The organism is Microbacterium sp. As-52 (genome assembly GCF_049949185.1).
In the GTDB taxonomy this organism is placed as follows: domain Bacteria; phylum Actinomycetota; class Actinomycetes; order Actinomycetales; family Microbacteriaceae; genus Microbacterium; species Microbacterium maritypicum_A.
Window position 1 is genome coordinate 964,037 of sequence record NZ_CP188171.1, and the last position, 55,544, is coordinate 1,019,580.

The following is a 55,544-nucleotide window of genomic DNA, read 5'->3' on the forward strand; positions in this document are numbered from 1 at the left end:
CAGACGAGGAGACCGAGACGATGCGCCCCTCGGCGAGAAGCTCCGCCCCGAGCGCATCGGCGAGGATCGGGAGTGGAGCGGTCGCGGCGCCGAGATAAGCCCGACCGAGGTCGAGCGCATGGGCGAGGTGGCCGCCGATCGCGTGCTCCCGCAGATCGCCGACCGTGAACCCGCCCAGCACGGCGCAGCCGACCCCGCCGGCCTGGATGATCGCCGATCGGACGACACGCTCGGCATCGATCGCCCGGTGCGCCTCGACGAGCGCGACGCCATCGAAGCCCGTATCGCAGGCGAACACGAGGCCGGGGACGCGATCCACGAACAGCGACATCTGGTCGAGTCCCGGAACGGCCCGGCCGGTGCAGTCCGCATCGACCACGACATGCGACCCGGCCAGCAGCAACGGCGCCAGCCCGTTCATGCCTCCGCCTTCGAGGGAACAGACCGCCGGGACCGGATGACCGATCCACCGCTCGACGGCGTCGAGCAGCCGGGTGAACGGCGCCGCACCCGGAAGACGCTCCTCCAGCAGCATGGTCGAGCCGACGAAGGCAACCCCGAGACAGGGCGTGGAGGGGTCGAGCGCCGAGATCGGCGAGACCTCGATCGGCCAGCCCTCGGCACCGGCGAGCATCAGCTCGAGCATGGTCGTCGAGCCGCCGCCGCCGGAGCCGAGCAGCGCATAGCCGCGGGCGAGCGCCGTGAGGTCGTCGCGCTGCAGCATCATGCGCTCCAGCCTAGGGAGAAACGTCCTCACCCGCGGCCAGCGTCTCGAGCGGAACGAACTCCGCCGTGAGGCCGAACGCGGACGGGCCGAAGGCGGCGAGCGCGTCGGGTGTGCGCATCATCTCCGGTGTGGAGATGCCGAGCACCCGCACGCGCTGCCCGTAGCGGAGGCCCTCCGTCGTGATGGGCTCCGCCGTCTCGTGATCGACCACGCAGATGAGGTCGGGCACGATCGCCACCAGCGTCCCGCTCCGGTGGGCGATGAGGTTCTCGTTCTGGAAGGAGATCTCGAAGGTGTCGCCTTCGTCGGCACCGAGGGGCGCGATGACGGCTCTCCCCTTGGCGAACCCCTCGGTCGTGCGCCGCTCGACGTCGACGACCTTGCCGACGCAGAGTTCGCGCAGGTGCGGGTAGAGCGTGCTCGCCAGGGTCTCGGCGATCGCGTCGAACGGCGAGCGATGCTCCTCACGGGCGATCCGGATGGCGCGGCCCAGCGCGAGGGCCATCGAGATCGTCCGGGGAACGGCCGTCCGGCGCACGTCGGCTCCGGTCATCGCGTACTCGGCGATGTGTCCCACACCGCCGAGTCGGATGGTGATGCCGCGGGCGAGCCACTCCATCTGGCGGTCGTCGTCTCCCGTGTCGATCACGACCTTCTCACCCCGCTCTCCCGCGAGCGCGAGGGGCGACCCGTGCACGCCGTACACGGCGAAGGTCTCCATCGACAGCTCAGGGAAGGCACGGCCCATGCCGTCGGCGTCGACCACGGGCAGCCCGGTCTCCGCCGCGACGATGAGGGGGATCATCGAGTTGATGCCGCCGCACTCGATCGGCATCGTCGCGTCCGCCTTCCGCCCGAGGTGCTCTTCGAGCGTGCGCAGGGCGAGGGTGGGCTCGGTCCCGGCGGGGATCTTCTCGATCATCACGGTCGGCGCGCCCATCTGGGCCGTCGGGATCACGAACAGGTCGTCGGCGAGCTCGTCCGGGTCGAGGATCGTGATGCTCCCCTCCCCGAGCACGCGCTCGACCAGCATCTTGCCGATGTACGGGTCGCCCCCGCCGCCGGTGCCGAGCAGCGTCGCACCGCGGGCGAGATCGGGAAGGTCTGCGGCGGTGAGCTGCCAGCTCATGCCGCGGCTCCCGTCGAGACGAATCCTGCCGAGATGCTGCCGTCGAAGCGGTGCGCCGGCATGTCGTACCCGAAGTAGCCGGGGCCGACCATCGCGAGCGCCGCCTCCGAATGCCAGCGCTCATCGGCGGGGGCCGCGATCACCCGCACGCGCTGTCCGTAACGCAGAGCCTCGGTCGTGATCGGCTCGCCGGATTCCCCGTCGAGCACCATGATCAGATCGGGAGTGGTCGCGAGCACGGTCCCGTCGGCCTCGGCCACGAGATGCTCGTTCTGGAACTGCAGCGTCAGCGTCACGTCGCCGTCGCCGTCGATGCGTGCACGTCCGCGCGCGAAGCCGGTCGTGGTGGCGCGGTGCACATCGATGACTTTGCCGTCGAACAGCTCGCGCCCGCCGAGAAGCTCGACGACCGCCGCGACCGGATCGGTCTTCTCGTCGCGTGCGGCGGCGATACGCCGCCCGATCTCGATGCAGCGGGACAGCGACCCCGAGACGAGCGACTCCCGCGCGGCAGATCCCGACATCGAGAACCCGGAGATCATGACCGAGCACCCCATCTCGACACAGGCCACGCGGGCGATGCGCTCGGTCCACGAGTTGTCGACCGTCTGCAGCACGCCGGTGTTGCCCTTCTCATCGCTGAACGCGAGCGGCGATGCCGTCACGCCGTACAGCGTCGGGAGCACCATCTGCAGTTCCGGAAATGCCCGCCCCATGCCGTCGGCGTCGAGCAGCGGAAGGCCGAGCGCGGCAGCGGCGGCGATCGGGATGGTCGAGTTGACCCCTCCGACCTCGGCGCACGCGATATGGGTGATCGGACGGCCGAGGTGCACGCTGAGCGCCCTGACCGGTTCGATGACCTCGGCGAGGCTCGGGAGCTTCTCGACCATCACGGTCGGTGCTCCCATCATCGCGACGAACAGCACGAGAGCGTCGTCGGGGACCTCGTCGAGGCCGACGACCGTGACGTCGCCGGAGGTCAGCGCCTGACGAGCGAGCAGCGCTCCGATGTAGGGGTCTCCTCCCCCGCCGGTGCCGAGGACGGCAGCACCGCGGGCGAGACCGTCGATGTGCGCGGGAGTGATCGTCCAGCTCATGTCACGCTCCCATGTCGAGGTCGCCGACGGCCTTCACGCGGATGCGCGTCGCGTTGCCGGGGAGGTACGGGATCGGCACCTCGTCGAAGTCGATGATCGACACGGTCGACGGCTTCGCGCCCGCCGCGATCGCCTTGTCGACGGCTTCGGCGCGCACCTCGGCGATGGTCTCGTCGCGACGTCCCGGTTCGATCGCATAGACCTTGTCGATCTCGCCGCCGACCTGCGCGATCGACGCGCCGATGGCGTTGGCGACCGCATAGTTCTCCGGGCGGTGCACGGTGCCGAACAGTGGCAGCTCGTCGGGAAGCAGGATGGATCCCCCGCCGACGGCGACCACCGCGATGGGCTCGGGCGAGGTGCGCATGCGGTCGACGGCTTCGGACACGCGTTCAGCGATGCGGGCGAGCACCCGCTCGACGAATGCCGGGTCGAGGTGAGCGACCTTGCTCGCATCGCCCACCTGTGCGCGACCCGCGGCGACCGCGATGTCGGTGGCGGTCAAAGTGGAACCGCCGAAGACCAGAGCCTCGGTGGTCAGCTTGTATCCGACCGAAGCCGGACCGACCTCGGCGGTCTCCTCGTCGACGATGCTCCCGCCCCCGATGCCGAGGGAGAGCACGTCGGGCATCCGGAAGTTGGTGCGGATGCCCGCGACCTTCACCTCGTTCGCGGTCTCACGCGGGAAGCCGTTGATCAGCAGACCAATGTCGGCCGTGGTGCCGCCCACGTCGATCACGGCGCAGTCGTCGAGTCCGCTCGTGGCAGCAGCCCCGCGCATCGAGTTGGTCGGGCCGGAGGCGAAGGTCGCGACCGGGTAGCGGCGCACGTACTCCTCGTCCATGAGCGTGCCGTCGTTCTGGCTGAGGAAGATCGGCGCCTCGATGCCCTGGGCGCGCACGGCGGAGGTGAGCCCGTCGACGATCTCCGATGCGAGCTCACGCAGCGCCGCATTGATGATGGTCGCGTTCTCGCGCTCCAGCAGCCCGATGCGACCGATCTCGTGGGACAGCGAGATGGCGGCGTCCGCACCCAGCACCTCCGCGACGATCTCAGCCGCCCGCACCTCGAGGTCGTGGTTGACCGGACTGAACACCGACGAGATCGCGACCGAGCGGATGCCATGCGCCTTCATGTCCTCCGCGTGCGCCCGGATCTCGTCCGGGTCGAGCGGCGAGATCGGCCGGCCGTCGAACTCATAGCCGCCGTGGGCGAGATAGCTGCGGGCCTGCGTGGCTTCGACCAGAACCTCGGGCCAGTCGATCAGCGGCGGCAGCGCCCGCGTGGCGGGCAGTCCGAGCCGGAGGGCGGCGACCGGTGCCAGGCGGCTGGCCTGCACGAGCGCGTTGATGAAGTGCGTCGTGCCGATCATGACGGCATCGACGTCGGCGCCCTCGAAGGCGTGCCCGGCCCGCAGGTCCTCGATCGCCTGGATGATGCCACCGGTGACATCGGGGGTGGTCGAGTGCTTCACGCCCGCGAGCGTGCGGGTGCCGTCCATGAGGACTGCGTCGGTGTTGGTACCGCCGACGTCGATGCCGATATGCATGATTCTCGCTTTCCTGTGAGGGGTGTCTGTCTCAGGCGGCTCAGGCCGCTGCTGCTGCTTCGACCGAGGTGGCCTGTCGTGTCGTCGCCACACCGACGCCACGGACCCAGCCGAGCTTGCCGGCCACGATGTAGAGCACCATCGAGAGGAACAGGCTCAGCAGCGACGGGATGCCCCAGGTCACGAAGTAGCCGACCAGCGCGGAGACCAACCACACGACGATCGTCGCGGGGACGATGCGCGGAGCGGTCGTCGGAAGGGTGCCGGCGTCTCGGGTGGCGTCGAGGTCGGGGCGCCAGCGGCGCACGATGTAGTACTCGGCCACCATGATCCCGGCGATGGGCGGGAACGCGACGCTCAGCACGATCAGGAATTCGGTGAACTGTCCGAGGATGCCGACCGCGGCGAGGATCGATCCCACGACACCCAGCACGATGGTCGTCGTGACACGGTGCAGGTTCTTGCCGAACGCGGTGGAGATGAAGTTCACCAGGCCCAACGTGGAGGAGTACAGGTTCCAGTCGTTGATCTTCAGGGTGCCGGTGAGCACGATGAACAGACCGATGAAACCGACCGACGAGGTGACGATCGCGACGATGTCGCCCGTGGCGGCCGCGTGGGCGAGCAGCACGCCGGCGAGACCGATCACGAACTCGCCGAGCGAGACGCCGAGGACGGTCTGCTTGATCACGTCGGCGCGCGAGCGGTTGAAGCGGGTCATGTCACCCGTGATGATCGCACCGACGATGAGACCACCGGCGACGATGCCGGTTCCGGCCCAGACGCTCATCGTGGGTCCGGGCGCCGGTCCCGTGAGCAGCTCGCCGATGTCGTGACGGCTCAGCTCGGTGATGACCGACCAACCGACCAGGATGAGGAACAGCGGAACGGTGATGTTCGCGAGCCACTGCATCCCGACGAAGCCGAAGGCCACGATCGCGGTGACGGCGAGGCCGAAGATGAGGCTCCAGGCCCAGACCGGCAGGGCACCGGGCATGAGAGCGTCGAGTGACTGCGCGGAGATGGCCGACTGGATGCCGAACCAGCCGATGAGGCTGATACCGATCGCGAGGCCGACCAGCGAGGCGCCGATCTCGCCGAAGCCGGTCCAGCGTGCGAGCAGAGCGGTGTTGAGGCCCTCGCGCTGGCCGATGAAGCCGACCACGCACATGATCACCTCGAGGATGAGCGAGCCGAAGAGGAAGGCGAGGACGGCCTCGCCGAAAGTCATGCTGTAACCGAGGGTCGCGCCGAGGAGGAACTGCGAGAGGGCCGAGACCTGGCCGAATCGCTGCACGGCGATTCCGAACCAGGGTCTGCGGGCCTCGGGAGTCACTCGGGAGAGCGCGAAGTCGTCTGCGTGCGCCGTGCGTGCCATGAGGATCCTTCGGGAGGAGGGAACGGGTTGTGCGCCACAGTAGCGACGCTTCCCACAGGGCCGACATGTGCATATCGCACGAGAATCACCCATGGATGTGCAGATCGCACACCACTCGCTCCGTCCACGGCCGCCGGTACATCACGACCGACGACGAGACCCACCCCTGCGGACATCGCCAGGGGTGGGTCTCGGCTCGAGGCGTGGTCTCGACCACCTCGCGGGTCGAGGTCGAAGGTCAGTGCAGCGCGTTGGTCTCGATGAAGGCGCGGAGCGCGTGCTCGTCGTCACCCATCTCGGTCACGTGCTGAGGCGCGTCGAGCATCTCCTGCAGCTCCGGCGCGTAGCCGAGCTCCACACCGATGGCCTCATGGATCGTCTCGGCGAACTTCTCCGGCTTGGCCGTCTCGAGCACGAGCATCGGCACACCGGGCTCGACGTACTCGCGTGCGACCTTGACGCCGTCCGCCGTGTGCGGGTCGATGACCTCACCCGTCGTCTCGTACACCGCGCGGATGGTCGCCAGTCGATCCTCGTGCGTCGAGGTGCCGCTGACGATGCCGAACTCCTCCAGGAAGCGCTCCTGCTCGGCGGAGAAGTCGAAGTGGCCCTGCGCCTCGAGGTCGTCCCAGGCGCCGACGACGCGGGCCGGGTCGCGACCGACCAGCTCGAAGATGAACCGCTCGAGGTTCGACGCCTTGGAGATGTCCATCGAAGGGCTCGAGGTCGCGAGGGTCTGGGCCGCACTGCGCGGCCGGTAGACGCCGGTGCGGAAGAACTCGTCCAGCACGTTGTTCTCGTTCGCCGCCAGCACGAGGCGCCGGATCGGCAGTCCCATCTGCTTCGCGAAGAACCCAGAGAGGATGTTGCCGAAGTTCCCGGAGGGCACCGTGAACGACAGCTCGGTCCAGCCACCGGCGTCCGTCGCCCGCAGCCACGCCCAGAAGTAGTAGACGGTCTGCGCCGTGATGCGCGCCAGATTGATGGAGTTCACGGCCCCCAAGTGCTGCGAGCGCTTGAAGTCGAGGTCTCCTGCGAGCTTCTTCACGAGGTTCTGGCAGTCGTCGAAGACACCATCGACCGCGATGTTGTGCACATTCGCATCGTCGAGTGAGAACATCTGCGCCCGCTGGAACGCGCTCATGCGTCCCTGCGGCGACAGCATGAACACCGCGACGCGCTCCTTGCCGCGCAGCGCGTGCTCTGCCGCGGATCCGGTGTCTCCCGAAGTGGCGCCGAGGATGTTGAGCACGGAGTCGTTGCGCTCGAGCGTGTACTCGAGCACCTGGCCGAGGAACTGCATGGCCATGTCCTTGAACGCGAGCGTCGGGCCTTCGGAGAGCCCGACCAGGGTGAGCTCGTCATCGATCACCCGCAGCGGCACCACGCCGTCGGGGAAGTCGGCGTAGGCCGCATCCGTCATGCGCGCCAGGTCTGCGCGGGGGATGTCGGTCGCGAACAGACCGAGCACCTCGGTCGCCAGCTGCGGGTACGTCAGCGCGCGCCAGCGCTCGAGCGTCTCGCCGTCGACGGTCGGCATGACCTCGGGCACCGCCAGTCCGCCGTCGGGCGCGAGGCCCTCCAACAGCGTCTCGCTGAACGACTGCGGCTGCATGCCGCCGCGGGTGGAGATGAACTGCACGTTGGCTCCTCGGCTCGGGACTCGGCCCGTCCATTCTCGCAGGGTGTTCCCGTCCGCGATGACGCGATGACACGAGAGGCGGCTTCCGCTCAGAAGAGAGCCGCTCAGAACAGAGCCGCTCAGAACAGAGAGGTCGGCAACGCACCCTCGTGTTCCAGCAGCCAGCGCTTGGTCTCGAGCCCGTGTCCCTCATCGCCGCCCGAGTACCCGCCGAGCCCATCGCCCGCGACGACCCGGTGGCAGGGCACGATCAGCGGGACGGGGTTCGCCCCCATGATCGACCCGATCCCCCGGGCCGGCACATCTGTGCCGCTGCGCGCGGCGAGTCCACCGTAGGTGATCGTCTCACCGTAGCCGACCGTCTCGTGCAGCACCGTGAGGACCGCCCGCGTCGCGACCGTCTGATCTCCGAGATCGACGGGGACGTCGAAGCGATGCAGGGTGCCCGCGAAGTACGCGGCGAGCTGGGCGAGCGCCTCGGCGAGCAGCGGATCGGAGGTGGGGTCCGACGGCGCCAGGCTCCCTTCGGGCGGAGTCGATCGCCACGCGACGCGGGTGATCGCCGCACCGTCGCTGACGACGCCGATGACGCCGACCGAGGTCGCGAGCGTTGCGAAGGCGGGCATGCGTCGAGGGTACCTCTCGACAGCGACAGCGACAGCGATCGTCCGCGGCACTCTGCGGACGGGTATGGCGCCAGGACGCATCGGGGGGCGAACCTGGACCTACCGAAACCGCAGAACACGGAACGCCACCTCGATGACAAGGAGCACCACATGAGCACCACCACGGCTGCGCTCGACCTGCCCGACGTCCGTCTCCACTACGAACTCCGCGGTGAAGGACCGCTCCTCGTCCTGATCGGCGCCCCCATGGACGCCGATGCCTTCGCCCCGTTCGCCGTCGAACTCGCGACCGACCACACGGTGCTCACATCCGACCCGCGCGGCGCCAAGCGGAGCATCCTCCACGACCGTTCCCGGGGTTCGAGCCCCCAGCAGCGCGCCGACGATCTCGCGGCACTCATCGCCCACGTCGATCGCGGGCCGGCGGTCGTCTTCGGATCGAGCGGCGGCGCGGTGACCAGCCTGGCGCTCGTGCAATCGCATGGAGACCTCGCGTCCACGGTCATCGCCCACGAACCCCCGCTGCTCGAGCTGCTCCCCGACCGCGTCGAGCAGCGTCGTCTCACCGACGAGCTCACCGCGGCAGCCCTCTCGGGCGACCGCGTCGGCGCCTGGCGGCTGTTCTTCGCGCAGGCGAACATCCCGATGCCGGAGGAGATGCTCGTCCAGTGGTTCGGCGGCGAGGTCGATCCGCAGCATCAGGAGGACGAGCAGTTCTGGTTCCAGCACGAGCTGCCGGCCAGCGTGCGCTGGGAGCCCGACGTCGAGACTCTGCGGGCACGGGCGGACGACCTCGTCCTGGGTATCGGCGAGGAGTCGGTCGACCAGCTCTGCGAGCGCACGACGACGGCACTCGGTGCACAGCTCGGCATCGAGCCGACCCGTTTCCCCGGCGACCACACGGGATTCGTCGATCATCCTGCGGAATTCGCGGCCCGCCTGCGCGAGGTCCTCGCGCACTGAGGACGACGTGACGGACGAGGCCGTCGAGCCCCTTCAGCGCTCGACGGCCTCAGCGCGTCATTCCCGCGAGACCTGGCGCCAGAGCGCGGCCCAGTGCTCCGGATGCAGATCACGAGGAAGACTCCGGCCGGTCACCCCGGCAGCCGCCACCACGCGTCGTGCTCGAGACATCGGGATCCGCGCCGCACCCGCGACGACGGCGGGCAGACTGCCTCCCCGCCCCGTGAACATCAACCGAACGAACTCCTCGTACGCTCGCCGATCGGAGACAGGGACGAGCGGAGAACCACGTCGGGTGATCGCGAGGAGGCCGCCGTCCACACTCGGCTGCGGTGCGAAGCCCCACGCCGGCACCCGCCCCTCGAGGGAGAACTCGAACCACGGCGCCGATTGCGCGGTCATCATGGTGCCACCGCCGACGCCTGCCCGCTTGCGCGCCACCTCCCACTGCGTGAGCAGCACCGCCTCGTTCCAGCGGCCTCGGGAGAGCAGCCGTCGCAGGATCGGCGTCGTCACGTGGAAGGGGATGTTGCCGACGACCACCTCGGCATCGAGCGGATGACGTGTGGCGTCGGCGATCTCGATACGGATGCCGGGCAGCGTCGCGCGCAGTCGGTGCACGCGGTGCTCGTCGATGTCGATCGCGGTGAGCGGCCTGCCCAGCTGTGCGAGAGCGCGGGTCAGGGCGCCGTCACCGCAGCCGAGCTCCAGGATCGAACCGGACGTCTGGCGGACGAGGCCGGAGATGCGGGTGAGGGTCGGACGATGGGTGAGGAAGTTCTGGCCGAGTTCGTGACGGCCACCATGGATCGAACGAGGCATGAGTGCGCTCCAGAAGAAGAATCGGAGCACCTCGGAGGGGGGAGGACGCGAAGAGGCGTCGCTGAGGACTGCCCGTCCCGAGGTGCGATGACATCTCGGTGGACGGCGCGCAGATGCGTGCGATGAGCGAGCGCGCCGTCAGGCGCGGCGGTCGCGGAACACGAGGTTGCGCCCCATCACGGGCGCTGCGCATATCGTTCCCATGCGCATCAGCATATCGGCCGTCAGATCCAGCCGCGCTCCTCGGCGACGAGAACAGCCTGCTGACGGGTGCCGACCGCGAGCTTTCCGAGGATGACGGAGATGTGGTTGCGCACCGTCCCCGGGGCGAGAGCGAGCGCTCGTGCGATCTGCCCCGTCGTCTCCCCACGCCGACCGGCACGCAGCACGTCGAGTTCACGGTCCGTCAGCGGTGAGCGCTCGTCGCTCAGGGCATCGGCGGCGATCTCGGGATCGACGTAGCGAGCCCCCGCCGCGACCCGGCGGATGACGGCGGCGACCTCGTCGGCCCCACGGGACTTCGGCAGGAAGCCGGAGACACCGGAGGCCAGGGCACGGCGCAGCACGCCTGGACGCGCGTGACGGGTGACGACCACGCACCGCGTCGCGATCGCCCTGTGCAGCTTCTCGGCCACCTGCACGCCGTCGAGCGCGGGCATCTCGAGGTCGAGCAGGCATACATCGGGCTGAAGTCGCAGAGCCTCGACGACCGCCTGCTCGCCGTCCTCGCACTCGGCGATGACCTCGATATCGTCTTCCAGCCGGAGGAGGGCTGCGAGCGCGGAGCGGATCATCGCCTCATCGTCGGCGATCAGCACACGGATCATCGTGTCTCCTCCGACCGCGCCGGGACCGTCACGACCACCACGAACTCGTCCGCGTCCCGACGCACGTCGAGCGTGCCGTCGACCTCTTCGACGCGCCGACGGACGCCGTCCAATCCGGACCCGTCATGCTCGTCGACCGCGCCGGGCACGACGTCGTTGGCGATCTCGTATCGCCACGTGCCCGCGACGCGCGTGAGCACGAGGCGTGCGCGTTCCCCGCCGCCATGGCGCAGCACGTTGGTCGTCGTCTCACGGATGACCGGGCCGAGGGCCGATGCCGGTGCGGAGTCGGCATCCGCACCGATGGCGGCGTCCACCTCGAGCCCGGCCGCGGTCAGCAGGTCGCGGGCGTTGGCGAGTTCATCGCCGAGAGGCACCGAGCGGAAGCGCGTCGCGAGGTCCCTGGTCCCCTGACGCGCCTCGTCGACGCTGACCCGCGCGGCGCGCAGCTGCTCCATGCCGGCATCCGGATCGCTCGGCAGGAGACGCTCGGCGAGTTCGAGCTGCAGCGCGATGACCTGGAGATGGTGACCCTGCAGGTCGTGCACGTCGGTCGCGACCCGCAGCCGCTCCTGGGTCGCGGCGAGCTTCGCCTCCGAGGTGCGGGCGCGGTCGAGGGTGACGAGCACATCCCACCACCACAACGAGCTCACGGTCATCACGGGGAAGAGTGCGGTGTAGATCACGGCCACCCACCACGCGAGCACCGCACCGAAGGCGTGAGCGGAGGAGTCGACGGCGGCCAGCACCAGCAGGAGCAGCGTTCCCGCCACGACGACGCGGATGCGGATGCCTCGCGGCCAGTTCAGGAGCACCACCGACTGGACGATCGGCATCGCCGCGAGCTGCCAGCTCCCGGCAAGCGTCCCGGCGACGGTGCCGTACGCGACGGCGATGAGCAGGGGGACGGCGATGCGCCTCCAGCGGAATCCCGGCACCGCGTCGACACGGTGGCGGTAGTCGAACAGGAGCAACGCCGTCGATGCGCACCACACCAGGCCGCCGACGGCGACCACGAGGATCAGCGGACCGTTCTGACCTTGCGCGGCGAGGATGCCCGTCCACGCGAAGACCAGCATCACCTGGAGGAACATCACGGCGGTCACGGTGTACCACCACGTCGCCGTGATACCGCGAGACAGTTGTCTCGCCCCCGGACTCGGTTCGACGGGGGCGAGGGGCTCGACGCGGCTGCTCACGCTCCCACGATAGGGCCGTGACAGTTGTCACGGATGCGTCGTGCGATCCGCCCGGGAAGCGATGACGGGCCGACACTGCCGCCGAACGGAGCACTCGGCTGGACTGGAGTCATCGCGGCGGAGACTCCGTTCGCACCGACAACCGGGAGCATCCCTTGAACCTCATCGAGACCTTCCAGAACCTGGTCGCCCAGGTCCCCGAGCTCGTGCAGCCGCTCATCGTCGCCCTCGCCGGCGCGATCCCCTTCATCGAGGGCGAAGGGGCGGTGAGCATCGGCATCATCGGCGGCATCTCTCCGGTGATCGCCGCGATCGCCGCGATCGTGGGCAACTTCCTCTGCGTCCTGGTGGTGGTGCTCGTCAGCTCCGGAGCCCGACAGGCCGTCGTGAACCGTTCGCGCGCCAAGACCGCGGCGCTCGCCGGTGCCGGCGGCGGCACGATCGACGAGCCGGCCGCGGATGCGGCCGAGACGGGCCGCGGCACCGCGCGTCGCGAGAAGTTCCAGCGTGCGTTCGAGCGCTACGGCGTTCCCGGGGTCAGCCTGCTCGGACCGCTCCTGCTGCCGACGCAGTTCACCGCGACCATGCTCGCGGCTTCCGGCATCGGCAGGGCGCGCATCCTCTTCTGGCAGGCTCTGGCCATCATCGGCTGGACCACCGTCGTGGCCGTCATCGTCGGAAGCGCGGTGTACGCGATCCGCTGAGACCCTCACAGAAGATCCTGAATTCAGGTGTTCTTGAATTCAGGATTTTCTGTACAGTAGTGGCGTGACCACTGCTCTGGCCTCCCTCACCCACACGGCCGCCGTCGCCCGCCTCGGGCATGCGCTGTCGGACTCCACCCGCGCCGGCGTCCTGCTGGCGCTGCGCGAAGCACCGCGCTACCCCGCCGACCTCGCGGACGTCCTCGGCGTCTCGCGGCAGGCGATGTCGAACCACCTCGCCTGTCTCCGCGGATGCGGGCTCGTCGAGAGCGTTCCGGAGGGACGCCGCAGCAGCTACCGACTCGCGGATCGCCACCTCGCTCCGGCCCTCGACATGCTCATGCGGGTCACCCTCATCGTCGAGCCGGACTGCTGCTCGGGCGAAGGCTGCACCTGCTGATGACCGCCACGGCAACCGCGGCGCGCCGCGACACCCTCCACCGCCGCATCCGCCTGATCGTCGGCATCACGATCGGCTACAACCTGATCGAGGCGGTCATCGCGATCGCCGCCGGCTCCGTCGCCTCATCCGCCGCGCTCATCGGCTTCGGGCTGGACTCGACGATCGAGGTGCTGTCCGCGGCCGCCGTCGCCTGGCAGTTCACCCGCCGCGATCCGGAGCGCTGGGAGAAGCCGACCCTGCGGGTGATCGCCGTCGCCTTCTTCGCGCTCGCGCTCTACGTGACAGCCACCTCCGTGGCCGCGCTCGTCACGACCGAGCGGCCCGAGCACAGCACGATCGGTATCGTCCTGACCGCGGTCAGCGTCGCCGTCATGCCCTTCCTGTCCCTCGCGGAACGACGTGCGGGCAAGGAACTCGGATCGGCCACCGCCGTCGCGGACTCGAAGCAGACGCTCATCTGCACCTATCTCTCCGCCGCCGTGCTGATCGGGCTGATCGCCAACTCGCTGCTCGGATGGTGGTGGGCGGATGCCGTCGCCGGTCTCGTGATCGCCGCCTTCGCGGTGCGCGAGGGCATCGAGGCGTGGAAGGGCGATGCCTGCGCGACCTCGGTGGGGATGCTCCTCGACGACGAGGACGCGCACGACCACGACCACCACCACCACCACCACCACGACGACTGACCACTGACGCGCACAACGCCTAGGTTGGGGAGATGGATGCCGCTCCCCTCCCGCCCGCAGACCTGCGCGGACGCACAGTGCTGGTCACCGGCGCGAACGCCGGCATCGGATACTGGTGCGCCGAACAGCTCGCCGCCCGGGGCGCACGCGTGCTGTTGGGCTGCCGCTCCCCCGAACGTGCGCAGACCGCGGTCGCCGCGATCCGAAGCCGGGTTCCGGCTGCCGACCTGCGCGTGCGGGGGCTCGACCTCGGCTCCCTCGACAGCATCGCCCTGGCCGCAACGGGGGTGGGCGAGCGACTCGATGCGGTCATCTGCAACGCGGGGGTGAAGGCGGCCGACCGCTCGGCGCGCACGAGCGACGGCCTCGACCTCATGGTGGGCACGAACTTCCTCGGTCATTTCGCACTCGTGGCCCAGCTCGAGCCCCTCCTCGCCCCGGATGCCCGCGTGGTCGCCGTCGGATCGATCGCGCACCGATTCGCACACCTCGATGCCGCCGCCCTCGATGCCGCCAGCCTCGACGCACCGTGGAGCGGCTCCTCGCTTCGACAGTACGGAAGGTCGAAGGCATCGTTGATGGCCTTCGCCTTCGAGCTCGCGCGACGCTGGTCGGGTTCCTCTCGCGCGGCGGTCTGCGCACACCCGGGCTATGCGGTCGATCCCCTCACTCCCCCACGACTGGGCCTCGCCGAGGTCTCCGGCTTCGTCCGTGCCGTGGCCTCCCCGACCCGAGCACTCGTGCAGGGCAAGGACGGCGGGGCCCTCCCGATCGTGCATGCCGCGACCGCCTCGGAGGTCGTCGACGGCGACTACTGGGGTCCGGGCGGACTGCTCGAGTTCCGCGGAACGCCGACACGGGTGACCGCATCGGACGACGTGCGCTCCGCCGCGGTCGGGGCGCAGCTGTGGACCGCGGCAGAGCGCCTCACCGGGGTGCGTTTCCCGACATGATCCGGGCCGCTATGTCCGACCCCCGCGGCAGGATGAGCCCATGATCACACTGCTCTCTGCCCCGTCGAACCTCGGCCTGCGCCCGCCGGAGCGCGGGAGCGTGCCGGGCGCGGCGAAGGCGCCGGAAGCGCTACGCGATGCCGGCCTCTTCGCGCGCTTCGTCGAACGCGGTGCCTCCGACTCCGGCGTCGTCCTCGCCGGCCGCTACGTCGATGACGACGACACCCGGCCGGCCGGCCGCGTGCGCAACGAGAGCGCGATGATCGACCACTCCCAGCGCCTCGCCACGCGCATCGGCGCGGCCATCGACCGCGGCGAGGCTCCCCTTGTGATCGGCGGCGACTGCGCGATCCTCCTCGGAGCGGGTCTCGCGACCGCACGCCGCGGCGGTGTCGGCCTCGTGCACATCGACGGCCATACCGACTTCCGCCACCCGGGCAACAGCGACGAATGCGCGAGCGTGGCCGGGGAGGCCCTCGCCGCCGCGGTCGGCGCACACTGGCCGTCGATCGCCGACATCGACGGGCTCGCGCCCTACTTCCCGTCCGCGCACACCGCGCACATCGGTCACCGCGCCGACGATGAGGATCAGGACGAGGTACGTGGCATCCTCGGCAGCGTCACGCCCGCCGCCGATGTCACCTCTCTCGGAGCCGCTCGCGTGGGTGCAGAGAGCGCCGCCGTCGCCGGTCCCGCGTACTGGCTCCAACTCGACGTCGACGTGCTCGACCCGACCATCATGCCCGCGGTCGACAGCCCCGATGCCGGCGGAATCAGCGCGGCGGAACTCACCGCACTGCTGCGGGAACTCGCGCCTCGCGCGATCGGCGCCTCCATTACGGTCTTCGATCCCGACCTCGACCCGGATGGGCGCTACGCACGCTTGCTCGTCGAGGTGCTCACAGCGGGCCTCGGCGAACTGGGCACTCGGGTGCGGCGCCCCTGACGTCGGCGCCTCTGACATCGGCGCCTCTGACGGCCGGGCTCCTGACGGCCGGACTCCTGACGGCCGGGCTCGTGACGCCCGGACTCGTCAGAGCCACCGCCTGGACTCACGCCTCCGGCTCGACGACGGGTTCGGTCATGACCCGCACGCGGGCGATGCGTCGGCGGTCCACCTCTGCGACCTGGATCGTGGCTCCGGGCACCTCCACGACGTCACCGACGACCGCGAGACGCCCGAGCTGCTCGGTCACGAAACCCGCGATGGTGTCGGATGAACCGCGCGGCATCGCCAGCCCCGTCGCCTCCTCGAAGTCCTGCAGGTTGAGGCGTCCGTCGATGCCGTCGTCCGCAGAGATGAACACCTCGGCGTCGTACTCATCGAAGATCTCGCCGACGACTTCCTCCACGAGGTCTTCCAGGGTGACCAGACCGTCCGTGCCGCCGTACTCGTCGACGACCACCGCGATGTGGTGGCCCTCCGCCCGCATGCGGGTCAGAGTCGGCAGCACGCGCGCAGTCGAGGGGATGTAGGGAATGTCGCGCATCAGCGCGCTCAGCGGACGCTCCGGGTCGTCGGATGCGGCCTCGAACAGATCACGCACGTGCACGAATCCGGTGATGTCGTCGATCGAGGTCTCCGAGACCGGGTAACGCGAGAAGGGAAGGTCGCGCACCTGCGCCATCACCTCGCCGACGCTCGCGGCCTCATCGAGGGCGACGACCTCGGGGCGCGGTCGCATGACCTCGCTGACCTGGCGCCCACGGAGGGAGAGCACATCATCGAGGATGCGCCGTTCGTCATCGGGCAGCCCCTGATGGCTCGCCACGATGTCGCGCACCTCCTCGTCGGTCATCTCGTCGCTCGTCTTGTGCGGATCTCCCCCGAGCACTCGGACGAGGGCGTTCGTCGAGACCGAGAGCAGCCAGATCACCGGCCGCATGACCGTCGCGAACCCGTTGAGGGCAGGCGCGACCGCGTAGGCGAACTGGGCATTTCTCTGGATCGCCAGACGCTTGGGCACGAGCTCGCCGAGCACCAGCGACAGGTAGGCGATCACCAGCGTGAGCACGAGGGTCGCGACGGTGAGGGCGAGAGCGGGGGCGAGACCCCATGACTCGAGCACCGGCGCCAGCGACGGCGCGATCGATGTCGCTCCGTATGCCGCCGAGGCGAACCCGGCCACGGTCACACCGATCTGCACCGCCGAGAGGAACGTGTTGGGGTTGCGGGCGAGGGCGGCGACCTTCGCACCGCGCCGCCCTCGTTGGCCGATCGCATTGATCTGGCTTTCGCGCAGCGTGACCAGCGCCATCTCCGTCGCAGCGAAGACACCGCCGATCAGCACGAACGCGAAGACGAGGGCGATGTTCCAGAGCAGGTCGCCCATCAACGGGCCGCCTCGTCTGTGGTGGGGTGAGCGCCCGGGACGAACCGGGCGCTCGTACTGTCAGAATCCGAAGAGTCAGAACAGCGCTGCGCGCTCAAGAGTGCTCCTTCTTGGTGGTGGTGTCGGCGGATGAGATGTCGTGGGAGGTGTCGCCCGGTGCACGGCGCGTCTTGATGAGGCTCGCCACCGTGGCGACCGCGATGGTCGCGCCGATGAACAGCAGCGAGAACCAGATCGGGATCTCCGGCGCCCACTCGACGCCCTGGCCGCCGTTGATGAACGGCAGCTCGTTGACGTGCAGAGCGTGCAGGACCAGCTTGACGCCGATGAATCCGAGGATGACGGCGAGTCCCTGCGCCAGGTAGACGAGGCGCTCGAGCAGACCGCCGATGAGGAAGTACAGCTGTCGCAGTCCCATGAGCGCGAAGGCGTTCGCCGTGAAGACGATGTAGGCCTGGTCGGTGAGACCGTAGATGGCGGGGATCGAGTCGACCGCGAACACCAGGTCGATGAAGCCGATCGCGATGATGGTGAGGAGCATCGGCGTGACGAAGCGCTTGCCGTTCTTCACGACCGTGAGCCGGTCGCCGTTGTACTCGTCGCTGACGGGCAGGTGCCGACGGACGAACGTCATGAAGCGCCCGTTGGCGGGGTTGCTCTCGTGGTTGCTGAACGCCTGACGGTAGGCGAGCACCAACAGCAGAGCGCCGAACAGGTAGAAGATCCACGAGAAGTTCTCGATGAGCGTCGCGCCGACGGCGATGAAGATGCCGCGCAGGATCAACGCGATCACGATGCCGATCATCAGCACCTTCTGCTGGTACTTCTTCGGCACGGCGAAACCCGTCATCACGATGAGGAAGACGAACAGGTTGTCGATCGACAGGGCCTTCTCGGTGAGGTATCCGGCGAAGTACTCGCCGCCGAACGTCCACCCGGAGAAGACGCCGATACCCACACCGAACAGCAGCGCGAGGCTGATGTAGAAGATCGACCAGCGCGCCGATTCCGCGATCGTCGGCTCGTGCGGTGTGCGCACGTGAGCGAAGAACTCGTAGACGAAGAAGGCGATCGTGACCGCGATCGTGATGATCCAGATCAGAGGGGTGATATCCAAATGCGGACTCCAGACTCGGGGTACGACAGTACCGCCAAAGTCTTCTCCATTCCATGGAACATGGAACCGGTGGCCCGGGATGCGACGTGCATCCGTAATGACGACCCCACCGTGTCGGAGTACTCCCCTTGGGTGTCTTCAGATTAGGAGAAGACCCTTTGCTCTTCCTGTGGATCTGCCGATAACGTCACGCCCCGAGAGAGAACGGCATATCGGGTTTCGACGCGTGAATCAGTAACATTTCACGTATTACCCGTCTATCCCTTTTCGGTCGCGTCCGATGCTGCGGAGCGTCACCCGACCAGACAGGAGCCGCGATGCCGCACGCCAGCGATGATGCCGCCGAGAAGCCGGGCGCCCGAGACCGGGCCCCTGATCTCGAGAACGACCGCGAGAGGCTCGGCGACGTGTCGACGTCGGTCCAGGACTTCGCACACGAGCAGACCGGGTATCACACCTCTCTCAAGGCGCGGCATCTGCAGATGATCGCCATCGGCGGAGCGATCGGCACCGGCCTCTTCATGGGAGCGGGGGGACGACTGCACACGGCCGGCCCCCTGCTCGCTGTCTCCTACCTGATCTGCGGTGTCTTCGCGTTCTTCATCCTCCGAGCGCTCGGCGAGCTGGTGCTCCACCGGCCGTCATCCGGATCGTTCATCTCCTACGCTCGCGAGTTCTACGGCGAGAAGCTGGCCTTCGCCGCAGGGTGGCTCTACCTGCTGAATTGGGGCATGGTCGCGATCGTCGACTCGACGGCCGTCGCACTGTACGTGCATTACTGGTCGGCGTTCGACGTCGTGCCCCAGTGGCTGCTCGCCCTGGTCGCGCTGGTGGTGGTGGTCGGACTCAACCTCGTCTCGGTCCGCCTGTTCGGCGAGATGGAGTTCTGGTTCTCGATCATCAAGGTCGCCGCTCTCGTCGCCTTCCTCCTCATCGGCATCGTGGTCCTCGCCGCGGGCTGGGAGACAGATCAGGGACCGACGGGATTGCAGATGCTCAGCGAGAACGGAGGCTTCAGTCCCGAAGGCGTGCTTCCCGCGGTCATCGTCATGCAGGGCGTCGTGTTCGCCTACGCCTCGATCGAACTGATCGGTACAGCTGCCGGCGAGACCGAGAATCCGGCCAAGCTCGTACCTCGAGCCGTCAACTCCGTGATCCTGCGGATCGGCGTCTTCTACGTGGGGTCGGTGCTCCTGCTCGCACTCCTGCTCCCGTATACGGTCTACCGAGCCGGGGAGAGTCCTTTCGTGACCTTCTTCACCCACATCAGCGGCCCGGAGATCGGGGCGATCGCCGGGAGCGCCATGAACTTCGTCGTGATCACCGCCGCGATCTCCGGGCTCAACGCAGGCCTGTACTCGACCGGCCGCGTCTTCCATTCCCTCGCCGCCTCCGGTGCGGCCCCGAAGGTCGCCGGAATGATGAGCAGGCGTGGCGTCCCGGTCGCCGGAATCCTCTTCACCGCAGGGTTCGCCCTGATCGGGGTCCTGCTCAATCTCGCGGTTCCCGACGAGGCCTTCGAGATCGTGCTGAACATGTCGGCGCTGGGCATCATCGCCGCGTGGGCGACGATCATCCTGTGCCAACTGCGCCTCCGCTCCTGGGCGTTGCAGGGACGCATCGTGCGGCCGTCGTTCCGACTGTTCGGGGCGCCGTTCACGTCCTACCTCACCCTCGCCTTCCTGGCGTCGGTGATCGTCCTCATGGCGTTCGACTACCCCACCGGAACCTGGACCGTTGGCACGCTGATCGCCATCGTCCCCGCACTGATCGGCGGCTGGTTCCTCGCCCGGCGAAGGATCAGCGAGGTTCAGGCGCTGCGACGGGGTGCGAACTTCACGCCTGAACCGACGGAGACGTCCGACTCGGCCTGAGCGAGCTGCAGTCCGTTAGAAACTGGATGAGTCCGCTGGTCCTGGATGAGCCCGCTAGTCCTGGATGTCGGAGCGGATGAGCTCCTGTTCCTGGGCGCGATCGATGATGGCGGGGAGCACCTCGTCGAAGAAGGTGACGAGGACGGCGCGGGTCTTCACCGCATCACGCTCGAGGATCGCCTCCCGAAGGGAGACGACGAAAGCACCGACGACCTCCCAGTCGAATGCATCCCGCGAGTGCTGGCTGAACCTCCGGATCTGCGGCCCGAGACGTTCGATGATCACGGCTCGCGACGCGTTCCCCTCGATGCGCGCGAATCCGGTGGCGGCCGCACGGAGCGCGATACCGAACCCCGCCACATCGCGTGCCTTCACCGCCGCGGACATCTCGTCGGCAAGCTCGGTGAGATAGACGATGTCGTCGTCCTGGATCAGGGGCATCACGTGGCGCACCGAGCCGATCCAGATGTCTCCGAAGAGATCGACCGCGTTGCGGACCTGATCGAGATCGATCGGGGCGACGCGGGTGTAGCGGTTGCGCTGCATCTCGACGAGACCGTGGTCGGCGAGGCGGTCCAGGGCATGCCGGATCGGGGTCTTCGACGTGCCGAGGCGCTCTGCGAGCTCGTAGTCTCGCAGACGTTCACCCGGGCGCAGCTCGCCGCTGATGATCGCATCCTGCAACCGGTTGTACGCCTCGTCGCTCATCGACCTGCGCTCGAGGGGTCCGCCTGAGAGTGCCACCGCTTTTGTCCTCCACTCGAGCACGGAATCGCTGTAGAGCCTGAAGTTCTACCTACACTGCAATGTATCGCATCCGACGTAACGGACAAGCGAATACCGGGTCGTGGAGGTGACCGTGCGCGCGTTCACGGCATGGGGAGAACGGCATCAGGTGACGCTGTACCTGGCGTCGATCGCGGTCGGCGCCGTCGTCGGCCTCCTCTCCCCCTCGACGGCACCGGTGTGGGAGTCGGCGGTCACCCCGCTCCTCGGCGTTCTGCTGTTCGCGACGTTCCTGGGCGTGCCGTTCGCGCACATCGGACGGGCATTCGTCGACGGGCGCTTCCTCGGCACGCTTCTGCTCCTGAACTTCGTGGTGGTGCCGGCGCTGGCTTTCGGCGTGAGCAGAGTGGTGGCGGCCGATGAGGCGATCCTGCTGGGGGTGCTTCTCGTGCTGCTCACCCCGTGCGTCGACTACGTGATCGTGTTCACGGGCCTGGCGGGCGGCGACCGCTCCCGACTTCTGGCCGCGACACCGCTGCTCATGCTGCTGCAGATGCTGCTGCTCCCCGTCTACCTCTCCCTCTTCTTCGGCACCGATGCGACGAGCGTCGTCGACCCGCGCCCGTTCATCGACGCGTTCCTGCTGCTGATCGCACTGCCGCTCGCACTCGCCGCTCTGACCCAAGTGCTGACCAGGAGGTTCGCCTCGGCCCGCGTGATCGAACGCGGTTCCGCCACGGCGATGGTGCCGCTGATGATGCTCACCCTCGCGGCCGTCGTCGCTTCGCAGGTGTTCGCCGTTGGCGGCGCGTGGGGGCGCCTGTTCCTCACGGTGCCGGTCTTCGCGATCTTCGCCGTGATCGCCGCGCCCCTCGGCGCAGTCCTCGCGCGGGTCGCCGGCCTGGACACGCCGGGCCGCCGCGCGGTCGTCTTCAGCGGTGTCACGCGCAACTCTCTCGTCGTGCTCCCGCTCGCTCTGGCCCTGCCCGACGCGTTCACGCTCACGCCGCTCGTCGTCGTCACCCAGACGATGGTGGAGCTGATCGTCATGGTGGCGATGGTCGCGGTGATCCCACGCCTGATCAGGCAGCGTTGAGCGCCGCGACGATCATCGCCCCGGCGGACCGTCGAGCGCTGTCGGGACGTACTCCAACAGCTGCGTACGCTGATCGGGCTTCCGATCATGAGTCGCCGGGCGCCGTCCCGACCCTGAACGCGCACCCAGCTTGGGCGCGTACCGTCAGCACCAGCGAGCACAACTGAAGATCCGAACGCGACGCTCTGAAGGGCCGTTCGCGAAAGAACAACACCTCCGCCGCCCGCTCTGGGCGACGCCGGAGACGAGGTCATCATGGACGTCATCCGTCCGACCGTCCACACCCGTCCGCGCGACAACGCGTCCCGAAGATCGAGCGCCTTCACCGAGTTGGCGCAGCAGGTACGCGAGCGCGGGCTCCTGCACCGGCGCTACGGCTACTACTGGACGAAGCTCATTGCCGCCCCGATCGCTGTGGGCGTGTGCCTGCTCGCGTTCCTCTGGATCGGCGACACCTGGTGGCAGCTGTTCACCGCCGCCGTCCTGGCGATCGTGTTCACCCAGATCGCGTTCCTCGGTCACGATGCGGCGCACCGGCAGATCTTCGTGTCCGGCCGGTGGAACGACTGGATCAGCATCATCCTCGGCGACCTGCTCGTCGGCATGAGCTACGGATGGTGGCAGCACAAGCACACCCGCCACCACGCCAACCCGAACAAGCTGGGCTCCGACCCCGACATCGAGCTCCCCGTGATCGCTGTCTCCACCGAGGCTGCGACGAGGCACCAGGGACCGGTCATCACGTGGTTGCGCGGACATCAGGGCGTGCTGTTCTTCCCGATCCTGCTCCTCGAAGGACTCTCGCTGCACGCTTCGAGCGTGCGGCGGATGTTCGCGCGGGGCCGGCTCGAACGCCGGTGGGCCGAGATCACGTTCCTCAGCGTCCGCATGATCGGATACCTGGTACTGGTGTTCATCGTGCTGTCCCCCGGAATCGCCTTCGTCTTCCTGGCGGTGCAACTGGGACTGTTCGGGTTCTACATGGGGATCGCCTTCGCCCCCAACCACAAGGGGATGCCGGTCGTACCTCGGGACATGACCCTGGACTTCCTGCGGCGGCAGGTGCTGATGAGTCGGAACGTGCGCGGCGGCCGCTTCCTCGACGTCGCCATGGGTGGGCTGAACTACCAGGTCGAGCATCATCTGTTCCCCTCGATGCCCCGCCCGCATCTGCGTCGCGCCGCCCCGATCATCGCCGCGTACTGCCGGGAGCACGACGTGCAATACACCCAGGTCGGCCTGTTCGCCTCATACGCGATCGTGGTTCGCTACATCAACCGGGTCGGTCTCGGCGAGCGCGACGTGTTCCGTTGCCCGCTCGCGGATCAGCGGCTCGCGATCGGGGTGCCGCTGCGGTCGTGAACCGCCGCCTCTAGCCGCGGACGGTCGCGATCATCCGGTCCAGATCGGCGTCGAGATCGGCGTCGACGACCTGTCGGGCCGGCGTGGCATCGTGATACTCGATGATCTCCTGCGCCCCGATCCAGAACGGCACACGGGAGCAGAACTCGGGGACGATACGTCGGATCTTGGCGGTGTCGAACACCATCGGGTGAGCCCTGTCGCCGTGCAGGTCTGCGGCGAACGACGGCCGGATTGCGGCGATCGTGTCGGAGGACACGTGCACCAGCTCGGGACGGACCCCTGCCGCCTCGCCCAGCCAGGTGTAGATCTGATCCCACGTCGGCGCGTGGTCCCCCATGATGTGGAAGACGTCGCCGAGCACGTCACGGCGCCCGAAGAGGCCGACGAAACCCACCGCGAAATCGTTCGTGTGCGTGATCGTCCACGGTGAGGTACCGTCGCCGTGGACGACGACCGGCCGACACTCGCGCATCCGCGCCACGTCGTTCCACCCGGCCAGCGTGGGCATGCTGGTGCGGTCGTAGGTGTGCGACGGGCGGACGATCGTCACGGGGAAGCCCTGGTCGCGATACGCGGCGGTGAGGGCGTCCTCGCAGGCGATCTTGTCGCGCGCATATCCGGAGAACGGATTGCGGAGCGGCGTCGATTCCGTGATCGGGAAGCGCAACGGTGGCTTCTGATACGCCGACGCGGAGCTGACGAACACGTACTGCCCGGTCCGGCCGGCGAAACGCGCGATGTCGGCCTGCACGTGGGCGGGGGTGAAGGCGGTGAACTGGGCCACGACGTCGAACTCGCGGTCCCCGAGCGCTGCCCGCACCGCGTCCGCGTCGCGGATGTCGCCCTGCAGGAGCTCGGACTCTTCCGGCAGCGCCCTCTCCTCGGAGCGACCGCGATTGAGAACGGTGACTCGATGTCCGAGCTCGACCGCCCGTCGCACCGAAGCCGCGCTGATCACACCGCTGCCGCCGATGAAGAGGATGTCCTGTGTGCCCATGTCCCGATCCTGTCACGCCGGCGTCGCCGGGTCGGCGTCGTTTCGACGAGGTCGGGACGTCGTGAGTGATCGGGATGGACGCGCATGGGTTCCGTGAGACTCCTTCATCGCCAGGATCACCCAGGCGTAGGACGGAGTCATGACCCTCACGGAGATCCTTCCCACCCTTCGACAGAGCATTCCCACTCCCCTCGACGGATGGAGGTGGCCGGTGCACACGCACCCGACGACCACCGATGTCGTGGTGGGAGGCATCTCGCTCCTGCGGCTGTTCGAGATCAGCGGATCACCCGCGGTCCTCACGGGCGACCTGCCGCTGCCGACCGCGGGAACCGACGTGACCGTGCTGCTGTTCCGGATCACGCTGCGCGTCGACACCCAGGAGGACAAGCGCATCGCGCTCACGGACTGCTCGTTCGACGGTGTGGATGCCGCGTGGGAGGAGTGCCGCCTCATCGGCCGGGCTTCTTCGGCGCGGACGACGAAGATCGAGCTGATCCCCGGCGAGGAGGGCGGCGTGGCCTGGCCGCACCCCATCGCGCCTCTTCCTGCCGACCTCCGGGAAGGCGATCTCGTCGTCGTCCCCTGCGTCGGTGCTGTCACGCTCCGAGACGTGCGTCCACGCGCCGCCGCCGCGCTCTCCGCGGAGGCGTCACGATGACCGTCCTGCACACCGTGCTGCACTCGACCGCATTCGTATGGAACGACCCGCGACGCGATGCACGGCAGCTGTGGCCGAAAGACACCGTGATCGGTGCGCACGACATCGTCGTCGCCGGGCGAGCGCTGTCCGATCTCGCGCGCGAACGACGCACCCCCTGCATACTGATCGCGCCCGTCGCGCCCTCTGCGGCGCACCCCGAAGCGGACCCGCACGTGACGTTGGTGGTGGCACGGATCACCGCCCGCGAAGAGCCTCCGGGGTGGCATCGCGAGGCGTCGGCGACCGTCGACTGCGATCTCCGCGCGATCGTCCCGCTGGTCACCCACGTCGAGCGGCTGCGCACGCCCCGGGCTCGAGACCTGGTGCAGACCGTCCTCCGCACCGACGAAGACGACACGCGGCTGCACGCCCGGCTGCCGAAGGCGCTCTCCCCCGGCGACCTGATCGTGTTCGCGTGCACCGGTGCCCTCGCACTGAGCCAGGTCGCACCGCGCACGCGCACCGCCGCCGTCGCGGTCGTCGACGCCGTCGCGGAAGTTGTCGAAGAGACAGGAGGCGTGTGCCGCAAGTATCGGGGTGAGCCGTTCGCCGACTAGCGCGTCGGCGCACTGCTGCGCCCCTGCGCACGACCGCTCAACTCGGCGTCGAGCGTCTCCTGCGCGACGCGCATCTGGTCGGCATACTCGGTCTGCTGCAGCCGCTGCCACATCACTTCTTCATCGACGTCTTCCACGTGGCTCACGACCCACCAGATGTTGCCGAACGGATCCTTGATACGCCCACCGCGCTGGCCGAAGGCGTTGTCGCTGAGGGCGGTCACCACGGTCGCCCCTGCAGCCTCGGCTCTGGTGAAGGCCTCTGCGGCGTCGGGCACCCACACCCGAAGCAGGCTCGGCATCACGGGCCACTCCGGCCGACGATCGAAGGCGAGGACGACGGTGTCGCCGATGCGTATCTCACCGTGTCCGATCAGACCGTCTTCCGTGGCGACCCGCGCCAGTTCCTCTCCGTCGAAGACCTGGGAGATGAAGTCGAGCAGCGCACCCGTGTCGTCGGTGACGACCCAGGGGGCGACGCTCGTGTAGCCGTTCGGGGCTGCGCTCGTGGCTGCGGTCATGGCTCTTCCCTCTTCCCGGTCTGCGGAGTGAGACACACAGTAGAAGGGGCCTCGGACAGTCGCCGAGAAGCCGGGGATTCACCGGGCGGAACCGGTCGCGATGACAGCGGCCTGCGCGTAGGCAGCCGTCCACACCCGGTCGAACCGATCACGACCGATCACTCCCTGACGGCAGGCGAGAGCGGCGTCGCCGAGCGCTTGGGCCAGGGTCTCCAGACGGAGCTGCTGGGCGCGCTCGGCCGCGGTGTCTTCGCTGAGCCCGGACCGACATGCCGATACCGTGACCACGCGCCGACGGATGCTGCGCGAGCGCCGCGACAGGATGATGCCGATCGGAAGCAGAGCAGCGACGAGCAGCATCGCAGCGAGCAACGGAGAAAAACCCGCGGCGCACAGCACCACCCACGCGACGACGCCACCGCCGAGCGACAGCGGAGTGAACCAGCGGTGCGCCTCGGCAATGCGCCGCTCCACGTCCGTGGAGTCGGGCGGATAGACCGCGAGCACGCACGCGACGGTGCCGTAGTGGCTCACGGTCCTCGACAGATGGCCCCAGCATGGAGGGCACGAAGCGCTCGGCAGTGTCTGCGCGGGGACGTGATGGGGAGGACGGGACACGGACATGCCTCCCACGTTGCTCCGGACGCGTGCCTCTGAGCGCCTGACAGACGGAACCCATACGGCGGCCGGCGTTTTCCATGCGGAATGGCGACGCCTCCGTGGTCGGCATATCGTCCTCATATCGAGAACGGCATACGGCCACGCAACGGCGCGCGCCCTGGACTGGAGGTATGACAGAGACTTCTGCCCGAGCTGCCCTTCCCCGCTATCGCGTACGGCGAAGCCGCCCCACGGCGACGGCCTCCTCCCGGAGCAGGCAGGGGCCGGGAGGGCCGAGCACGAGGCACCCGAGACGACCGCGATGGCATCGCCTGGCCGCATAGCCTCGCTCGACGTGATCCGCGGCGTCGCCATCATCGGCACTCTCGCCAGCAACGTCTGGCTGTTCCAGGCGTTCTTCGGCGAACGGGTGGTCGACATCTGGTGGCAGGACCTCGTCTCCGCACTTTCGGAAGGGAAGTTCCTGGGCCTGTTGACCATCATGTTCGGCATCGGACTCGAGATCCAGCGCCAGGCAGCGCTCCGGCGCGGCAGCCGGTGGCCCGGCACCTATCTCGTTCGTGCCGGTCTGCTCTTCATCGACGGAATGCTCAACTACATCTTCGTGGTGCAGTTCGACGTACTCCGCGCCTACGCCGTCCTCGGCTTCGTCGTGGCATTCGTCCTGCTGCTCCCGGAGAAACGCCAGTGGGTGTTCATCGGCGTGGCGCTCGTGACGCACGTCACGCTCATCCTTCTCCCCCTCTTCACCGGCAGCGTCATGATGTTCCCAGGCCTCGTGATCCCCGGGGAGTCCCCGACGGTCGGCGGCAGGCCGACATATTGGGAAGAGGTGCAGATGAACACCCTGACCGTGTTCTCCGACCTGACGGTCGGCACCGACACCGGCTCGATCCTCACCCTCGGTCTCGTCGTCTTCACCCTCGGCGCCATGCTCTACCGCCACGGACTGTTCGAGGCCCGCGGCGCGCGACTGCGCAGATGGGTCATGATCGTCGGCCTCGGTGCGGGCGTTCCGGGGGAGGTCGTGTTCTTCCTCATGCAAGAGACGTTCGGACTCAACAGGTTCCTCTCCGCGCCGCTGGTCGCATTCGGCATCCTCGCTCTCATGGCCTCCTTCTATCGAGGACACCGCATCGGATTCGTCGGACGCGGACTCTCCCTTGTCGGCCAGATGGCCCTGAGCTGCTACGTGCTCCAGAACATCCTCGGTCGGGTGGCGCAGTCGATCATCGGTCACTCGCCGCTTGCGGAGACGCTCGACCCGCTGGTCGGAACCCTGGCGATGTTCTTCGTGATCGCCGCTCTGGTGATCCTGTTCGCGAACCTCTGGATGCGCCGCTTCCGCAAGGGACCGCTCGAGTACGTCTGGGACGTCAGCTTCCGATTCCTCACCCGGAGCCGCGTGAAGGCGCCGACCGTCGCCTGAGATCGAGAACTTTCCGTGATCAAACCGTTGCATTCGTTATCTCGCCGTTATACAGTGATCGCACGGTGAATGTTTGCTGTGGCATCCACCGCATGTGATTGCAGGACACTCTTGGTGCAAGGGACAAGGGCCGGTCGGGAGCCTCTCCGACCGGCCCTTTACTGTTCGCACTATTCTGTGAGGATGACCGATCGCAAGCTCGCCCTGGAGGCCTGGGAGAGCCTGTTCCGCGCGCAGCACGAGCTGTTCACCGAGATGATGAGCGACTTCGAGCACAGCGATATCGCGCAGGCAGAGTACGACGTGCTGCTCACCGTCACCCGCTCCCCCGACATGACCGCGCGGCTGCGCGACATCACCTCGAACATGCTGATCAGCCAGCCCAGCGTCTCGCGCCTGGTCGACCGCATGGTCACACGAGGACTCGTGGCGAAGTGCGCCGACCCCGACGACGGTCGCGGTGCGCTGATCCGGGCGACGGACGAGGGGGCCCGGGCCTTCCGCTCGCTCGCCACCGTGCACGGACGCTCGATCGCCGACCGCATGTCCCGTCTCGATGATGACGAGCTGCGCGCGCTGCGCGACCTCGCGGAGAAGCTCCGCTCCCGCTGACGCCCTCGGCCTCGGCCTCGGCATCTCCCCTGCCCGCACACCCTGACCAGCCCCTGCCCGCACCCCCGCAGGAGGAGATCTCCTCGTCGGGCGGACGTATGGCCGAAGACCTTCCTCCCGACGTGGAGTTTCCCGCCCACCACGATGCCCCCCGGAACGGCCTCTCTGCATTTCTGGCAGGGTGGGGGGCGAAGGCGCGCACCACGGCGCGCTCGGGACCGCCCCCTCGGGGGGACCAGGGAGGTCATTCATGGAGATCGCCGGAATCGTCGGCATCCTCGTCATCGTCGGAATCGCGGTCGTCGTCGCCGTCGTTCTGCTGCTCATCCTGCTGCTGTTCGCACGCAGCTGGATCAAGGTCGCGCGAGCCGACGAAGCACTCGTCATCTCGGGCCGCAAGCAGAAGATCCAGCGCGCGGTCATCGCCGCCGACGGCACGACCAGCTCCGAGCTGGCAGAGTCGCCCGTCACGGTCATCGTGAACGGCAAGTCGCTCGTCAACCCGATCACGCAGCGCCACGAGATCATCTCGCTGCGCTCGCGGCAGGTGTCCCTCAACGCCGAGGCCCAGTCACTCGACAGCGTCACACTGAACGTCGACGGCGTCGCGATCGTGAAGATCGGCTCCGACCCCCTGTACGTGCGCCGCGCGGCCGAGCGATTCGCCTCGCAGGACAAGGCCATCGAGCAGTTCACGACCGAGCAGCTCGAAGGTGCCCTCCGCGGCATCGTCGCCACGCTCTCCGTCGTCGAGCTGATGCGCGAGCGGAAGAAGTTCTCCGACCAGATCGCCGCCGACGTCTCGCAGGAGCTCGCCGAGCAGGGCCTGATCCTCGACTCGTTCCAGATCAAGGGCATCACCGACAAGGTCGGCTACATCCAGTCCCTCGGCGCTCCCGAGATCCAGGCGAAGCGTCAGGCCGCCGAAATCTCGCAGACCAACGCCGACCGTGCGATCAACCAGAAGAACATCGCCAACAAGGAAGCCAACCTGATCGAGCAGACCGCGCTCGACACCAACACGGCCAACTCCGACTCCGGGATCGGCCGCGCCCGTGCCGAAGCCGAGCAGGCCGAGGCGCTGGCTCGTGCTCAGGCTGAGCAGGCCGTTCTGCAGCAGCAGGCCGAGAACAAGCAGGCCCAGCTCGACGCCGACGTCAAGCGCGTCGCCGATGCACAGCGGTATGAGGCCGAGACCCGCGCACAGGCCGAGCTCTACACGCGCGAGCGCGCCGCCGAGGCTGCCGCGATCGAGCAGGTCAAGCAGGCCGAGGCCCGTACCCGCATCGCCGAGCAGCAGGCGCAGGCCGACAAGGCTCGTGCCGACGGTGAGGCCGCGGCCGCGATCGCCAAGGCCAGCGGTGAGGCGAACGCCCTGCGTGCACAGGCAGAAGCCGAGGCCGAAGCCCGCCGTCTGCGCGCCAGCGCCGAGGCCGACGCCATCCGCGCCGAGGGTGATGCCCGCGCCGCCGCTCTCGAGGCGGAGGCGAAGGCCATCGCCTCGAACCAGGACGCGTTCCTCTCGCAGCGCGTGCTCGAGGTGCTGCCGTCGATCATGGCCGAGTTCTCCAAGGGTTACGCGGCGATCGGCAACGTGTCGATCATCGGCAGCTCCGGCGAAGACGGCGCTTCGAATGTCGTCGGCGCCGACAGCGCGAAGGCCCTGCGCTCGGTGTTCGACAGCGTCCACTCGGCAACAGGGCTCGACCTCGCCGGGATCATCCAGGGTCAGGCCGTCGGCCGCGGCTTCGGTGCAGGAGTCGCCGAGGCTACGCCGCCCGCACCCGCACCCGCGCCCCGGGTGTCCACGCCGACCACTCCACCACCGCCCGCTTCCGCAACCCCCGCATCTCCCACAGCAGAGTAGGCGGAGCAGGCAGAGCACTTCGGCGGATGCCGCGACCGACCCGGTCGCGGCATCCGCTGTTTCCGGAGCGGGCACCGCCGTCCCCGGTTCACGACTCAGGACACCTGCCCCGTGGACGCGCCGTACTGCCCGCTCCGCCGAATCCCCCGCAGATCTCCTGAGTTCCGAACGGCTCCGGACGTCGCCCGACCGGGCAGACTGGACGGATGACCCCCGCCGTCTTCGACCTCGCCACCATCGGCGCGGGCCTCTCGTTCGCGGCCGCCGTCGACGAGGTCTCGGCAGCGCTCGACACGAGCGGGTCGGTCGTCGTGACCGCCCCCCCGGGCACCGGCAAGACCACACTCGTACCGCCGCTCGTCGCCTCACGGCGCAGCGGTCGGGTGATCGTCACCCAGCCTCGCCGCGTCGCCGCCCGCGCCGCCGCCCGCCGACTCGCTCACCTCGACGGCTCACCCCTCGGCGCACGCGTCGGCTTCAGCGTCCGCGGCGAGCGCACAGCCGGTCCGGAGACGCAGGTCGAGTTCGTCACCGCCGGCGTACTGCTTCGACGTATGCTCGATGATCCCGGTCTCGACGGCGTGGGTGCCGTGATCATCGACGAGGTGCACGAGCGCGCGCTCGAGACCGATCTGCTGATCGGCCTGCTCTCCGAGGTGAGGCAGCTGCGCGACGATCTTGTGGTCGTCGCCATGTCCGCCACCCTCGACGCCGAACGCCTGGCAGCGGTCCTCGGTACGGAAGAGACTCCGGCACCGATCGTCGACCACGACGTCCCTGCCTTCCCTCTCGCCGAACGCTGGGCTCCGAGCCCCGTGCCCCGGCTCGACGAGCGCGGTGTCACGTGGGGATTCCTCGACCACGTCGCGGCGGTCACGGTATCGGCGGCACGGGATCTGGTCCGCGAGACGCCCGATGCCGACGTACTGGTCTTCGCCCCTGGTGCCCGCGAGGTGGCGGAGATCGCCCGCCGCGTCCGCGATGCCGGCGACAGGTTCGACGTGCGGGAACTGCACGGCCGCATTCCCCCGGCCGAACAGGACGCCGTGATCCGGGGCCGTACACCGCAAGACCGTCCGCGCATCATCATCACGACGTCGCTCGCCGAATCCTCGCTCACCGTGCCGGGCGTCCGTCTGGTCGTGGACACGTGCCTGTCGCGGTATCCGCAGCGCGACGCCGCCCGCGGCATGACGGGCCTGGTCACCAGCGCTGCGCCTCGCTCGTCGTGCGTGCAGCGGGCCGGACGCGCCACGCGCCAGGGCCCCGGCGCGGTGATCCGCTGCGTCGACGAGCGTTCGTACGCGGCGGCACCCGCCCGTCCGGTGCCGGAGTTGGCCGTGGTCGACCTCGCCGATGCCGCGCTCCTGCTCGCGTGCTGGGGTGCCCCGGGTGGAAACGGCCTGCGGATGATCGACCCGTTGCCCGCCGCCCACCTGGCCGACGCCATCGCTGTTCTGCACGGCCTCGGCGCGATCGACGACGAGGGCCGCGCCACCGCCGAGGGACGTGCACTGGCGCGCATCCCGACCGATCCCCGGCTGGCCCGTGCTCTGCGCGACGGCAGCCCGACGGTCGGCAGCCGTCTCGCGGCTGAGGTCGTCGCGCTCGTGGGTGGCGATCTGCGAAGCCCCGAGGCCGACATCGCGCGGGCCCTCATCGCCCTCAGAAACGGGCGGACGCCGGACGCCCGCCGATGGCGAGACGACGCGAACCGCCTCGAACGCATGATCGGCCCGGCGCCGGGCGTGCGCGCGGACCTCGACGGGGTCGGCCTCGTGATCGCGCTGGCTTTTCCCGAGCGCATCGCCCACCGCGTCGAGCGCACCGCCACCGGAGCGACGTATCTGCTCGCCTCCGGGACACGCGCAGGGGTGACGGGCCCGCTCGCGGCCGTCGAATGGCTCGCCGTCGCCGACGTGACCCGTGCCTCCGGCCGTGCGGCGGCCGGGTCCGGTGCGATCATCCGCTCCGCTGCGGCGCTCACCGAGCTGCAGATGGAGCAGGCCGCCAGCCACCTGATGACCGACCGCGTCGAGGCAGACTTCGTCGGAGGTCGTGTCCAGGCCCGACGCGAACGCCGGATCGGTGCGATCCTGCGCACATCGGTGCCGGTGCGGGCATCGGCCCAGGAGGGGCGGGATGCCGTGCGTCGTGTGCTCCGGCGCGACGGACTCACGCTGTTCAGCTGGCCCGACGCCGCCGACGGACTGCGCCGCCGTCTGGCGATGCTACGACGCGAGCTCGGCGATCCGTGGCCCGATGTCTCGGACGCCGGACTGATAGAGACCCTCGACACCTGGCTGGCGTCCGAGCTCGACGCCCTGGCATCCGGCACCCCCGTGGATCGCCTGGACCTGCTGTCGGCTCTTCGTCGGCTGCTGCCGTGGCCCGAAGCGGTGCGACTCGACGACCTCGTGCCTGAGCGCCTCGAGGTGCCCAGCGGATCCCGCGTCCGCATCACCTACCCCGAACCCGACGGCGACCCGACGTCACGTCCTGTCGTCGCCGTGAAGCTCCAGGAGTGCTTCGGCTGGGCGGAGACCCCCCGCCTCGTCGACGGACGGGTACCGGTGCTGTTCCACCTGCTGTCCCCCGCAGGGCGTCCGCTCGCGGTCACCGACGACCTCGCCTCGTTCTGGTCCGGCCCCTACACACAGGTCCGCGCCGAGATGCGGGGGCGCTACCCGAGGCATCCCTGGCCCGAGGATCCGTGGGCCGCCACACCGACCAAGCACACCAAGAACCGCGCCGCGCGCTGAACACCGACCGGGACGGGAGTCAGCGGGTGCGCCGCCGCAGTGTCAGCGAGGCGAGCACGAGAGCGCCGACCGCGAAGGCCACGACGATCAGCAGCGGACCGAAGATATCCCACCCCTCGTCGCCCGCGGCGACCGCGTTGATCGTGTCGATCGCGTAGCTCAGCGGAAGCCAGTCGGAGATGGCGTGCAGCACATCGGGCATCTGATCTCGCGGCATGAAGAGCCCGCCGAGGATGATCTGCGGGAAGACCAGCAGCGGCATGAACTGCACCGCCTGGAACTCGGTCTGCGCGAACGCGCTCGCGAGCAGACCGAGCGCGGTACCGAGCAGCGCGTCGACCACCGCGACCAGGCCGAGCTGCCAGAGCGGACCTTCGACGTCGAGCCCGCACACCCCGACGGCGAACGACACCGTGATCACCGCCTGCAGCAGAGCCATCAGACCGAACGCGAGCGCGTACCCGAGGATGAAGTCGGCCTTCTCGAGCGGGGTCGTCATCAGGCGTTCGAGGGTGCCCGAACGGCGCTCGCGCAGGGTCGTTATCGAGGTGATGAGGAACATCACGATGAACGGGAACAGCGCCAGGATCGCGCCGCCGAACTGGTCGAAGACGCCGTCCTGATCGCTGAACAGCCAGGCGAAGAGACCCACGAGCAGACTCGGCGCGATGAGCATCAGCGCGATCGACCGCGGGTCGTGCCGCAATTGGGCGAGCACGCGTCCGGCGGTGGCGAACGTCCGGCGGCCGTTCATTCTCCGGCCTCCTCCTGCTGGTCGCGCGCTCCTCGGCGCGATCGCCTCGTGTCGCCGACACCAGCCGCGCGGTCGCGCTCGATCAGCACGAGGAACGCGGCCTCGGCGTCGGTCGTGCCGGTGTCGGCGAGAAGCGAGGTCGGAGTCGTGTCGGCGATGATCCGCCCCTCGCGCATCAGCAGCAGCCGGTCACAGCGCACGGCCTCGTCCATCACATGGCTCGACACGATGAGCGTCACCCCTCGATCCGCGAGGGCGCGGAAGAGGGCCCACAGCTCGGCGCGCAACACGGGGTCGAGTCCCACCGTCGGCTCGTCCAACACGACGAGCTCGGGCGCTCCGACCAGGGCCACCGCGAGCGACACCCGCGTGGCCTGGCCGCCGCTCAGGGAGTCCACGAGCTGCCCCGCCTGCGGGCCGAGACCCACCTCGTCGATGACCCGATCGACGTCGCCCTTGGGCGCCTTGAGCAGCGAGGCGAAGTACAAGAGGTTCTGACGCACACTCAGATCGCCGTAGACCGAGGCCCCCTGCGTGCCGTACGCGACCCGGTGCCGCAGCCGTCGCGACCCTCCCGGCTCGCCCAGTACCGTCACCTCGCCCGAGGCGATCCTCTGCACGCCGACGATCGAGCGCATGAGCGTGGTCTTGCCGCATCCGGAAGGGCCCAGCAGGCCCGTGATCTGGCCGCGGGGGATCGCGAGGTCAATCCCGTCGAACACGTGCACCGCCCCGCGACGCACACGCAGCTGCGCGATCTCGACGGCGGAGTTATTCATCATGTGATGAATTATGCGCCCGCCCGTCGTCCGCGTCAACAGGGTCCGCAGACACCCGATGCCGACGTTCGGCGTCAGTCGAAGAGGTAGCGCTGCAAGGTCGGGCCGAGACGGGAGACGAGTTCATCGATCGGTGCCGCCGCAAGCGCCGGCAGCCGCAGCACATAGCGTGCGATCAGCAGCCCGGCGATCTGCGAGGCGACGAGCGAGGCGCGCAGATCGGCGTCGTCGACGTCGAGGCGCCGAGCCACCCGGGAGAGAAGTTCGCGCGACAGGAAGCCCGCCAGCAGCGGGGTCGTGAGCCGACTGCCGATCGCAGTGCGCAGCAGCATGACTCCCCGACGGCGCACCTCGGGCTGCTCGAACGCCTCGAGGACGTACCGGATCAGCCGGTCGCCGATCTCGTCACGCGGACCCGCGAGGATCCCCGGCACATCGACATCCGGTCGCAGCGGAATACCCACGGCTTCTGCGAAGAGATCGGCCTTGGTGCCGAAGTAGTGATGCACGAGGGCAGAATCCACACCGGCCCTGGCGGCGATGGAGCGGATCGTCGCGCCGTCGTATCCTTTTTCACCGAAGTCGTCGACCGCAGCCGCGATGATGCGCGCTCGCGAGTCGGAGACGCCCCGGGGGCGGCCACGCCGCCGCGCGGGCTTCTGCTCGGTCATGTCCGTCAGCCTATGACGCGCGGCGAGGGCACGGCGCGCAAGTCAGTCGAGCAGATGGCGGAGGTAGCGGGTCGGATGCTCGAGGAACGAGCGCCAGTGGTTCACGATCTCGAGGTCGTCCCACTCCGCCGGACGCACACCCCACTCCCCCACTTCGAGGATCTTCGCGCCGGGAAGAGCAGCGAGCACCGGCGAATGCGTCGCGCACAGCACCTGGCCGCCCTCATCGGCGATGCGACGGAGCACGGCGATGAGCGCGAGCGTCGAGTTGAAGGACAGCGCCGCCTCCGGCTCGTCGAGGCAGTAGAAGCCCGGCTCGTCGAATCGGCTCTCCAGCAGGGCGAGGAACGATTCGCCGTGACTCATCTCGTGGAACGGGACGTCGCCGCGGGCCGAGGGGTTCTCCTCCAGGTAGGTGTAGAACGAGTGCATCGTCTCGGCGCGGAGGAAGAAACCCCACCGATTCGCCCCCACGCCACGCTGCAGCCGCAGCCAGTCCGACAACGGCGACTCGGTCGCGCGCGTGGTGTGTCTGGCCTGGCGGGAACCGCCCTCGGGAGAGAGCCCATAGGCGATCGCGATCCCCTCGACCAGTGTCGACTTGCCGCTGCCGTTCTCGCCGACCAGGAACGTGACGCCGGGGTCGAGGTCGATCCCCTCGCGCAGCACCTGGGCGACGGCGGGGATGCTCGTCGGCCATCCTGCGCCGGGTGCGGGGGCGTCGTCGTTCGGGCGCACCGCCACGACGGGCTGCTGACGTCGACGGCGGGAGGCCGGCTCCCAGAACTCATCCATCGTGATCCTCCGCGTGTCGTCTCGTGGAGGCTACCGGCATCCGGGGACACCCGCGCGACCGAGGACCGTCAGCACTCGATGACGTTGACCGCGAGGCCGCCTTCGCTGGTCTCCTTGTACTTCGTCGACATGTCGGCCCCGGTCTGGCGCATGGTCTCGACGACCGCATCCAGGGAGACGTAATGGCTGCCGTCGCCGCGCAGGGCGAGGCGGGCGGCGGTCACGGCCGTCGACGCGGCGATCGCGTTGCGCTCGATGCACGGAATCTGCACGAGTCCGCCGATGGGGTCGCACGTGAGACCGAGGTGGTGCTCCATCGCGATCTCGGCGGCGTTCTCGATCTGGCGGTTCGTTCCGCCCATCACTGCCGTCAGGCCGCCGGCTGCCATGGCGCAGGCGGAGCCGACCTCGGCCTGGCATCCGCCCTCCGCCCCGGAGATCGACGCGTTGGCCTTGAACAACGACCCGAGGGCCGTCGCGGTCAGCAGGAAGCGGCGGATGCCACGGCGACGGTTCGCCTCGGCGGTCTGCTCCTCGTCGAGGTCGCTCCCGTCGCTCACCGCGCGCACGTCCGACTCGAACCCGAGGAGTGCGCTGCCGACCAGCTCGCCGTAGGGCGTGACCGCGTTGCCCGCCCCGAGTCCGGAGTCGGCGAGGAACCGCCACCAGTACATCGCGACGGCCGGGAGGATTCCGGCGGCACCGTTCGTCGGCGCCGTGACCACGCGGCCACCCGCGGCGTTCTCCTCGTTGACCGCGAGCGCGAAGGCGCCGAGCCACTCACCCGGAAGCTCACGATGGCCGTCGGCCTCGACCTCTTCGAGCTGGCCGCGGATCACTCCGGCCCGCCGCTTGACCTTGAGGATGCCGGGAAGCGTGCCGTCGGCGTGGAGACCCGCATCCACGCACCCCGACATCGCGTCCCAGATCGCGTCGAGGCCGGCCGCGACCTCTTCCTCGCTGCGCAGCGAGGTCTCATTGAGTCGGGCCACCTCGGCGATCGAGAGCCCGTTCTCGTCACAGAGCGCGAGCAGCGACGCGGCATCCGCGTACGAGTACGGGAATCCCGAGGTCGTGAGCTTCGCCTCCTCGCCATCGCGCCGGATGAACCCGCCGCCCACCGAGTAGTAGGTCTCCTCGGCGACTACCTGCTCCGCGGAGTCCCAGGCGGTGATGGTCATGGCGTTCGGGTGACCGGGAAGCCGGGTGCGCGGCGCGAAGACGATGTCGTCCTTCGCGAAGGGCACGTCGTGCGCGCCGTCGATGCGAATCACGGCTTGTGCCGGCAGGTCGGTCCAGGCCGAGCGCACCTCGGCGGGGTCGCAGGTCTCCGGCGCGAGTCCGCGGAGGCCGGCGACGACGGCATCCGGCGTCCCGTGCCCGATTCCCGTCGCGCCGAGCGAGCCGTACAGTGTGCTTCCGATGCGGGTGACCTGCGGCAGGACGCCCGTCGCAGTGAGTCGTCGTGCGAAGTCGAGAGCCGCTCGCATCGGTCCGACCGTATGGGAGCTCGAAGGCCCCACTCCGATGGAGAAGAGGTCGAAGGCCGAGACGTACGCAGTCACCCCTCCAGGCTACGCCGGATCGGCGACTTCGGTTCACCGAGGTTAACTCGCCGTCCCGTCAACCCCCTACAGCCCCATCCGCCGCCGAGGCATCCTGAGCGGACGACATCATCGAAAGGGGTCCCCCATGACCGACAGCACTCCCGAGCCCGAGCCCACCGACGAGCTCTCCGCCGAGCTCTCCGCCGAGGCGCAGACTCCGACTCCCACCTCGACCTCCGACACGAGCGACGGCGAGGTCACGACACCGGCACAAGCCGAGTCCCCCGAAGACGCCGACCCGAACGAGGTGCCCCGCACCGAAGACCTCGAAGAGCCGAGCACCGAGAAGGCCCCGGGCGAGGAGCCCAAGGCCCCGAAGCGCGACGAGCCCGAGCCCGATCACGAGGCGGTCGGCATCGGCGTGGTCGACACGGAAGAGCCGCAGGCCGGCTGAGACCCGCGACCGCGCTACCAGGTCAGCGGGTCGAGCCGCAGGTAGAAGTCCTGACGGGCAGAGTCGAGATCGATCCCGTACCGCGCAGCGAAGTCCTCGTCCGCCCGACGGGCGGTGCTCTCGTCGGGCCACGTCTCGCGGGCGTTCGCCAGGAGCAGGGCGATGTCGGCGTAGGGGTCGGCACGCCCGAGCCGGCCGACATCGAGGAGTCCGGCGACGTGCGAGCCGTCGGGCGCGATCAGGATGTTCGGCAGGCAGAAGTCGCCGTGGCAGACCACCGCTTCCGCCTGCTCCTGGACGATCCGTCGCGGGAGCTCGCTCTCGAGGTCGGCGAGGATCCGCGACGGCGGCACATCCTGCAGCGCGACGGGCAGGAACTCGGTCTGCACCCGGTCCTCGGCGACCGTCGCTCTGGCTGCCGTCATCATCCCGTCCACTCCCCGGCCGTAGGGGCAGTCGGACACCGGGACGGCGTGGAGACGCCGCAGGATGTCGGCGATCGCCGGCCACGCCGCACGCAGACCGGCCGCATCGAGCCGGTCGGCGGGGACTCCCTCCACCGCAGAGGTCACGAGGGCACCGCCGTGCGCGGTGAGACGCCACTCGATCACCGACGGACCGGGGATGCCGACGCTCGCGAGCCATGCGATCCGGTCGCGCTCGGCCGCCAATTCGTCCGCCTGCGACGAGGGGACCACCTTGACGTATCGCCCACCGGCCTCATCGCGAAGCACAGCCGCGCCCGACTCGCCGCTCTCCACGGGCAGCCAGTCCGCACCATCGGGGAGCAGTTCTGCGGGAATGTGCATCTGCTCATCCTCCCGCACCGGACCCGCTCCGGTCGCACCTGATGCTGCCTGATCGTCGACGGGACGACAGCAGGTGCGACCGGAAGCAGCCGCAGTGTGCTCTTACTCGACGAGCTTGCCCGCGGTGTCGACCTCGCGCATGAGCTCCGCGATCTCCGGCGAGATCTCTGGGATCGCCTCACGGGTCACGCCGTCCTTCGGCGACCACACCAGGTTCACCTGCAACGTGGGATCGGTGTCGGGGAAGTCGCTGCGGTTGTGGCATCCGCGGGTCTCCCGCCGCTCCAGCGCGGCCTCGAGGGTGGCCCGGGCGGCGAGTGCCGATGCCTTGAGGTCGAACGCATGCGCGAGATCCTGGAACCCGGCGATGTCGGGGTGGATGCCGATGTCCTCCATGCGCCCCTCGATCATGTCGAGGTCGGCGAGACCGGCGCGCAGCCCCTCCTCCGAGCGCACCACACCGGCGTACTCGGTCATGAGGTTGCGGATCGCGCGCTGCAGGGCACGGACGTTCTCGCGCCCCTCCGCCGCCAGCAGATGGTCGATCTCGGCCCGCGCTTCCGCCACCGCGGTCGCCGACCGGCGCTGCGCGTCGAGCCCCGCCGCATGCTCCATTGCCGCCTGACCGACGATGCGTCCGTAGACGAGGAGTTCGATGAGCGAGTTGCCGCCGAGACGATTCGCGCCGTGCAGACCGCTCGACGCCTCGCCGATCGCATAGAGGCCGTCGACGTCGGTCTGGTGGTCTTCCGGACGCACCCAGACGCCGCCCATCGAGTAGTGCGCGGTCGGCGCGATCTCGATCGGATCGGTCGTGATGTCGAGCATCTGCAGCTCCATCATCGTCTGATAGACGCGCGGCAGACGGGTCATGATCGTCTCGCGCGGCAGGTGCGAGACGTCGAGCCAGACGCCGCCGTTCTCGGTGCCGCGCCCTTCCTGGATCTCGGTGTATGCGGCGAGCGCGACGCGGTCACGGGTCGAGAGCTCCATCCGCTCGGGGTCGTACTTCGCCATGAATCGCTCGCCGAGGGCGTTGCGGAGGATTCCGCCTTCACCGCGTGCAGCCTCGGAGATCAGGGTTCCCGCTGCGCTCTCCGGCTCGATGATGCCCGACGGATGGAACTGCACGAGTTCGGGGTCGCGGAGCCGCGCGCCGGCGTCCACCGCGAGACGGAAGGAGTCGCCGGTGTTCTCGTCGCGGCGGGACGAGGTGCGCCGCCAGATGCGGTTGTGTCCGCCCGCGGCGAGGATCACGGCGTCCGCGTGGATGAGGTAGCGGGTGCCGTCGGCCTGGTCGAAGCCGTAGGCGCCGAACACGACGTTGTCGCGCACGAGCAGGCGCGTGATGTAGACGTGGTCGAGGATCGGGACCTCGAGCTGCTCAGCCTTGCGCACGAGGGTGCGCTGGATCTCGAGGCCCGTGTAGTCGCCGGCGAACGCGGTGCGGCGGAAGGTGTGGGCGCCGAAGAAGCGCTGCGAGATGCGGCCGTCGTCTTCGCGGGCGAAGTCCATGCCCCAGCGCTCGAGGTCGCGGATGCCACGCTCGGCACCCTGCGTCACGATCTCGACGGTGTGCGGGTTGGCGAGCAGGTAGCTCTCCTTGATGGTGTCGGCTGCGTGCTGCTGCCAGCTGTCGTCGGCATCCATCGTGCCGAGCGCCGCGTTGATGCCGCCGGCGGCGAGCGACGTGTGCGCATCCTGCCGCGGTCGTTTCCCCACGGCGAGCACGTCCACGCCGTGTTCGGCGATCTCGATCGCCGCCCGCAGACCCGACCCTCCAGTGCCGATGACGAGGACCGTGGTGGATATCTGTCGTTCGCGCGTAGCCATGCGATCCACGCTAGTTAGGGGATCCTAATAACTCCAATGCATAGTTCGAGTTGAAACGATGCGGGTAGGCTATGGTCATGAACCTCGAGCAACTCCGCGGGTTCGTCGAGGTCGCGCGTCTCGGACACTTCACCCGCGCCTCCGAGCACCTGCATCTGGCGCAGCCGTCGTTGAGCCGGCAGATCTCCACGCTCGAGCGCGAACTGGGCGCGGAACTGTTCCACCGCGCACGCGGCCACATCGCGCTGACAGCCGCCGGCGAGACCCTCCTCCCCCGCGCGCAGCGCATGCTCGCCGAGGCCGACGCCATCCGCGACGAGATGGGCGAGCTGGCCGGACTCCGCCGTGGACGCGTGCGCCTGGGCGCCCCTCCGACGCTCTGCATCAGCCTGGTCGCCGAGGCCATCCGCGCTTTCCATTCCGCGCATCCCGGCATCGATCTGCACCTGACGGAGAGCGGCTCTCGCCGACTCGTCGAGGAGCTCGCGGTCGGCGCCGTCGACATCGCCCTCATCACCGAGTCCGAAGGACCTCCTCCCTCGGGATTCAGCCTGACGCGGACCCCGCTCCTCACCGAGGAGCTGGTCGTCGTCTCGGCCGCGAGCGAGCCACCGGTGTCGAGTTCGGCGTCGATGACGCTTCACCACCTCGCCACCCTCCCCCTGATCGCCCTCGACGAGACCTACGAGCTTCGAGCCACCACCGATGCGGCTTTCCGCGCCGAGGGACTCCGACCCACCCATGTGCTCGAGGGCGCCGAGATGGATGCGGTGCTGCGTTTCGTCGAGCGCGGCGTCGGCGTCGCGGTGGTGCCGGCCATGGTTCTGCTCGATCGCCCCGCTCTTCGTTCGGTGCGGCTGACGCACCCCATGATGACCCGCACGGTGAGCCTCGCCCACCGTGCAGACGTCACTCCGGCCGTTGCCGTCGCCGCGATCCGCCAGGTGATCGTCGCCACCGCCGCGGACGTCGCCGACCGCGACCCGGCGATCACCAGCCTGCTCTGATCGCGCTCCACGAGACCGCACATCCACGGTCCCGCACATCCATCGCCCGGATGCGCGGGATGCCGAGGACGTCGCGAACCACCGCTGGTCATCCGCTCACCCTCCCTGGGTCGACAGCGGAATGGGCGACGAGCTGCGCGCCCGACCGATGGGATTGTCGAGCGTTCCGGCGTACATGAGGGAAGCGGACTGGTCCGCGAGGTCCACCATGCGCAGCGTGTTGCGCAGTTGCAGACGATTCAGGCACGAATGGGCGAATGCATCGGCCCGCAGATCGACGAGTGACTCGAGGTCGGGATGCCCATCGGCATGCTCATCGACCGTCTCTCCGACCAGGCGCCAGAAGTCCCCCTCAGTCAGGGTGCCGTCGATGTGGAGGATGCCCGCCAGGTGCCGGAGCACCCCATCGAAGACGTCGGTGAAGACGGCGAGCGCCTTCTCCTCGTCGCCGACGGGGGCGACGATGCGTCGCACCTCCTCCGGCAGCGTGCGCTCGGACAGGAGCGCCACTTCCTCACCGATGTCCTTCATGAACACACCGGTCGGCACGTTCCCCTCGAGGATGAGGATGAGGTTCTCGCCGTGCGGCATGAACGCGAGATCGTGGGCCAGCAGGCTGTGCACGATCGGCCGGAGATACGCGCGAAGGAACCGGTGGACCCACGCGGTCGCGGGGATACCGGAAGCACGGATGAGCGTGGTGACCACCGAGACGCCCTCGCTGTCGCGATGCAGGAGCGACGCCAGAGTCGCCAGTCGCTCAGCCCCGGCTGCCAACGGCACAGGGCTCTCGCGCCAGAGGGCGGCCAGCATCTTGCGGTGGGCGGACGGCTGTGCGGTGCGGTGGTACACGTCGCCCGTGTAGCCGATCGACGCGCGCTCCCGGAGCACTCGGAAGCCGGCATCCGCGAATGTCGGGTCGGCGGCCACGAGCTCGGCCACCCAGTCGTTGATCGCGGGTGTGACGCGCATGTACGCCGGAGAGAGCCCCCGAAGGAACCCCATGTTCTGCACAGCGAGCGCCGTCTTCACGTAGTGCCGATGCGGATGGGAGACGTTGAACATGGTGCGCACCGATTGCTGGGCGCGATAGTCGTCTTCGCTCTCGCCGATGTAGACGAGGTCGCGTCGGGCGAGGTCGGGGGCGAAGGTGATGGTCACGCGGTTCTCCCACTGCCACGGGTGCACCGGCAGCAGGTGGAAGTCGGCCGGCTCCTCGCCGAGGTCGCGAAGACGGGTGGCGAAGCGATCGCGTTCGGTCGGACTCAACTCGCCCGAAAGCAGGGTCTCCTCGGTGAGATCGGCGCCGAGGGCCAGATGCGATGCTGACCGTCGCGCGGCGACCCACACCAGGCGGAACGACCGGGCGGCCTCGGGAGCGAAGGTGGCATGATCCGAGACACCGAAGCCGATGCGCCCGTTGTTCGCGACGAAACCAGGGTGCCCCTCGGTCATCGCCGCCTCGATCGTCTGGAAGTCGGCGCCGGCCAGCTCCCGCGCCGACGGCCCACCCCGCGCGATCTTGAACATCGAGCCGGCGAGCGTGGACGCGATCTCTTCCAGGTACAACGGGAGAAGCTCATCCGACAGGCCGAGGGTCGGCTGCAGCTCGAGGATCAGCTGCTGCGCGTCCAGCACGGCATCTGTACCGTCGATGAGGCGACGGATGCTGCTCTCCTCGATGATCCAGTGCTCCAGCTCGGTACGCATGGCGCGGAACCGGTACTCGACGGCGGTGGAGGGCACACCGACGCGCCAACCATCGCCGGAGGGCTCCGGGGCGATCAGCCGTTCGTGGCTGAACTCCGCGAGAGCCTTGGCCACCAGGTGACGCTGTGCGCGCTCCAGCGAATCGATCGTCAGGTGGGCGGCGGGGGCGATCATGCGCGTCCCTCTCGGTCGAGGCGGATCAGGTCGGACGCCGCGAAGCCGGCGCGGGTGCACACCGAGAGCATCGCGGTCTTGAGGTGCCCGCCCTCGTCGATGACGACGTGGCGCACCTCGTCGAAGCCGGCGCGCACGTTCTTCGCGCGGATGCGCGCGTTGCGCACATCCGGTTCGACGACCACGCGCTCCGCGCCGAGCTCATCGAAGCACCACGACATCACGGCGGCGAACACCGCATCGGTCAGCCCGTGTCGGGGGTCCTCGCCCGGAGGCGACACCAGGACGTGCATGCCGATGTCGCCCGGCACCGCGTCGTGGACCTCTGTCAGCAGCACCTGCGCCGGGTCATAGGTCTCGGCGTAGAACAGCGGGACCTCGTCGACCAGCCCGAGCCACGCCTGCTGGGCGGGATCAGCATCGACAGCGGCGAGATAGGCCGCGACGGCGGGGACATCCAGGTCGGTCATGCCCCAGTACGCCGAATGGGGATCGGCCAGCCAGCGGTGCAGGATAGCCGCGTCCCGAAGGGGGCTGGCGACGGTGAGCGATACTCCGATCCCGGTCGTCGTCGTCATCGCACGACCGCCCCGGGCACGGTGGACTCCCGGAGGGCATCGGCGGGGACACCGAAGTCCTGGAACGCGATGCGGCGCTCGATCGGGTAGACCTCTCGACCGAGGATCGACGAGAGGATCGACGAGTTGCGCCAGGCGCCGAAGCCGAGGTCCGGGGCGGTCAACCCATGGGTGTGCTCTTCACCGTTCTGCACGAAGACCCGCCCGCGTCCGCCGTCGACGCTGTAGTCGCGCGCGACGTCCATCCTGCCCAGAGCATCCCAGTCCAGACGGTCGGCGATGCCCTGCAGGAAAGGCGGCGTCTGGGCAGAGTACCCCGTGGCGAGGATGAGCGAGGCCGTCTCCCTGTCGTACTGCTCTCCGAGCTGGCCGTGCCGCAACGAGAGCCGGAAGCGCACGCCGTCCCACTCGGCGGCGGTGACCTCGGTATCGGCGAGGAGCGTCGTGGGCACTGGACCTTCGGCGCTGAGCCGATAGAGGGTGTCGTAGATGTCGTCGATGAGGTCGCAGGAGACACCCTTGTAGAGGCTCCGCTGCTCCCGACTCAGGTGCTGCCGCAGTGCGAGGGGAAGGCCATGGAAGTGATCGGTGTACTCCGGTGAGGTCATCTCCAGGGTGAGCTTCGTGTACTCCATGGGGAAGAACCGCGGCGACCGGGTGATCCAGTCGAGACGATAGCCGCCCTCGCGCGCACCCTCGAGGAGATCGCGGTAGATCTCGGCCGCCGACTGGCCGCTGCCGACCACCGTGATCGAATCCGTCGCGCGAAGCGCATCACGATTCTCCAGGTATGCCGAGCTGTGCACGGCACGGCCGGAGATGTCGCGGAGAGCCGTCGGGATCGTGGGGCTCGTGCCGACCCCGACGACGACGTGACGGGTGCGCAGTGTGCGCTCCTCGCCGGTGTCGGTGCGCATCGCCTGCACGATGTAGACGTCGTCGACAGGGTCATGCTCGACCCGCACGACCTCGTGATTCCAGTGCAGCTGGTGCAGCTGCTCGGCCGCCCAGCGGCAGTACGCGTCATATTCGGTACGCAGCGCATAGAAGCTCTCACGGATGTAGAACGGGTAGAGCCGCCCCGATTGCTTCAACCAGTTGAGGAAGGAGAAGCGCGAGGTGGGATCGGCCATAGTGACCAGGTCGGCCAGGAACGGCACCTGGATGGTCGAGCCCTCGATCATCATCCCGGGGTGCCATCGGAAGCTTTCCGCACGGTCGAGGAACACCGCGTCCACCCCGAGCGGATCCGCGAGACAGGCGAGCCCCAGGTTGAACGGGCCGATGCCGATGCCGACGACGTCGTGCACGTGCGCGGTCATGCCGTCGCCTCCGCGGCGACGAGATCCGGCGATATGCCCGCGAGAGCAGTCGCCGCGTCCTTCACGATGTCCAGGATCGTTCGGACGTCGTCGAGGGTGGCTTCCGGGTTGAGGAGAGTCAGTTTCAGGCAGGGCCGTCCGTCGATCACCGTCTTCGCGACGAGTGCACGGCCGGATTCGAAGAGCACGCGCCGGACCCCCGCGACGAGCTCATCCTGCACTGCGGGCGGCACATCCCCGGGACGCGCGCGGAAGAGCACGGTGCTGAGCTGGGTGCGACCCACCAGCTCGAGTTCGGGATCGGCGTCGACCAGATCGCCGGCGGCCGTGGCGAGATCGATGACCGCGTCGAACAGCTCGCCGACCTGCGCCGTCCCCATCGATCGGAGCGTCGCCCACAGCTTCAGCGCGTCGAAACGGCGCGTGGTCTGCAGCGACTTGTCCACCTGATTGGGTTCGTCGTTCTCCCGCGGGTTGAGGTAATCGGCGTGCCAGGCGCCCGCAACCAGATCCCGGGGGTCGCGCACGAGCAGGGCGCTGGAGGAGACGGGCTGGAAGAAGCTCTTGTGGAAATCGACGGTGACGGACCGTGCCCGTTCGATGCCTGCAAGAAGGTGCCGGCGCCGGGACGAGACCAGGAGTCCTCCTCCGTAGGCAGCGTCGACGTGCAGCCACAGACCGCGGGCGTCGCACACCGCGGCGATGCTCGCGAGCGGGTCGATCACGCCGCGGTCCGTAGTGCCTGCGGTGGCGACGACGGCGATGGGCACCCGTCCCTCCGCCACAGCCGCAGAGACCGCCGCATCGAGGTCAGCCGGAAGCATCCGCCCTGCGCTGTCGTCGGCCACCTCGATGACCGCATCGTCGGCGAGGCCGAGCAGCAGCGACGACTTGCCGACGCTGAAATGACTGGATGCCGTGGCGAAGACGACCAAGCGAGACATCGACGTCGTACGCGAGCCGCCGACCGCCGCCAGTGCCGCCTCTCTGGCGAGGAACAGCGCATGGAGGTTCGACTGCGTGCCCCCGGAGGTGAAGATGCCGTCGCCCGAGGCGAACCCCACCCATCCCGTCACGGCCTCGATCAGCCGACGCTCCATCAGCGTGCCCACCGTCGACTGGTCGTAGGTGTCGACCGAGGTGTTGACCGCGGCGAGGATCGTCTCGGCCGCGACGGCGGGGAGCGCCACCGGGCAGTTCAGGTGCGCCGCATACAGGGGGTGGTGAAACCACACGGCGTGGGCGAGGAAGAGATCATCGATCTCACGGATGGCCGACGCGGTGCCGATGCCGGAGCCGGCGAGGTCGACCCGATCGACGAGTTTCTGCAGTTCTGCGAGCGAGGCGCCGGACGTGGGTTGTGGGGTTTCGGTGAACCTTGCGGCCACCCGAGACGCCGTGCGTGCGATCTGGGAGCGGTAGACGTCGACGGTCGAGGAAGTGAGCAGCTCAGTCACGATGGACAACTCCTAAGTTAGGTTTGCCTATCCTACATATGATTTTTGGACTGTATAGAAAAACTCGCGACGTGGGCGGATGCGGACGTGGGCGGATGCGGCAGCATCGAGGACCGATGACAGCGGGCAGAAACGCAGAAACGGCCCCCACCGAAGTGGAAGCCGTTCCTTCACTGTCTCAACACAGTGTGCGCCCGAAGGGACTCGAACCCCTAACCTTCTGATCCGTAGTCAGATGCTCTATCCATTGAGCTACGGGCGCCCAGCCCGCTCAGCGGGCCGTAGAACAGCCTACAACAGTCCCGACGCGAAAGCGAAACGAGGCCTCAGTCCTCCACCGACGCAGCCTTCTGCTGCTTCTTCCGGCGCTTGGCCTTGGCCCTCTGCTCCGACGAGAGCGCCTGCAGATCGACGAGTCGAAGGGCCTGCATCCGCGCTTCGCGCATGCGGTTGTAATCGGGATCCTGATCCGGACGCATGCCCTCGACCCGCAGTCGGCGGTCGAGGTTGTGGCGCACATCCGCCCAGGCGGCGTCACGCGCCTCCTCGACGATCTCGGCGAGCCGATCGCGGTCCTGCATGATCTCTCGCAGGCGCACGGCAACGCCGGTGGACTGCTTGGCACGTCGGCGGAGGTTGCGCACATCGCGGTCGCGGTAGTCGTGCGTCCCCACCGGATCGGAGTGCCGGCCCCTCGCCCTCTTGCGCAACGCGGTGACGGTGGCAGCGGCCTCTTCCGACTCCTCGGCCATGGCACGAAGCGCCTCACGCGCGTCGTCGATGTACTTGTCCATGTCGAAGACGCCGTCTTCGGCGATGGTGCCGATGAGGATGTGGTTCTTCACGGCGAGGCGCGCCGCAGCGGTCGCGATCGCAACGCCCTCGGCGATGGCATCCGCTGTCCGTCCCACCGGTACCTCCTCTCCTTGAGCGTACCGGTATCACTGCAGCCCGGTGTCGGCCAGAATGGTTCGGAATCAGCTTGCCCCACCCATCCGACATCCGCGGGTTCGCACCAGGATCGCGCCGTGCAGGAGAGCAATGAAGCACCTCGAACTCACCGGCAGCACCACCGTGATCACCGGAGCGGCGAACGGGATGGGCGCGGATATCGCGCGCCTGCTGGCGGCTCGGGGAGTGCACCTCGCGCTCATCGACCACGACGCCGCGTCACTCGCGACGATCGCGGCCGAACTGCAGGGTGTGCGCGTGACGACGCACGTCGTCGACCTCCGCCACGACGAGGCCGTGTTCGCGACCGCCGCCGACATCACCGAGGCCCACCCGCGCATCAACGCCCTGATCACGTGCGCCGGCTCGTCGATGCTCGGCGACATCGACCAGCTCACCATGGAGGAGATGCGCTGGCTCACCGACGTGAACCTCTGGGGAACGGTCTCGGTCACCAAAGCCCTTCTCCCCGCGCTCCGCGCCGCGCCGGCCGCGCACATCACGCACCTGGCGAGCGTCTACGCACTCGCCGCCCCCGCCGGCCGCATCCCGTACGCGGTCAGCAAGTTCGCGGTGCGCGCGTTCTCCGAGGCTCTGCGGCACGAGCTCGAGGGCACCTCGGTGAGCGTCGGAGCCGTCTACCCTGCGGGGGTGCGCACCGGGATCATCCTGCACGGTCGCTACGCCGCGGCGATCGACCCGGAGGTGGCGGCCCGGGCCGCCGCCGCGCAGGCCGCGATGTACCACACCGAGCCCACCGATGCCGCGGCCCGGATCGTGCGGGCGACCGAACGACGGGCTGCGCGCACGATGGTCGGGCGAGAAGCCCGCCTGATCGACGTGATCACCCGCATCGCTCCCGCCTCCTACTGGCGAGTGATGCGTCGCCCGCTGCGCGCGGCGATCGACACCACGACGCCGGCGACCTGAGGCGACGCCGGCGACAGGCTCCCGCTCAGCGGACGGTGCCCACCCAGATGGCCGAGGCCCACGCCTGCTGGTCGCCGTTGCAGCCGACCGATCCGGGATAGCCCCGCACCACGGCCATGCAGTTCGCGAGGAACTCCGGGTCACCGCCGAACAGCGCCCCGTACGCCCCGGATGAGGTGAGCGCGCCCCATACGCGGAACTGGTAGATGTGCGCGAGCTCATGCGCCATCGCCCAGTTCAACCGGCCGGCACTCCAGGTCGCGATGTCGGCGCGGTACTTGATGTATCCGTTGCTGTTCGCGCATGCCGGGGCGTTCCCGCCCGCACACGACGAGGACTCGTAGAGTCCCACGCCCCCACCACCGACGAGGTCGAGGGCTGCCCGCACCCGCGCGTATCCCTCCGGACCGCTCGACGACCACATCGGCCCTCCGGGACCCGAACTCTGTGCCGCCTGCCAGGACGCGACCTCTGTGCCCACCTTCTCCGTGAGCGCGTGCAGGGTCGCCGTGGCCGCCGCGACGGTATCGGGGTTCTCCTTCTCGGCGGCGACGGCCTGCTGTGCCGACAGGGCGGCGGCGCGGTGCGCGGCCGTGTCCACCCGACCTTCGGCCCCCTGGAGTGCGGCGGTCAGGGCTTCTACCTCGGCGAGGAAGGCGGGCCGCAGCGCGAGGACGGCGGCGCGATCGGCGGTCTCCTGCTCTGCGCGTTCGACGGCCCCGTCGAGGTAGTCGGTGCGCTGGCCGGCGTCGCGATACTGGCCGTTCAGTGCGACGAGCTGTGCGACAGCGGTCGTTCTCTCGTGCTCGAGGGCGTCAGCTCTGCCGATCATCCCCGAGATGAGCAGCACCGAGGCGGCGAGGGTGACGGCCAGCACCCGGCGGATCACGGCAGGAACCCCGTCGTGTCGGCGATCTGCGCGTCCTGCTCAGCGAGCTTGGACCGCAGGGCGGTGAGCTTCTCGGCGAGTTCCCGGTTCTCGCCGCGCGACGTGTCCAGCGCACCTTCGACGCGTGCGATCTCCGCTTTGACCGCGGCGATCGACGCCATGCGCTCCTGATCCGCGATCGCGACGAGCGTGATCCCGCCGACGAGCAACAGGCATCCGACCGCGACAGCAAGACTCCGCATCTCGCTCCCCAGGACAGCGCAACAGTTCCGGACCGACTCCGATCGCCCCAATATACAACCGGAGCCGACTCTGCGGTCCCCCGACCTGCGTCAGGGCGAACCGACAGCTCAGGCCGTCAGGTCACTGTTCTCGGCGAGGCGTCGCTCGGCTGCGGACTGACCACTGGCGAGGTGCGCGGGGACGATCCGGCGCAATGCCTCGGTGTCACGCGCAGTCATCGCCTCGAGGATGATGCGATGCTCGTCCGCCATCGCGAGCAGATCGTCGTGCTGACCGAACAACCAGCGCAGACGCGTGAGGAACACGGCGATGAGCTCTCCGAGCATCTCGTTCGCCGCGAGTTCGACGGCGACCTCGTGGAACTCCGCTGCGGCCACCCTCGCAGCCTCGGAATCCTGCGCCTTCGCGGCCGCGAGCTCACGCTCATAGACCTCGCGGATCCGGGCGATACCGGCCTCGTCGTGCCGCTCGGCGGCGAACACGAAGATCAGCGTCTCGATGGCCTCGCGCACCTCGGCGAAGTCCTGGATGTCCCGATGGGTGAACTCCCGCACGACTGCCCAGGTGCGGGGACGGGCGACGACGATCCCCTCCGCGACGAGCGTGCGGATGGCCTCCCGGACCGGGAGTCGCGACACATTGAGCTCTGCCGCGATGTCGCGCTCCACCAGGCGCGACCCCGGTATCCGCCGCCCGAGGATGATGTCATCGCGAAGGATGCGCGTGACCCTCACCGACTCGAGTTCGCCGCCTCCTGCTATAGCCCCCGCCATCTGGGCATTCTCGCACTCCCGGCGGTGTTCCTCAACTTTTGGTATCCCAAGCCCTCGCAGCGGCGGCGGCCCGGGCGGGGGCGAGGGCTCCTCCCTCGCCCCCGACGACGCTCAGGGCAGGCGGTTCGCGATCGCGAGGTTCGCCGTGAGCTCTTCGGCAGTCTGCCGCACCACATACGCCGGGCGGTCGCGCTCGACCCTCCAGGACTCACTGAGCGGACCCACGTTGACGGTGTCGAAGCCGGCCTCGTCGTAGAAGCGCGTCACGAAGGCCACGGCTTCCACGTCATCGCCGGCCGTGGCCAGCGCGCGACGGTCGGGGGTGCCGGCCGGCGTTCCGTCGGACGTGATCTCCGAGGCGAAGATGTGGTTGAACGCCTTCGCGATCTTCGCGCCGGGGAGCGCACGCTGCACCAGCTCCGACGTCGTGGTCTCCCCCTTGTCGAGGGCTTCGATGTGTCCGTCCCGCTCGAAGTAGTAGTTGTTGGTGTCGAGGACGACCTTGCCCGCGAGCTGCTCGGCCGGGAGCTGGTCGATCGCGCCGAGGGGCACAGTGACGACGGCCACGTCTGCGGCAGCGGCCGCGTCCTGCGCCGTCGCGGCCCGAGCCCTGGGCCCGAGCTCGGCGACCAGGTCGGCGAGTGTCTCCGGTCCACGCGAGTTGGCGATCACCACGTCGTAGCCGTTCGCGATCGCGACGCGTGCGACCTGGCTGCCGATGTGTCCTGCACCGATGATTCCGAGAGTTGTCATGTTGGCCCCAACGCCTCGCGCTCAGGGCTATTCCCGTCGAGTGCTCGCGTGACCGTGGCTCAGACCTCGCGCAGCAGGCTCTCCTCGGTGCGGCGGTAGCCGAGCTGCTCATACAGGTCGACGGCCCCCGTGTTGAAGCCGAAGACATGCAGCCCGATCGAGTCCGCGCCGAGCCTGCGGGCTTCTCTCTCGGCGGCGTGCATCAACGCGCGTCCGTATCCCTTCCGGCGCTGATCCGCGGCCACCTCGATGTCGAGGATGAACGCCTGCGGACGACCGTCACGCCGCCGCATCCCGAACCACAGGATGCCGACCTCGGTTCCGTCGACAGCAGCGGTGAAGAATTCCTGTCCTTCGGTATCGAGCCCGTCGGGAAGCTCCTCGACCATCTGGCGATGCGACTCGGCGATCGCCTCCTCGGACGTGTAGCGCCCCGACGCGACGAGGTCGTGCGCGAACCCTTCCTCTGACGCTGCCGCGAAGCGGGGGAAGCGTTCCGCGGTCATCGGCGACACCTCGACGTGGGGAGCGACGTCGCGCACCGGAAGCGGTTCGAGCACCATCTGGATCGAGGCCACCTCGAATCCGCTCTGTTCGGCGAACACCCGTCCGGCCGTGTCCTGCGGAAAGAGCTGCGCCCCGATCTGGGTGGCGCCCATGTCGCGGGCGATCGGGAGCAGGAGCGCGAGCAGCCCTTCGTTCTGGGCATCGCTCAGCGTCTCGGCACCGCCGAGGCCGATGTCGAGGTCGAGGTCGAGCAGGAGCATCTTCTGTCCGCTCAGGGCCAGCACGAGTGTTCCGAGTTCGCCATCCGCATCGTCGACGATGCGCATGACCCGCGTCGTCGAGGTCGCACCGCCCTCCGGGAACAGGTCGCCGAACACCTGCTCGACGTGCCCGACAGCGTCCGCGCCGAGGCGTCGCCCCGACTCCCTGTTCCGGTCGATCAGGCGCTGCCGTGCGGTTGTCGCCCACGCCTCGAAGCGGGTGGAGGGGAGGGGCGTCAGGTGCAGGGACACGCGTCCATCCTGCACCTCAGCTGCGCGTGAGCGCGTCTTCCGCGGCGACCCAGGCGAGCATGGCGCACTTGACGCGCGCGACGTACTTCGACACCCCACCGAGGGCAGCGGCATCACCGAGGAGCTCTTCATCCGGTTCGATCGTGCCGCGGGATCGCATCGCCTCGCGGAAGGCCGCGATGCGCACCTCGAGGTCTTCGACGCTGAGTCCTTCCGCGAGCTCCGCCAGCAGAGAGGCCGATGCCTGCGAGATCGCGCAGCCGTGCCCCTCCCAGGCGATCGCCTCGACGCTGCCGTCGGCATCGCGGTGCACCTGCAGGGTGATCTCGTCACCGCAGGTCGGGTTCAACTGGTGGGACTGCGCGGGGATCTCGTCGCGGAGTCCATAGCCGTGCGGCGTGCGCGAGTGGTCCAGGATCAGCTCCTGGTACAGGTTCTGCAGGTCGCTCATGCGCCCCTCCGGAAGAAGTCGATCGCTCCGGCGACGCCCTCGATCACGGCGTCCACCTCGGCCTCGGTCGTGTACAGGTAGGTGCTCGCCCTGGTGGAGGAGGTCACACCCAGGCGGCGGTGCAGCGGTTGCGCACAGTGGTGGCCGACGCGAACGGCGATGCCGCGGTCGTCGAGGAACTGGCCCACGTCGTGCGAGTGGATGCCATCGACGTCGAAGCTCGCGAGGCCGACGCGGGGCAGGTCGATACCCGCGCCGAGCACACGCACGCCGTCGATCGCGCTCAGCCCGTCGACGAGACGGCGACCGAACGCGGCCTCGTGCGCGGCGATGCGCGGCATCCCCACCTCGGTCAGGTATCCCACGGCCGCGGCGAGCGCGATCGCCTGCGAGACGCGCTGCGTTCCCGCTTCGAAGCGCTGGGGCGGCGGCAGATATTCGGCCTCGGTCGTGGTCACCGTGGTGATCATCGAACCGCCCGTCAGGAACGGGGGCATCGCTGCCAGCACCTCGCGCCGACCGTAGAGGGCGCCGATGCCGGTCGGTCCGAGCATCTTGTGACCGGACAGCACGGCGAAGTCGACCCCGAGGGCACGCACGTCGAGCGGGAGGTGGGGTGCCGACTGGCAGGCGTCGAGCAGCGTCAGCGCGCCGACCTCGCGCGCGAGCGAGACGAGCTGATCGACGGGGTTGACGACACCGAGCACATTGGAGACATGGGTGAACGCGACGAGCTTCGTACGGGCGGTGATCAGCTCTGCCGCGACGTCCAGCCGCAGGCCCCCGTGGTCGTCGAGGGGTATGACCTTCAGCGTCGCGCCGGTGCGCGCCGCCAGCTCCTGCCACGGGATGAGGTTCGCGTGGTGCTCCATCTCTGTGGTCACGATCTCGTCGCCTTCGCGGAGACGGAGCCCCTCGGCGGCCGCTCCCCCGCGCCCGAGCGACGCGTTCGACAGCGAGTACGCGACGAGGTTGATCGCCTCGGTCGCGTTCGAGGTCCAGATGATCTCGTCGTCGGCGGCGCCCACGAATCGGGCGACGGCGGCGCGCGCGTCTTCGAAGAGCTCGGTCGCCTCGGCGGCGAGCGTGTGCGCGCCACGGTGCACCGCGGAGTTCATGGAGGTCGCGAAGTCACGCTCGGCGTCGAGCACCGCGGTCGGGCGCTGCGACGTCGCCCCCGAGTCGAGATACACGAGCGGATGCCCGTGCACCTGCGCTCCCAGGATCGGGAAGTCCCCGCGGATGCGCCGCACCTCGGCCTCGTTCAAGGGGGCGATCAGGTCGACACCGGGAGAAACGCTCATCGTTCCAGTTTCCCACCTGTGAGCAGGGGGTGGGCGCAGGCGTCAGCGCCCGTCGAGCATCTTCGCGTCGGCGGCCTCGTCGTAGCGGTCCTGCGCATCGCGGACATCCTCCACGTGCGACTCCGCCCAGACCTGCAGCGCCTGGAGCGGCTCGTGCAGGGTCCGCCCGAGCGGGGTGAGTCGGTACCGGGGATGACCGTCGTCACCGACCGCCCGCTCGAGCATCCCGTCGCGTTCGAGGGCGCGGAGTGTGTCGACGAGCACCTTCTTCGTGATCCCGTCCATCCGGCTGTGCAGCTCGCCGAAGCGCAGCGGCTGCTCGTGCAGGAGGACGACGATCATCGCGGTCCACTTGTTCGCGATGCGGGCGAGGGACGCGCGCGACGGGCAACTGGCGGAGAACACCGTCCATGTGCGCGACATCCGCCGCTCCTTCCCCGGTGACGTTGAAGTAACCGCGTCCCGGTCGAGACGCTGGATGCTCCACAGTACCGACCCATCCAGAAGGAGCATCATGTCGGCAATCGACGTCGTAGGACAGTATGGTGCGGCCATGGCCGCCGGAGACATGGAGGCGCTGGCCGCGACCTTCCACGCGGACGCCGTCTGGCACCAGCCCGGAGAGAGCCAGGTCTCGGGGGACCATGTCGGTCCCGACGCGATCCTCGCGCACCTCGGCCGGTTCATGCAACTGAGCGGCGGAACCTTCGCCCTCGAGACCGAATCGGCGACCGAGAGCGGCGCACTCGTCTCAGCGACCGTGCGCTTCCGTGCCCAGCGCGAAGGGCGCGACGACCTCGACCAGCACGGCGTCGACGTCTTCCGCGTCGCCGATGACCGCATCGTCGAGGTCTGGTTGATCAGCGAGGACCAGGACGCGGAGGACCGCTTCTGGGGCACGGCCTGATCGAGGGCACGGTCTGATCGAGGGCACGGTCTGATCGAGGGCACCGTCTGATCGAGGGCACCGGATCCGGCAGCACCGTCTCCGGCAGCACCTGATCCGGCAGCGCCGGGTGGCCGGGCCTCGACCGCCCGGCGCCCGCGCCTCTAGGCTCA

Annotated in this window: 55 protein-coding genes and 1 tRNA gene (1 of these 56 cut by a window edge); 19 read left to right on the plus strand and 37 right to left on the minus strand. The window is 68.9% G+C overall.

Going from position 1 to position 55,544, the window contains the following annotated elements; all coding sequences use genetic code 11:
• From ACLFA2_RS04710 to ACLFA2_RS04740, 7 genes are all read right to left on the minus strand, one after another.
• Positions 1-727, minus strand: partial view of a DUF917 family protein gene (locus ACLFA2_RS04710; RefSeq protein ID WP_029259729.1) — the 5' portion only. It extends 302 nt beyond the left edge of the window; the window shows 727 of its 1,029 coding nt (coding positions 1-727); its start codon is at positions 725-727; the stop codon falls past the left edge of the window.
• Positions 728-737: 10 nt separating this feature from the next.
• Positions 738-1,856: a DUF917 domain-containing protein gene (locus tag ACLFA2_RS04715; RefSeq protein WP_029259728.1), complete on the minus strand. Its 1,119-nt coding sequence runs from the start codon at positions 1,854-1,856 to the stop codon at positions 738-740.
• Complete coding sequence (locus ACLFA2_RS04720; protein ID WP_426622115.1) at positions 1,853-2,953, minus strand: DUF917 domain-containing protein; 1,101 nt, start codon at positions 2,951-2,953, stop codon at positions 1,853-1,855. The genes ACLFA2_RS04715 and ACLFA2_RS04720 overlap by 4 nt, the downstream gene beginning before the upstream one ends.
• 1 nt (position 2,954) lies before the next feature.
• Positions 2,955-4,502: a hydantoinase/oxoprolinase N-terminal domain-containing protein gene (locus ACLFA2_RS04725; protein WP_029259726.1), complete on the minus strand. Its 1,548-nt coding sequence runs from the start codon at positions 4,500-4,502 to the stop codon at positions 2,955-2,957.
• 40 nt (positions 4,503-4,542) lie between these two features.
• Entirely contained in the window at positions 4,543-5,880 is a 1,338-nt protein-coding gene (locus ACLFA2_RS04730) for a purine-cytosine permease family protein (protein WP_021198104.1), read from the minus strand.
• A gap of 238 nt (positions 5,881-6,118) precedes the next feature.
• On the minus strand, positions 6,119-7,522 hold the full coding sequence (thrC, locus tag ACLFA2_RS04735) for a threonine synthase (RefSeq protein WP_021198105.1): 1,404 nt from the start codon (positions 7,520-7,522) through the stop codon (positions 6,119-6,121).
• A gap of 119 nt (positions 7,523-7,641) precedes the next feature.
• Positions 7,642-8,148, minus strand: a complete 507-nt coding sequence (locus tag ACLFA2_RS04740) for a methylated-DNA--[protein]-cysteine S-methyltransferase (protein WP_426622116.1) — start codon at positions 8,146-8,148, stop codon at positions 7,642-7,644.
• Between the two features lie 150 nt (positions 8,149-8,298).
• On the opposite strand from ACLFA2_RS04740, the gene ACLFA2_RS04745 reads away from it, so the two are divergent.
• A complete protein-coding gene (locus ACLFA2_RS04745; RefSeq protein ID WP_021198107.1) occupies positions 8,299-9,111 on the plus strand; it encodes an alpha/beta fold hydrolase in 813 nt (270 codons plus the stop codon).
• Positions 9,112-9,168: 57 nt separating this feature from the next.
• On the opposite strand, the gene erm is transcribed toward ACLFA2_RS04745, so the two are convergent.
• The 3 genes from erm to ACLFA2_RS04760 form a co-directional block, all read right to left on the minus strand.
• A complete protein-coding gene (erm, locus tag ACLFA2_RS04750; RefSeq protein WP_426622117.1) occupies positions 9,169-9,933 on the minus strand; it encodes a 23S ribosomal RNA methyltransferase Erm in 765 nt (254 codons plus the stop codon).
• Between the two features lie 224 nt (positions 9,934-10,157).
• Positions 10,158-10,760, minus strand: coding sequence for a response regulator (locus ACLFA2_RS04755; protein ID WP_426622118.1), 603 nt, complete (start codon positions 10,758-10,760; stop codon positions 10,158-10,160).
• Positions 10,757-11,959: a sensor histidine kinase gene (locus ACLFA2_RS04760; RefSeq protein WP_021198110.1), complete on the minus strand. Its 1,203-nt coding sequence runs from the start codon at positions 11,957-11,959 to the stop codon at positions 10,757-10,759. Before ACLFA2_RS04760 ends, ACLFA2_RS04755 begins: the two co-directional genes overlap by 4 nt.
• A 155-nt stretch (positions 11,960-12,114) precedes the next feature.
• Between ACLFA2_RS04760 and ACLFA2_RS04765 the strand changes: the two genes are divergently transcribed.
• The 5 genes from ACLFA2_RS04765 to ACLFA2_RS04785 all read left to right on the plus strand — a co-directional run bounded on the left by ACLFA2_RS04765 (position 12,115) and on the right by ACLFA2_RS04785 (position 15,648).
• Complete coding sequence (locus ACLFA2_RS04765; protein WP_021198111.1) at positions 12,115-12,663, plus strand: hypothetical protein; 549 nt, start codon at positions 12,115-12,117, stop codon at positions 12,661-12,663.
• A 64-nt stretch (positions 12,664-12,727) separates the two neighbouring features.
• Positions 12,728-13,063 (plus strand): ArsR/SmtB family transcription factor, encoded by a 336-nt coding sequence (locus ACLFA2_RS04770; protein ID WP_021198112.1) that lies wholly within the window; start codon positions 12,728-12,730, stop codon positions 13,061-13,063.
• Complete coding sequence (locus ACLFA2_RS04775) at positions 13,063-13,749, plus strand: cation transporter (RefSeq protein ID WP_136053552.1); 687 nt, start codon at positions 13,063-13,065, stop codon at positions 13,747-13,749. The genes ACLFA2_RS04770 and ACLFA2_RS04775 overlap by 1 nt, the downstream gene beginning before the upstream one ends.
• Positions 13,750-13,781: 32 nt before the next feature.
• Positions 13,782-14,702, plus strand: coding sequence for an SDR family NAD(P)-dependent oxidoreductase (locus tag ACLFA2_RS04780; RefSeq protein ID WP_021198114.1), 921 nt, complete (start codon positions 13,782-13,784; stop codon positions 14,700-14,702).
• A gap of 40 nt (positions 14,703-14,742) precedes the next feature.
• On the plus strand, positions 14,743-15,648 hold the full coding sequence (locus ACLFA2_RS04785; RefSeq protein ID WP_021198115.1) for an arginase family protein: 906 nt from the start codon (positions 14,743-14,745) through the stop codon (positions 15,646-15,648).
• 106 nt (positions 15,649-15,754) lie between these two features.
• Here the strand turns inward: ACLFA2_RS04785 and ACLFA2_RS04790 are convergent, their stop codons facing one another.
• A complete protein-coding gene (locus tag ACLFA2_RS04790) occupies positions 15,755-17,035 on the minus strand; it encodes a hemolysin family protein (protein WP_021198116.1) in 1,281 nt (426 codons plus the stop codon).
• A gap of 94 nt (positions 17,036-17,129) precedes the next feature.
• Positions 17,130-18,152 (minus strand): TerC family protein, encoded by a 1,023-nt coding sequence (locus tag ACLFA2_RS04795; protein ID WP_021198117.1) that lies wholly within the window; start codon positions 18,150-18,152, stop codon positions 17,130-17,132.
• Between the two features lie 317 nt (positions 18,153-18,469).
• Here ACLFA2_RS04795 and ACLFA2_RS04800 point away from each other — a divergent pair, with 317 nt between their 5' ends.
• Positions 18,470-20,026: an amino acid permease gene (locus ACLFA2_RS04800; RefSeq protein WP_426622119.1), complete on the plus strand. Its 1,557-nt coding sequence runs from the start codon at positions 18,470-18,472 to the stop codon at positions 20,024-20,026.
• Positions 20,027-20,080: 54 nt separating this feature from the next.
• Here ACLFA2_RS04800 and ACLFA2_RS04805 read toward each other — a convergent pair whose 3' ends face one another.
• Positions 20,081-20,770, minus strand: coding sequence for a GntR family transcriptional regulator (locus ACLFA2_RS04805; RefSeq protein ID WP_029266035.1), 690 nt, complete (start codon positions 20,768-20,770; stop codon positions 20,081-20,083).
• 115 nt (positions 20,771-20,885) lie between these two features.
• On the opposite strand from ACLFA2_RS04805, the gene ACLFA2_RS04810 reads away from it, so the two are divergent.
• Positions 20,886-21,848, plus strand: coding sequence for an arsenic resistance protein (locus ACLFA2_RS04810; RefSeq protein WP_426622120.1), 963 nt, complete (start codon positions 20,886-20,888; stop codon positions 21,846-21,848).
• 255 nt (positions 21,849-22,103) lie between these two features.
• Positions 22,104-23,210: a fatty acid desaturase family protein gene (locus ACLFA2_RS04815; RefSeq protein ID WP_426622121.1), complete on the plus strand. Its 1,107-nt coding sequence runs from the start codon at positions 22,104-22,106 to the stop codon at positions 23,208-23,210.
• A 10-nt stretch (positions 23,211-23,220) separates the two neighbouring features.
• Here the strand turns inward: ACLFA2_RS04815 and ACLFA2_RS04820 are convergent, their stop codons facing one another.
• Positions 23,221-24,210, minus strand: a complete 990-nt coding sequence (locus ACLFA2_RS04820) for an NAD-dependent epimerase/dehydratase family protein (protein ID WP_426622122.1) — start codon at positions 24,208-24,210, stop codon at positions 23,221-23,223.
• 139 nt (positions 24,211-24,349) lie between these two features.
• Here ACLFA2_RS04820 and ACLFA2_RS04825 point away from each other — a divergent pair, with 139 nt between their 5' ends.
• Positions 24,350-24,871 carry a hypothetical protein gene (locus ACLFA2_RS04825; RefSeq protein ID WP_426622123.1) on the plus strand — a complete coding sequence of 174 codons (522 nt, stop codon included), beginning with the start codon at positions 24,350-24,352 and terminating at the stop codon, positions 24,869-24,871.
• Positions 24,868-25,470, plus strand: coding sequence for a hypothetical protein (locus ACLFA2_RS04830; protein ID WP_426622124.1), 603 nt, complete (start codon positions 24,868-24,870; stop codon positions 25,468-25,470). The genes ACLFA2_RS04825 and ACLFA2_RS04830 overlap by 4 nt, the downstream gene beginning before the upstream one ends.
• Here ACLFA2_RS04830 and ACLFA2_RS04835 read toward each other — a convergent pair.
• Positions 25,467-25,991, minus strand: a complete 525-nt coding sequence (locus tag ACLFA2_RS04835) for a VOC family protein (protein ID WP_426622125.1) — start codon at positions 25,989-25,991, stop codon at positions 25,467-25,469. The two genes, ACLFA2_RS04830 and ACLFA2_RS04835, sit on opposite strands and share 4 nt — an antisense overlap.
• A 78-nt stretch (positions 25,992-26,069) precedes the next feature.
• Positions 26,070-26,525 (minus strand): DUF6611 family protein, encoded by a 456-nt coding sequence (locus ACLFA2_RS04840; protein ID WP_029259707.1) that lies wholly within the window; start codon positions 26,523-26,525, stop codon positions 26,070-26,072.
• A 388-nt stretch (positions 26,526-26,913) separates the two neighbouring features.
• On the opposite strand from ACLFA2_RS04840, the gene ACLFA2_RS04845 reads away from it, so the two are divergent.
• From ACLFA2_RS04845 to hrpB, 4 genes are all read left to right on the plus strand, one after another.
• Positions 26,914-28,041, plus strand: a complete 1,128-nt coding sequence (locus tag ACLFA2_RS04845) for a DUF418 domain-containing protein (protein ID WP_426622126.1) — start codon at positions 26,914-26,916, stop codon at positions 28,039-28,041.
• Between the two features lie 183 nt (positions 28,042-28,224).
• Positions 28,225-28,653: a MarR family winged helix-turn-helix transcriptional regulator gene (locus tag ACLFA2_RS04850; protein WP_426622127.1), complete on the plus strand. Its 429-nt coding sequence runs from the start codon at positions 28,225-28,227 to the stop codon at positions 28,651-28,653.
• Positions 28,654-28,903: 250 nt separating this feature from the next.
• Positions 28,904-30,520 carry an SPFH domain-containing protein gene (locus ACLFA2_RS04855; RefSeq protein ID WP_029259705.1) on the plus strand — a complete coding sequence of 539 codons (1,617 nt, stop codon included), beginning with the start codon at positions 28,904-28,906 and terminating at the stop codon, positions 30,518-30,520.
• 206 nt (positions 30,521-30,726) lie between these two features.
• Positions 30,727-33,282, plus strand: a complete 2,556-nt coding sequence (gene hrpB / locus ACLFA2_RS04860) for an ATP-dependent helicase HrpB (RefSeq protein WP_426622128.1) — start codon at positions 30,727-30,729, stop codon at positions 33,280-33,282.
• Between the two features lie 19 nt (positions 33,283-33,301).
• Here the strand turns inward: hrpB and ACLFA2_RS04865 are convergent, their stop codons facing one another.
• The 5 genes from ACLFA2_RS04865 to ACLFA2_RS04885 form a co-directional block, all read right to left on the minus strand.
• Positions 33,302-34,036, minus strand: a complete 735-nt coding sequence (locus ACLFA2_RS04865) for an ABC transporter permease (protein ID WP_426622129.1) — start codon at positions 34,034-34,036, stop codon at positions 33,302-33,304.
• Positions 34,033-34,818 (minus strand): ABC transporter ATP-binding protein, encoded by a 786-nt coding sequence (locus ACLFA2_RS04870; RefSeq protein ID WP_426622130.1) that lies wholly within the window; start codon positions 34,816-34,818, stop codon positions 34,033-34,035. Before ACLFA2_RS04870 ends, ACLFA2_RS04865 begins: the two co-directional genes overlap by 4 nt.
• Positions 34,819-34,889: 71 nt before the next feature.
• Complete coding sequence (locus ACLFA2_RS04875; RefSeq protein WP_136025302.1) at positions 34,890-35,486, minus strand: TetR family transcriptional regulator; 597 nt, start codon at positions 35,484-35,486, stop codon at positions 34,890-34,892.
• A gap of 42 nt (positions 35,487-35,528) precedes the next feature.
• Positions 35,529-36,281: an AAA family ATPase gene (locus tag ACLFA2_RS04880; protein WP_021198150.1), complete on the minus strand. Its 753-nt coding sequence runs from the start codon at positions 36,279-36,281 to the stop codon at positions 35,529-35,531.
• Between the two features lie 68 nt (positions 36,282-36,349).
• Positions 36,350-37,846 (minus strand): L-serine ammonia-lyase, iron-sulfur-dependent, subunit alpha, encoded by a 1,497-nt coding sequence (locus tag ACLFA2_RS04885; protein ID WP_021198151.1) that lies wholly within the window; start codon positions 37,844-37,846, stop codon positions 36,350-36,352.
• Between the two features lie 127 nt (positions 37,847-37,973).
• On the opposite strand from ACLFA2_RS04885, the gene ACLFA2_RS04890 reads away from it, so the two are divergent.
• Positions 37,974-38,282 (plus strand): hypothetical protein, encoded by a 309-nt coding sequence (locus tag ACLFA2_RS04890; protein ID WP_347124835.1) that lies wholly within the window; start codon positions 37,974-37,976, stop codon positions 38,280-38,282.
• Between the two features lie 14 nt (positions 38,283-38,296).
• On the opposite strand, the gene ACLFA2_RS04895 is transcribed toward ACLFA2_RS04890, so the two are convergent.
• Together ACLFA2_RS04895 and ACLFA2_RS04900 are read right to left on the minus strand one after the other, a co-directional pair.
• A complete protein-coding gene (locus ACLFA2_RS04895; RefSeq protein ID WP_426622131.1) occupies positions 38,297-39,091 on the minus strand; it encodes an APH(3'') family aminoglycoside O-phosphotransferase in 795 nt (264 codons plus the stop codon).
• 102 nt (positions 39,092-39,193) lie between these two features.
• Entirely contained in the window at positions 39,194-40,924 is a 1,731-nt protein-coding gene (locus tag ACLFA2_RS04900) for an L-aspartate oxidase (protein ID WP_021198154.1), read from the minus strand.
• Positions 40,925-40,995: 71 nt separating this feature from the next.
• On the opposite strand from ACLFA2_RS04900, the gene ACLFA2_RS04905 reads away from it, so the two are divergent.
• Positions 40,996-41,931, plus strand: coding sequence for a LysR family transcriptional regulator (locus ACLFA2_RS04905; RefSeq protein WP_021198155.1), 936 nt, complete (start codon positions 40,996-40,998; stop codon positions 41,929-41,931).
• Positions 41,932-42,027: 96 nt separating this feature from the next.
• On the opposite strand, the gene ACLFA2_RS04910 is transcribed toward ACLFA2_RS04905, so the two are convergent.
• The 6 genes from ACLFA2_RS04910 to ACLFA2_RS04935 all read right to left on the minus strand — a co-directional run bounded on the left by ACLFA2_RS04910 (position 42,028) and on the right by ACLFA2_RS04935 (position 48,083).
• Positions 42,028-43,815, minus strand: coding sequence for an IucA/IucC family protein (locus ACLFA2_RS04910; protein ID WP_426622132.1), 1,788 nt, complete (start codon positions 43,813-43,815; stop codon positions 42,028-42,030).
• Positions 43,812-44,393 carry a GNAT family N-acetyltransferase gene (locus ACLFA2_RS04915; protein WP_084487211.1) on the minus strand — a complete coding sequence of 194 codons (582 nt, stop codon included), beginning with the start codon at positions 44,391-44,393 and terminating at the stop codon, positions 43,812-43,814. The genes ACLFA2_RS04910 and ACLFA2_RS04915 overlap by 4 nt, the downstream gene beginning before the upstream one ends.
• Entirely contained in the window at positions 44,390-45,715 is a 1,326-nt protein-coding gene (locus ACLFA2_RS04920) for a lysine N(6)-hydroxylase/L-ornithine N(5)-oxygenase family protein (RefSeq protein WP_167254654.1), read from the minus strand. Before ACLFA2_RS04920 ends, ACLFA2_RS04915 begins: the two co-directional genes overlap by 4 nt.
• Positions 45,712-47,172 carry a pyridoxal phosphate-dependent decarboxylase family protein gene (locus ACLFA2_RS04925; protein WP_426622133.1) on the minus strand — a complete coding sequence of 487 codons (1,461 nt, stop codon included), beginning with the start codon at positions 47,170-47,172 and terminating at the stop codon, positions 45,712-45,714. The genes ACLFA2_RS04920 and ACLFA2_RS04925 overlap by 4 nt, the downstream gene beginning before the upstream one ends.
• A 189-nt stretch (positions 47,173-47,361) precedes the next feature.
• Positions 47,362-47,434, minus strand: a tRNA-Arg gene (locus tag ACLFA2_RS04930).
• Between the two features lie 64 nt (positions 47,435-47,498).
• Entirely contained in the window at positions 47,499-48,083 is a 585-nt protein-coding gene (locus ACLFA2_RS04935) for a hypothetical protein (protein ID WP_021198158.1), read from the minus strand.
• A gap of 130 nt (positions 48,084-48,213) precedes the next feature.
• Between ACLFA2_RS04935 and ACLFA2_RS04940 the strand changes: the two genes are divergently transcribed.
• Positions 48,214-49,053, plus strand: coding sequence for an SDR family NAD(P)-dependent oxidoreductase (locus ACLFA2_RS04940; RefSeq protein WP_426622134.1), 840 nt, complete (start codon positions 48,214-48,216; stop codon positions 49,051-49,053).
• 25 nt (positions 49,054-49,078) lie between these two features.
• On the opposite strand, the gene ACLFA2_RS04945 is transcribed toward ACLFA2_RS04940, so the two are convergent.
• From ACLFA2_RS04945 to ACLFA2_RS04980, 8 genes are all read right to left on the minus strand, one after another.
• Positions 49,079-49,942 (minus strand): hypothetical protein, encoded by an 864-nt coding sequence (locus ACLFA2_RS04945; RefSeq protein WP_297556951.1) that lies wholly within the window; start codon positions 49,940-49,942, stop codon positions 49,079-49,081.
• Entirely contained in the window at positions 49,939-50,184 is a 246-nt protein-coding gene (locus ACLFA2_RS04950) for a hypothetical protein (protein WP_021198161.1), read from the minus strand. The genes ACLFA2_RS04945 and ACLFA2_RS04950 overlap by 4 nt, the downstream gene beginning before the upstream one ends.
• Positions 50,185-50,292: 108 nt before the next feature.
• Positions 50,293-50,958, minus strand: coding sequence for a GntR family transcriptional regulator (locus tag ACLFA2_RS04955; protein WP_426622135.1), 666 nt, complete (start codon positions 50,956-50,958; stop codon positions 50,293-50,295).
• Between the two features lie 111 nt (positions 50,959-51,069).
• Complete coding sequence (locus tag ACLFA2_RS04960; protein WP_297556952.1) at positions 51,070-51,711, minus strand: NADPH-dependent F420 reductase; 642 nt, start codon at positions 51,709-51,711, stop codon at positions 51,070-51,072.
• A gap of 59 nt (positions 51,712-51,770) precedes the next feature.
• Positions 51,771-52,730: a GNAT family N-acetyltransferase gene (locus tag ACLFA2_RS04965; RefSeq protein WP_426622136.1), complete on the minus strand. Its 960-nt coding sequence runs from the start codon at positions 52,728-52,730 to the stop codon at positions 51,771-51,773.
• 16 nt (positions 52,731-52,746) lie between these two features.
• Positions 52,747-53,181 (minus strand): Fe-S cluster assembly sulfur transfer protein SufU, encoded by a 435-nt coding sequence (gene sufU / locus ACLFA2_RS04970; RefSeq protein ID WP_021198165.1) that lies wholly within the window; start codon positions 53,179-53,181, stop codon positions 52,747-52,749.
• Entirely contained in the window at positions 53,178-54,485 is a 1,308-nt protein-coding gene (locus ACLFA2_RS04975) for an aminotransferase class V-fold PLP-dependent enzyme (protein WP_401067096.1), read from the minus strand. The genes sufU and ACLFA2_RS04975 overlap by 4 nt, the downstream gene beginning before the upstream one ends.
• Before the next feature lie 42 nt (positions 54,486-54,527).
• Positions 54,528-54,908, minus strand: a complete 381-nt coding sequence (locus ACLFA2_RS04980) for a winged helix-turn-helix transcriptional regulator (RefSeq protein ID WP_297556955.1) — start codon at positions 54,906-54,908, stop codon at positions 54,528-54,530.
• Positions 54,909-55,038: 130 nt separating this feature from the next.
• On the opposite strand from ACLFA2_RS04980, the gene ACLFA2_RS04985 reads away from it, so the two are divergent.
• A complete protein-coding gene (locus tag ACLFA2_RS04985; protein WP_426622137.1) occupies positions 55,039-55,392 on the plus strand; it encodes a nuclear transport factor 2 family protein in 354 nt (117 codons plus the stop codon).
• Positions 55,393-55,544: the final 152 nt, after the last annotated feature.

Bases quoted from the DNA above. Each gene is read 5' to 3' on its own strand.
- ACLFA2_RS04850 (WP_426622127.1), top strand. From the start codon at position 28,225: ATGACCGATCGCAAGCTCGCCCTGGAGGCCTGGGAGAGCCTGTTCCGC.
- ACLFA2_RS04725 (WP_029259726.1), bottom strand. From the start codon at position 4,502: ATGCATATCGGCATCGACGTCGGCGGTACCAACACCGACGCAGTCCTC.
- ACLFA2_RS04745 (WP_021198107.1), top strand. From the start codon at position 8,299: ATGAGCACCACCACGGCTGCGCTCGACCTGCCCGACGTCCGTCTCCAC.
- ACLFA2_RS04715 (WP_029259728.1), bottom strand. From the start codon at position 1,856: ATGAGCTGGCAGCTCACCGCCGCAGACCTTCCCGATCTCGCCCGCGGT.
- sufU (WP_021198165.1), bottom strand. From the start codon at position 53,181: ATGAGCGACCTGCAGAACCTGTACCAGGAGCTGATCCTGGACCACTCG.
- ACLFA2_RS04730 (WP_021198104.1), bottom strand. From the start codon at position 5,880: ATGGCACGCACGGCGCACGCAGACGACTTCGCGCTCTCCCGAGTGACT.
- hrpB (WP_426622128.1), top strand. From the start codon at position 30,727: ATGACCCCCGCCGTCTTCGACCTCGCCACCATCGGCGCGGGCCTCTCG.
- ACLFA2_RS04800 (WP_426622119.1), top strand. From the start codon at position 18,470: ATGCCGCACGCCAGCGATGATGCCGCCGAGAAGCCGGGCGCCCGAGAC.
- ACLFA2_RS04905 (WP_021198155.1), top strand. From the start codon at position 40,996: ATGGTCATGAACCTCGAGCAACTCCGCGGGTTCGTCGAGGTCGCGCGT.
- ACLFA2_RS04740 (WP_426622116.1), bottom strand. From the start codon at position 8,148: ATGCCCGCCTTCGCAACGCTCGCGACCTCGGTCGGCGTCATCGGCGTC.
- ACLFA2_RS04855 (WP_029259705.1), top strand. From the start codon at position 28,904: ATGGAGATCGCCGGAATCGTCGGCATCCTCGTCATCGTCGGAATCGCG.
- ACLFA2_RS04830 (WP_426622124.1), top strand. From the start codon at position 24,868: ATGACCGTCCTGCACACCGTGCTGCACTCGACCGCATTCGTATGGAAC.
- ACLFA2_RS04835 (WP_426622125.1), bottom strand. From the start codon at position 25,991: ATGACCGCAGCCACGAGCGCAGCCCCGAACGGCTACACGAGCGTCGCC.
- ACLFA2_RS04900 (WP_021198154.1), bottom strand. From the start codon at position 40,924: ATGGCTACGCGCGAACGACAGATATCCACCACGGTCCTCGTCATCGGC.
- ACLFA2_RS04790 (WP_021198116.1), bottom strand. From the start codon at position 17,035: ATGGGCGACCTGCTCTGGAACATCGCCCTCGTCTTCGCGTTCGTGCTG.
- ACLFA2_RS04950 (WP_021198161.1), bottom strand. From the start codon at position 50,184: ATGCGGAGTCTTGCTGTCGCGGTCGGATGCCTGTTGCTCGTCGGCGGG.
- ACLFA2_RS04775 (WP_136053552.1), top strand. From the start codon at position 13,063: ATGACCGCCACGGCAACCGCGGCGCGCCGCGACACCCTCCACCGCCGC.
- ACLFA2_RS04755 (WP_426622118.1), bottom strand. From the start codon at position 10,760: ATGATCCGTGTGCTGATCGCCGACGATGAGGCGATGATCCGCTCCGCG.
- ACLFA2_RS04780 (WP_021198114.1), top strand. From the start codon at position 13,782: ATGGATGCCGCTCCCCTCCCGCCCGCAGACCTGCGCGGACGCACAGTG.
- ACLFA2_RS04845 (WP_426622126.1), top strand. From the start codon at position 26,914: ATGGCATCGCCTGGCCGCATAGCCTCGCTCGACGTGATCCGCGGCGTC.
- ACLFA2_RS04975 (WP_401067096.1), bottom strand. From the start codon at position 54,485: ATGAGCGTTTCTCCCGGTGTCGACCTGATCGCCCCCTTGAACGAGGCC.
- ACLFA2_RS04985 (WP_426622137.1), top strand. From the start codon at position 55,039: ATGGCCGCCGGAGACATGGAGGCGCTGGCCGCGACCTTCCACGCGGAC.
- ACLFA2_RS04820 (WP_426622122.1), bottom strand. From the start codon at position 24,210: ATGGGCACACAGGACATCCTCTTCATCGGCGGCAGCGGTGTGATCAGC.
- ACLFA2_RS04960 (WP_297556952.1), bottom strand. From the start codon at position 51,711: ATGACAACTCTCGGAATCATCGGTGCAGGACACATCGGCAGCCAGGTC.
- ACLFA2_RS04720 (WP_426622115.1), bottom strand. From the start codon at position 2,953: ATGAGCTGGACGATCACTCCCGCGCACATCGACGGTCTCGCCCGCGGT.
- ACLFA2_RS04785 (WP_021198115.1), top strand. From the start codon at position 14,743: ATGATCACACTGCTCTCTGCCCCGTCGAACCTCGGCCTGCGCCCGCCG.
- ACLFA2_RS04920 (WP_167254654.1), bottom strand. From the start codon at position 45,715: ATGACCGCGCACGTGCACGACGTCGTCGGCATCGGCATCGGCCCGTTC.
- ACLFA2_RS04915 (WP_084487211.1), bottom strand. From the start codon at position 44,393: ATGACGACGACGACCGGGATCGGAGTATCGCTCACCGTCGCCAGCCCC.
- ACLFA2_RS04815 (WP_426622121.1), top strand. From the start codon at position 22,104: ATGGACGTCATCCGTCCGACCGTCCACACCCGTCCGCGCGACAACGCG.
- ACLFA2_RS04890 (WP_347124835.1), top strand. From the start codon at position 37,974: ATGACCGACAGCACTCCCGAGCCCGAGCCCACCGACGAGCTCTCCGCC.
- ACLFA2_RS04880 (WP_021198150.1), bottom strand. From the start codon at position 36,281: ATGGATGAGTTCTGGGAGCCGGCCTCCCGCCGTCGACGTCAGCAGCCC.
- erm (WP_426622117.1), bottom strand. From the start codon at position 9,933: ATGCCTCGTTCGATCCATGGTGGCCGTCACGAACTCGGCCAGAACTTC.
- ACLFA2_RS04910 (WP_426622132.1), bottom strand. From the start codon at position 43,815: ATGATCGCCCCCGCCGCCCACCTGACGATCGATTCGCTGGAGCGCGCA.
- ACLFA2_RS04955 (WP_426622135.1), bottom strand. From the start codon at position 50,958: ATGGCGGGGGCTATAGCAGGAGGCGGCGAACTCGAGTCGGTGAGGGTC.
- ACLFA2_RS04865 (WP_426622129.1), bottom strand. From the start codon at position 34,036: ATGAACGGCCGCCGGACGTTCGCCACCGCCGGACGCGTGCTCGCCCAA.
- ACLFA2_RS04980 (WP_297556955.1), bottom strand. From the start codon at position 54,908: ATGTCGCGCACATGGACGGTGTTCTCCGCCAGTTGCCCGTCGCGCGCG.
- ACLFA2_RS04870 (WP_426622130.1), bottom strand. From the start codon at position 34,818: ATGATGAATAACTCCGCCGTCGAGATCGCGCAGCTGCGTGTGCGTCGC.
- ACLFA2_RS04825 (WP_426622123.1), top strand. From the start codon at position 24,350: ATGACCCTCACGGAGATCCTTCCCACCCTTCGACAGAGCATTCCCACT.
- ACLFA2_RS04875 (WP_136025302.1), bottom strand. From the start codon at position 35,486: ATGACCGAGCAGAAGCCCGCGCGGCGGCGTGGCCGCCCCCGGGGCGTC.
- ACLFA2_RS04940 (WP_426622134.1), top strand. From the start codon at position 48,214: ATGAAGCACCTCGAACTCACCGGCAGCACCACCGTGATCACCGGAGCG.
- ACLFA2_RS04895 (WP_426622131.1), bottom strand. From the start codon at position 39,091: ATGCACATTCCCGCAGAACTGCTCCCCGATGGTGCGGACTGGCTGCCC.